The organism is Streptomyces gilvus (assembly GCF_022513565.1).
GTDB classification, from domain to species: domain Bacteria; phylum Actinomycetota; class Actinomycetes; order Streptomycetales; family Streptomycetaceae; genus Streptomyces; species Streptomyces gilvus.
This window is the reverse complement of sequence record NZ_JAKWBE010000030.1, coordinates 1-57671: the sequence shown is the minus strand read 5'-3', so window position 1 is coordinate 57671 and position 57671 is coordinate 1. Positions and strand designations below refer to the sequence as shown.

At 70.5% G+C, this 57671-nt stretch carries 39 protein-coding genes and 2 pseudogenes (1 of these 41 running past the window's edge); 29 read left to right on the top strand and 12 right to left on the bottom strand.

Going from position 1 to position 57671, the window contains the following annotated elements; translation table 11 throughout:
- A protein-coding gene (locus MKW14_RS33160) for a serine hydrolase (RefSeq protein WP_374116627.1) crosses the window boundary here: on the bottom strand, nt 1-186 show its 5' end (the start). It extends 1449 nt beyond the left edge of the window; the window shows 186 of its 1635 coding nt (coding positions 1-186); its start codon is at nt 184-186; the stop codon falls past the left edge of the window.
- A gap of 483 nt (nt 187-669) precedes the next feature.
- On the opposite strand from MKW14_RS33160, the gene MKW14_RS33155 reads away from it, so the two are divergent.
- The 3 genes from MKW14_RS33155 (at nt 670) to MKW14_RS33140 (ending at nt 7308) form a co-directional block, all read left to right on the top strand.
- Nucleotides 670-1503 carry a hypothetical protein gene (locus MKW14_RS33155; RefSeq protein WP_240869113.1) on the top strand — a complete coding sequence of 278 codons (834 nt, stop codon included), beginning with the start codon at nt 670-672 and terminating at the stop codon, nt 1501-1503.
- 223 nt (nt 1504-1726) lie between these two features.
- Nucleotides 1727-4441, top strand: coding sequence for an ATP-binding protein (locus tag MKW14_RS41390; RefSeq protein ID WP_308314663.1), 2715 nt, complete (start codon nt 1727-1729; stop codon nt 4439-4441).
- An 86-nt stretch (nt 4442-4527) separates the two neighbouring features.
- Entirely contained in the window at nt 4528-7308 is a 2781-nt protein-coding gene (locus MKW14_RS33140) for a helix-turn-helix transcriptional regulator (protein WP_240869110.1), read from the top strand.
- Nucleotides 7309-7331: 23 nt separating this feature from the next.
- Here the strand turns inward: MKW14_RS33140 and MKW14_RS33135 are convergent.
- From MKW14_RS33135 to MKW14_RS33125, 3 genes and pseudogenes are all read right to left on the bottom strand, one after another.
- Nucleotides 7332-7493 (bottom strand): annotated as a pseudogene (locus MKW14_RS33135) (alpha/beta hydrolase); the annotation flags it as partial.
- Between the two features lie 19 nt (nt 7494-7512).
- Entirely contained in the window at nt 7513-8340 is an 828-nt protein-coding gene (locus MKW14_RS33130; protein WP_240869105.1) for an SDR family NAD(P)-dependent oxidoreductase, read from the bottom strand.
- Nucleotides 8337-9146, bottom strand: coding sequence for an alpha/beta hydrolase (locus MKW14_RS33125; protein ID WP_240869102.1), 810 nt, complete (start codon nt 9144-9146; stop codon nt 8337-8339). Before MKW14_RS33125 ends, MKW14_RS33130 begins: the two co-directional genes overlap by 4 nt.
- Before the next feature lie 350 nt (nt 9147-9496).
- On the opposite strand from MKW14_RS33125, the gene MKW14_RS33120 reads away from it, so the two are divergent.
- The 11 genes from MKW14_RS33120 (at nt 9497) to MKW14_RS33065 (ending at nt 27285) form a co-directional block, all read left to right on the top strand.
- Nucleotides 9497-10228, top strand: coding sequence for an expansin EXLX1 family cellulose-binding protein (locus tag MKW14_RS33120; RefSeq protein WP_240869101.1), 732 nt, complete (start codon nt 9497-9499; stop codon nt 10226-10228).
- A 513-nt stretch (nt 10229-10741) separates the two neighbouring features.
- Nucleotides 10742-11530 (top strand): DeoR/GlpR family DNA-binding transcription regulator, encoded by a 789-nt coding sequence (locus MKW14_RS33115; RefSeq protein WP_240869097.1) that lies wholly within the window; start codon nt 10742-10744, stop codon nt 11528-11530.
- A gap of 665 nt (nt 11531-12195) precedes the next feature.
- Nucleotides 12196-15225 (top strand): TIM-barrel domain-containing protein, encoded by a 3030-nt coding sequence (locus tag MKW14_RS33105; RefSeq protein WP_240869094.1) that lies wholly within the window; start codon nt 12196-12198, stop codon nt 15223-15225.
- Nucleotides 15226-15311: 86 nt separating this feature from the next.
- Complete coding sequence (locus tag MKW14_RS33100; protein WP_240869092.1) at nt 15312-17177, top strand: DUF4091 domain-containing protein; 1866 nt, start codon at nt 15312-15314, stop codon at nt 17175-17177.
- A gap of 120 nt (nt 17178-17297) precedes the next feature.
- Nucleotides 17298-17432, top strand: a complete 135-nt coding sequence (locus MKW14_RS33095) for an NPCBM/NEW2 domain-containing protein (RefSeq protein ID WP_240869090.1) — start codon at nt 17298-17300, stop codon at nt 17430-17432.
- Nucleotides 17433-17440: 8 nt separating this feature from the next.
- A complete protein-coding gene (locus MKW14_RS33090; protein ID WP_240869088.1) occupies nt 17441-19525 on the top strand; it encodes a GDSL-type esterase/lipase family protein in 2085 nt (694 codons plus the stop codon).
- A 10-nt stretch (nt 19526-19535) separates the two neighbouring features.
- Nucleotides 19536-20966 carry an alpha-L-fucosidase gene (locus MKW14_RS33085; RefSeq protein WP_240869086.1) on the top strand — a complete coding sequence of 477 codons (1431 nt, stop codon included), beginning with the start codon at nt 19536-19538 and terminating at the stop codon, nt 20964-20966.
- A gap of 5 nt (nt 20967-20971) precedes the next feature.
- On the top strand, nt 20972-21901 hold the full coding sequence (locus MKW14_RS33080) for a DUF1349 domain-containing protein (protein ID WP_240869084.1): 930 nt from the start codon (nt 20972-20974) through the stop codon (nt 21899-21901).
- Nucleotides 21898-22794, top strand: a complete 897-nt coding sequence (locus tag MKW14_RS33075; protein ID WP_240869082.1) for a beta-sandwich domain-containing protein — start codon at nt 21898-21900, stop codon at nt 22792-22794. The genes MKW14_RS33080 and MKW14_RS33075 overlap by 4 nt, the downstream gene beginning before the upstream one ends.
- Before the next feature lie 20 nt (nt 22795-22814).
- Nucleotides 22815-25913, top strand: a complete 3099-nt coding sequence (locus MKW14_RS33070) for an alpha-N-acetylglucosaminidase (RefSeq protein WP_240869081.1) — start codon at nt 22815-22817, stop codon at nt 25911-25913.
- Nucleotides 25914-26010: 97 nt separating this feature from the next.
- Nucleotides 26011-27285, top strand: coding sequence for a cytochrome P450 (locus tag MKW14_RS33065; protein ID WP_240869226.1), 1275 nt, complete (start codon nt 26011-26013; stop codon nt 27283-27285).
- Between the two features lie 72 nt (nt 27286-27357).
- Here the strand turns inward: MKW14_RS33065 and MKW14_RS33060 are convergent, their stop codons facing one another.
- The gene (locus MKW14_RS33060; protein WP_240869079.1) at nt 27358-28167 is read right to left on the bottom strand and encodes an SDR family NAD(P)-dependent oxidoreductase; all 810 of its coding nucleotides are present in this window, start codon (nt 28165-28167) and stop codon (nt 27358-27360) included.
- 256 nt (nt 28168-28423) lie between these two features.
- Here MKW14_RS33060 and MKW14_RS33055 point away from each other — a divergent pair, with 256 nt between their 5' ends.
- A complete protein-coding gene (locus MKW14_RS33055; RefSeq protein WP_240869077.1) occupies nt 28424-29065 on the top strand; it encodes a hypothetical protein in 642 nt (213 codons plus the stop codon).
- A 177-nt stretch (nt 29066-29242) separates the two neighbouring features.
- On the opposite strand, the gene MKW14_RS33050 is transcribed toward MKW14_RS33055, so the two are convergent.
- The 3 genes from MKW14_RS33050 to MKW14_RS33040 form a co-directional block, all read right to left on the bottom strand.
- On the bottom strand, nt 29243-31507 hold the full coding sequence (locus MKW14_RS33050; protein WP_240869073.1) for a M4 family metallopeptidase: 2265 nt from the start codon (nt 31505-31507) through the stop codon (nt 29243-29245).
- Between the two features lie 470 nt (nt 31508-31977).
- The gene (locus tag MKW14_RS33045; protein WP_308314662.1) at nt 31978-33084 is read right to left on the bottom strand and encodes a LacI family DNA-binding transcriptional regulator; all 1107 of its coding nucleotides are present in this window, start codon (nt 33082-33084) and stop codon (nt 31978-31980) included.
- 121 nt (nt 33085-33205) lie between these two features.
- Nucleotides 33206-34234 carry a hydroxyacid dehydrogenase gene (locus MKW14_RS33040; protein WP_240869069.1) on the bottom strand — a complete coding sequence of 343 codons (1029 nt, stop codon included), beginning with the start codon at nt 34232-34234 and terminating at the stop codon, nt 33206-33208.
- Between the two features lie 367 nt (nt 34235-34601).
- On the opposite strand from MKW14_RS33040, the gene MKW14_RS33035 reads away from it, so the two are divergent.
- The 11 genes from MKW14_RS33035 (at nt 34602) to MKW14_RS32985 (ending at nt 53010) form a co-directional block, all read left to right on the top strand.
- The gene (locus tag MKW14_RS33035) at nt 34602-35927 is read left to right on the top strand and encodes an ABC transporter substrate-binding protein (RefSeq protein ID WP_240869065.1); all 1326 of its coding nucleotides are present in this window, start codon (nt 34602-34604) and stop codon (nt 35925-35927) included.
- 21 nt (nt 35928-35948) lie between these two features.
- Nucleotides 35949-36902: a carbohydrate ABC transporter permease gene (locus tag MKW14_RS33030; protein WP_240869062.1), complete on the top strand. Its 954-nt coding sequence runs from the start codon at nt 35949-35951 to the stop codon at nt 36900-36902.
- Nucleotides 36899-37765 carry a carbohydrate ABC transporter permease gene (locus MKW14_RS33025; RefSeq protein WP_240869059.1) on the top strand — a complete coding sequence of 289 codons (867 nt, stop codon included), beginning with the start codon at nt 36899-36901 and terminating at the stop codon, nt 37763-37765. The genes MKW14_RS33030 and MKW14_RS33025 overlap by 4 nt, the downstream gene beginning before the upstream one ends.
- A gap of 9 nt (nt 37766-37774) precedes the next feature.
- Nucleotides 37775-40699 (top strand): Tat pathway signal sequence domain protein, encoded by a 2925-nt coding sequence (locus MKW14_RS33020; protein WP_240869054.1) that lies wholly within the window; start codon nt 37775-37777, stop codon nt 40697-40699.
- Between the two features lie 115 nt (nt 40700-40814).
- A complete protein-coding gene (locus MKW14_RS33015; RefSeq protein WP_240869053.1) occupies nt 40815-41618 on the top strand; it encodes an alpha/beta fold hydrolase in 804 nt (267 codons plus the stop codon).
- A gap of 357 nt (nt 41619-41975) precedes the next feature.
- On the top strand, nt 41976-44276 hold the full coding sequence (locus tag MKW14_RS33010) for a serine/threonine-protein kinase (protein WP_240869050.1): 2301 nt from the start codon (nt 41976-41978) through the stop codon (nt 44274-44276).
- A gap of 492 nt (nt 44277-44768) precedes the next feature.
- A complete protein-coding gene (locus MKW14_RS33005) occupies nt 44769-46082 on the top strand; it encodes a Gfo/Idh/MocA family oxidoreductase (protein ID WP_240869048.1) in 1314 nt (437 codons plus the stop codon).
- A 79-nt stretch (nt 46083-46161) separates the two neighbouring features.
- Nucleotides 46162-47013, top strand: coding sequence for an SCO6745 family protein (locus MKW14_RS33000; protein ID WP_240869046.1), 852 nt, complete (start codon nt 46162-46164; stop codon nt 47011-47013).
- A 185-nt stretch (nt 47014-47198) separates the two neighbouring features.
- Nucleotides 47199-48179 carry a hypothetical protein gene (locus tag MKW14_RS32995; RefSeq protein WP_240869043.1) on the top strand — a complete coding sequence of 327 codons (981 nt, stop codon included), beginning with the start codon at nt 47199-47201 and terminating at the stop codon, nt 48177-48179.
- 44 nt (nt 48180-48223) lie between these two features.
- Entirely contained in the window at nt 48224-50074 is a 1851-nt protein-coding gene (locus tag MKW14_RS32990) for an HSP90 family protein (RefSeq protein ID WP_240869040.1), read from the top strand.
- Nucleotides 50075-50076: 2 nt separating this feature from the next.
- Nucleotides 50077-53010: a hypothetical protein gene (locus MKW14_RS32985; RefSeq protein WP_240869038.1), complete on the top strand. Its 2934-nt coding sequence runs from the start codon at nt 50077-50079 to the stop codon at nt 53008-53010.
- Between the two features lie 136 nt (nt 53011-53146).
- Here the strand turns inward: MKW14_RS32985 and MKW14_RS32980 are convergent, their stop codons facing one another.
- The 3 genes and pseudogenes from MKW14_RS32980 to MKW14_RS32970 all read right to left on the bottom strand — a co-directional run.
- On the bottom strand, nt 53147-53800 hold the full coding sequence (locus tag MKW14_RS32980; protein ID WP_240869037.1) for a class I SAM-dependent methyltransferase: 654 nt from the start codon (nt 53798-53800) through the stop codon (nt 53147-53149).
- 79 nt (nt 53801-53879) lie between these two features.
- Nucleotides 53880-54467, bottom strand: a complete 588-nt coding sequence (locus MKW14_RS32975) for a DUF4760 domain-containing protein (protein WP_240869035.1) — start codon at nt 54465-54467, stop codon at nt 53880-53882.
- Nucleotides 54468-54610: 143 nt separating this feature from the next.
- A pseudogene (locus MKW14_RS32970) lies at nt 54611-54853 on the bottom strand (SDR family NAD(P)-dependent oxidoreductase); the annotation flags it as partial.
- Between the two features lie 314 nt (nt 54854-55167).
- On the opposite strand from MKW14_RS32970, the gene MKW14_RS32965 reads away from it, so the two are divergent.
- Nucleotides 55168-55872, top strand: coding sequence for a Clp protease N-terminal domain-containing protein (locus tag MKW14_RS32965; RefSeq protein ID WP_240869032.1), 705 nt, complete (start codon nt 55168-55170; stop codon nt 55870-55872).
- An 87-nt stretch (nt 55873-55959) separates the two neighbouring features.
- On the opposite strand, the gene MKW14_RS41385 is transcribed toward MKW14_RS32965, so the two are convergent.
- Nucleotides 55960-56067: a ricin-type beta-trefoil lectin domain protein gene (locus MKW14_RS41385; protein ID WP_308314665.1), complete on the bottom strand. Its 108-nt coding sequence runs from the start codon at nt 56065-56067 to the stop codon at nt 55960-55962.
- Between the two features lie 100 nt (nt 56068-56167).
- Between MKW14_RS41385 and MKW14_RS32955 the strand changes: the two genes are divergently transcribed.
- Both MKW14_RS32955 and MKW14_RS32950 read left to right on the top strand, forming a co-directional pair.
- Nucleotides 56168-56503, top strand: a complete 336-nt coding sequence (locus tag MKW14_RS32955) for an RICIN domain-containing protein (RefSeq protein ID WP_240869029.1) — start codon at nt 56168-56170, stop codon at nt 56501-56503.
- Nucleotides 56504-56832: 329 nt separating this feature from the next.
- A partial coding sequence (locus MKW14_RS32950) for a beta-galactosidase (protein ID WP_374116626.1) occupies nt 56833-57671 on the top strand: 839 nt, incomplete at its 3' end.

Sequence of the window (57671 nt, the reverse complement as noted above, 5' to 3'; positions counted from 1 at the left end):
ACGGGTGAGCTTCGCCGGTGGCTGGGCGGGTGGGACGGTGGGCAGCGGCGACGTCCCGACGGCCGCACGGCCCGCGACGGTGGTGTCGGCATCGGCCGCGGTACAGCCGACGGCCAGGGCCGCGACCAGGCCCACTGCCGCGGCGGAGCGAAGTGAGCGCGGGTATGCGCTGTGGAGTCGGGACATGACTCCCATGGGAGCCCCTCCCCCTACGCCTGTCGCGCCCTGGCAGGCCGTTCGGGGGACCAGAACGTGCGCCGCCACCCCGCCCGCGCGGCGGGAACCCTTTAATGCGGGATTGCGGATCCCGGCAGCGTGCCGTTGAGCGCGCACGATCATGGAGTCATCCGACACGGGCCGAGCCATCCTCCTCAGCGTCAGCCTGGGCCGTCAGCGCGGCCGGCACCCGCTCCCGGCTGCCGTTGACGGCGCGCACCGCCACCAGCCAACCCGTTTCGGTGCTCGGTGCGGCGGCTACGGCTCGATCCTCGCCCACTGCACATCAGTTGACGCCACGTCAGGGCCAACGCCCGAGTGATCCACCACGCATCGGGGCGCAGCCGGTTCCGGTCCGGGTCCATCGACTTCGACGATCAGGCCCGTGTGGGCGTGGATGCGTTGTCGGGGCCGTGGTCGGCTGTCGCATGCCGTTCGGTAGCATCCCTGGACATGACAACGCGGGGGTGGCGTCTGGGGGTCGTGGCGGCGCTGGCGGCGCTGTGTGTCTCTGGTTCTGGACGGCCCGAGGCCATCCGTACGGCGTCCGACCTGGGCCCCCTCCCGGCTGATCGCTACGACTTCACGTCCAGGGACTACCAGCGGTCGCAGCGGGCTTCGGCGTTGCTGGTCCGGCAGTGCATGGCGCAGCACGGCCACCCGGACTTCCCGCTCGACCCCCGCTACCCCAGCGATCCCATCGTCGCCACCGCGGTCGGCACCGACTACGGCGTCCTGGACCTCTCCGCCGCCCGCCGCTGGGGCTACGGCTGGGACCCGGCGAAGTCCACGATTGCGCGGCCGAAGGGCCGCCGGATGACCAGCGCCGAGTACGCGGACTTCCCCTCCTGCAACGCGGAGGCGAGTCGGCGGCTCATGCGCGGCATCGACGTCAAGCGGGACTGGCTCTACGCCCAGAGCTGGGAGACCGAGGTCGACAAGGCCGTCAAGCGCGACCCGCGTCTGCGTGCGGCGTGGGATGTGTGGTCCCGCTGTGTGGCCGCGCAGGACTTCGCCCGCTATGCCGACCCCGTGACCGCGTACACCGACTCCGCCTGGAAGCGCGGCAGTGACGGCAACACCCGGCATACGACGCGGGAGCGGGCCACCGCCACCGCGGACGTCACCTGCAAGCGCCGCCACCACACGGCCGAACTGTGGCACGCCGTCCGGGCACGGGAACAGACCGCGGACATCGCCGGACACCGCGACCGCTATGCCGCGGGGCTGCAGGCGCTGCGGACGTACCGGGCCACCGTCGCCGACGTGCTGCACAGGCTCGGCTGAAAACCGTCCCGTACAGACTCGTGTCGTAGGAGGAACGGCCGTCTGGGGGTATCCCGGGCCTCGCGTCCTCGCCGAGAGACGTGTGGGCACCGTCTGGTTCCGAGGTGGGGGCAAGGCCGGTGGCCGTCGCGGCCTGGCTTTTCGTTCAGGCCCAACGGACGCGGCACAGTAGTCTGACCTTTCATACGGACCGCGTCCGGCGACCCGGTCTGATGGGGGGATCGTGGAACTCATCGGTCGGGACGACCAGTTGGACGTGTTGCGCCGGCTGTTGGCCGAGCCGCAAAGCCACCAGGACGCGGTGCTGGTCCGTGGGGCGCCCGGTATCGGGAAGACGGCGCTGCTCGCCGAGGCCGCCCAGCTCGCCGACAGGCTCGGTTACCGGGTCCTGCGCACCAGCGGTGTCGAGGCCGAGAGCGACATCCCCTATGCCGGTCTGCAGTTGATCCTGCGCCCGTTGGCCGCCGTTGCCGATGACCTGTCCGCGCTGCATCAGCAGGCCCTGGACACCGCTTTCGGGCACGCCGAGGCCGGTGTCGCGGACGCCTTCCTGGTCGGTCTGGCGGTTCTCAACCTGCTGGCCGACGCGGCCGCGGTCGCGCCCGTGCTGGTCCTCGTCGACGACGTCCAGTGGCTCGACGACGCCACGGCCGGCGTCCTGGCCTTCGTGGCGCGAAGGATCGGCACGGAGCCGGTGGTCATCGTGGGAGCCGCACGCGAGGGCTACCGATCGCGGCTGGACTCCGACGAACTCACCTCCCTGACCCTGGGGCCGCTCACGGACGGCCAGGCCCGGGAACTCCTGGCGGACCGCGCCCCGGAGTCGCGGCCGACCGCGCATCGCCGGCTGCTGGCCGAGGCGGCAGGGAACCCCTTGGCCCTGACCGAGCTGTCCCGGACCCTCGGCGCGTCGGCCGATCCGCATCTGTCGCAGCTGCCGCTCACCGAGCGGCTGGAGCGGGCCTTCACCGACCGTCTGGAAAGCCTGCCCGACATCACCCGCAGTCTGCTGTTGATCGCGGCCCTCGACGACAGCCCGTCACTCCCCGAGATCTACCGCGCGACCCGGCAGTTGACCGGCGCCAGAGCCGGAAGCGACGAGCTCGACCCCGCCGTACGGGCTCGGCTCGTCCAAGTCGTCGGTACGGAGCTGCGGTTCGGGCATCCGCTGATGCGGTCGGCGATCCACCAGACCATGCCCACCGGCGTCCGCCGCGCCGCACACGCCGCCCTCGCCGCCGTACTCGACGAACACCCCGACCGGCAGCTGCGTCACCGGGCCGCCGCTGCCGACGCCCCGGACGAAGCCGTCGCAGCCGCGTTGCAGGACGCCGCTCACCGCGCCGCGCACCGGGGCGGCATCGCGGCAGCCGTCACGGCCCTCGAACAGGCCGCCGCGCTCAGCGAGGACACCGACCGCCGGGCGGAACGGCTGCTGCGTGCCGCCGACTTCGCCGTCGAGCTCGGCCGGCCCGAGACGGTGACCCGGCTGCTGGACCAGGCGCTCACCGGGCCGCTGTCGCGGCGGCAGCACGCCACGGTCGTCTGGCTGCGCGGCAGCTTCGACGAGGGGCTGCACAGCCACGCCTCGGGAGCCAACTCACTGACGGCGCTCGCCGAGGAGATGGCCGCGGAGGACCGGGCGCTGGCGCTGCGGATCCTGTGGAGTGCCGCGCAGTTGTGCTTCTGGTCCGATCCGGGGCCGGAGGGCCGCCGCGCGGTCCTGCGGGCAGTGGAGCGGATGGGGCTCGACGAACTCGATCCGTGGCGCCTGGCCATCTGCGCCTACGCCGCCCCGGTCGAGCGCGGCACCTTCGTCCTGGACCGGGCCCGGCACATCGCCCTGAAGGAGGGCGACGACGGCCGCTCCTACCGCATGCTCAGCACCGCCTCGCTCCTCGTCGGCGGCTTCGACCTGGCGCGGGCGTTCTCCGCGGCCGGTGGTGCGCCCCTGCGCGCCCAGGGACGTCTGGGGCTGCTGGCTCGGACGGTGGGCGCGGACGCGTGGAGCGCGCTGGTGGTCGGCGATCTCGGCGCTGCGATCGCCGCGACCGAGGAGTCACGGCGGCTGGCGCGCGAGACCAGCCAGTCGATGATGTACGCGTTGATGACCGCCACCGCGGCCAAGCTGGCCGCCCTGCGCGGTGAGGTGGATTCCGCCCTGGAGCTGGCCGAGGAGGCGGAGGGCATCGGGCTGCCGGCCGGGGCGCGTCCGGTGCTGGCCACCGCGTCGATGGCACGCGGGCTGGCCGCGGCGGGCGCGGGACGGTTCGAGGAGGCATTCGGTCATCTCCGCCGGCTCCACGATCCGGCCGATCCCGCGTTCCAGGTGGCCCTGCGGCTGACCGCCGTGGGTGACCTCGTCGACGCGGCGGCGCACTGCGGGCGGCTGGAGGCCGTGCTGCCGATCGTGACGGAGCTGGAGGAGATCGCCACGGTGACGTCCGCGCCGGTACTGCATGCCGAACTGCGCCTGGTCCGGGCGCTGCTGGCCGCCGACGAGGACGCCGACCCGCTCTTCACGGGCGCGCTCGGCGCCGACCTCGGCGCCTGGCCGCTGATCAGAGCCCGTACCCACCTGGCCTACGGCGAATGGCTACGGCGCCGTCGGCGCAGTGTGGAGTCCCGCGACCACCTGCGGGCCGCCCGCGACATGTTCGACGCACTCGGCGCGATCCCCTGGGGAGAGAGGGCCCGCCGTGAACTGCGCGCCTCGGGCGAGACCAGCCGCCGCCGGGCCCCGGACGCCCGGGACCGACTGACCGCCCACGAACTGCAGATCGTCCAGCTCGCCGCGGACGGGCTGACCAATCGCGAGATAGGCCAGCGGCTGTACCTCTCGCACCGCACCATCAGCTCGCATCTGCACCGGATCTTCCCCAAGCTGGGCGTGGTCTCGCGTGCCGAACTGCGGGCGGTGGTCAGCGCCCTGCGCTGACCACCGTCACATGACGCTCGCTTCCGGCGGCGCGGCGCTCTTAGCGTTTCCCCACGTCAGACCATCGACGAGGGGGGATCGGCCCTATGGCGTGGAACGGCGTCCACCGTGCACCCGGGCCGCCGATGGTCGGCCGCCGGGCCGAACGCGAAGCCATCGGCCGACTGCTCGACGCCGTACGGGACGGCCTGAGCGGAGTCCTGGTCCTGACCGGCGAACCCGGGATCGGCAAGACCCGGCTGCTGGAGTACGCCGCGGAGCGGGCCGCGGAACTGCGCGTGCTCCGCCTGACCGCGGTCGAATCGGAGACCGGTCTCGGCTTCGGCATGCTGCACCGCTTGCTGCGGCCTTTCTTGAACCGGACGGACCGGCTGCCCGGGCCGCAGCGGACCGCGCTCGACGCGGCTCTGGGCCTGGTTCCGGGTCCGCCCGCGGACCGCTTCCTCGTCGGGCTCGCCACGCTGACACTGCTGTCGGAGGCCGCCGCAGACCAGCCGCTGCTGTTCCTGCTCGACGACGCGCAGTGGGTGGACCGGGAATCGGCCGAGGCGCTGGCGTTCACCGCTCGGCGGCTGCACGCCGACTCCCTGGGCCTGATCATCGCCCTCCGCGACGGGCTCGGGTACACCAGCCTGTTCGACTCGCTGGGCGGGCACGCCATGACCGGTCTGCCGGAGTCGGAGGCCCGGATCCTGCTCTCCTTCGCCACCCGGCGGGTGGACACGGCGGTGGCCGAGCGGATCGTCGCCGGTACGGGCGGCAATCCGCTGGCCCTGCTGGAGCTGACCGAGGCCCTCGCCGCCGAACAACTGGCCGGTATCGCCCCGTTGCCCGATCCACTGCCCGTGAGCCGCCTGGTCGAGGGTCATTTCCGACGCCTGGTCCACGCCATGCCGCCCGAGACCGCGACCCTGTTGCTCCTGCTCGCCACGGCCCCCTCGGACGACACGGGGATGATGTGGCGGGCCGCCGGGCGGCTGGGCCTGTCAGCGCGCGCCGTCCAGCCCGCGATCGCCGCCGGAATCCTCAGCCGGGACACGCCGACCGCCTTCCGGCATCCCCTGATCCGCTCGACGCTGTACGCCGGAGCCGAACCGGGCGAGCTGCGCCGGGCGCACGCGGCACTGGCCGCCGTCTGCGACCCCGTACGCGACGCCGACCGCCGCGCCTGGCACCGGGCCGAAGCCGCAGAGACCACGGACGACGGCGTCGCCGACGACCTGGAAGCCGCCTCCCAGCGGGCCCGCTCCCGCGGCGGATACTCCCAGCAAGCCCTGTTCCTCTCCCGCGCCGCGGACCTCACCAAGGACCCGGACAAACGCGCCGAACGACTCCTCGACGCGGCCCAGGCCCATCTGATGTCCGGCGACGCGCCCGCGGCACACACCGCGCTGGACCTCGCCGGCGCCGACATCCGTGGCCCAGTGCTGCGCACCCGCGAGCTGCGCATGCGAGCGACCGCTCAGATGTTCCAGATCGCCGTCGCCGACGTCCCCGCGATGCTCATGGACGCCGTGACCAGGCTCGGCCCACAGGATCCGAGGCTGACCTGGGAACTGCTCTGCGAGGCGCTCCACGCCGTACTGGTCGCCCACGACTGTACGCAGGGCACGTCGCCGGCCGAGGTCGCGGCTGCCGCTCTCACCGCACGGCAGCGCACCCCGGAAAGCGGCCGCGACCTTCTGATGGAGGCTCTGGCTCGTCGCGTGGCCCAGGGGTACGAACGCGGCGCGCCCGCGCTGCGCGCCGCCCTGGACGCGTTACGACTGGACGGCGGCATCGGTGACGCCAACAGCCCGTTCGCGGTGATGCTCTCCATGGCCTGCGACGATCTGTGGGAGGTCCAGGCCGGGCGCGAACTCACCGACCGGCTGGCGGCGGCCGACCGCGACACCGGCGCCCTGTACGCGCTGGGCATCACACTGCTCGTCCAGGCACGCTACGACCTCCTGGACGGACGGTTCACGCAGGCGGAGGTCCGCTACGCCGAGTTCGACGACATCGCCGCCGCCACCGGCTTCCTCGGTGGCGGCGACATCAACCGGCTGCACCTGTTCGCCCTGACCGGCCGCGAGACCGAGCTGCGCGCGGCGGTCCGGCGGGCCGCCGGGATGAGGAGCATGGGCCACGGCGTGCTCCAACTCCTGGCACAGCACGCACTGACCCTGTTCGAGCTGGGGCGGGGCCGCTACCGGCAAGCGATGAAGCACGCCCGAAAAGTCTTCGACGAGGACCCCCCGGCCTGCGGCAACCTCGTCCTGCCGCTGCTCGTCGAGGCCTGTGTCCGTTCCGGCGACCGCACCGGCGCGAACGCGGCCCTGGCCCGGCTGGAGGAACGCGCCCCGCTCGCCGGCACCCCCTGGGCGCTGGGCAGCCTGGCCCTCGGCCGGGCACTGACGGCCGAGGGCGACGACGCCGAGAAGTTCTACCAGGAGTCGGTCGAACTGCTGCAGCAGAGTCCGCTGTCCTTCGAACAGGCCCGCGCGCGGCTGCTGTTCGGCGAGTGGCTGCGTCGCGGCAAGCGGCGCTCCGACGCCAGGAAGCAGTTGCGTGCCGCGTACGAGAGCTTCCACACCTTCGGTGCGGTGCTGTACGCCGAGCGGGCCCGGCTCGAGTTGCTCGCCACCGGGGCGACAGCCCGGAGGCGGTCGGAGGAGACCCGCTTCGATCTCACACCGAGGGAACGGCAGGTGGCGTTCATGGCGGCCTCCGGACTGACCAACGGGGAGATCGCGACGACGCTCTTCGTCACCGCCTCGACCGTGGAGTTCCATCTGAGCAAGGTGTTCCGCAAGCTCGGCATCACCTCCCGCAGGCAGATCCCCGGCGCGATAGGCGATCCTGGCCCGGCGACCGCCGTCGACTGACGTGGTGTCACTTGCTCAGGGAGGATCTTGGCGACATCGGCGCGGAAGTCGGTGAGCCAGGTGGGCACGCACGCCACCGACGCGTACGCCGACGCCCCCGCCGCCACGCTCCAGCCGGCCCGCACCACCTCTTCGCTAATGCGGCTGCCGAGCGTCTCGTCGAGGTTGTAGAAGGCCTCGTGGAAACCGGGCGCCGACGTTGGGTCAGAGGGACTCGACGAGACCGCCGTCGATGATGAAGTCGGCGCCCGTGATGTTCGCCGCCGCGGGACCGGCGAGGTAGAGCACGAGTTCGGCCACCTCTGCCGGACGGGTGAAGCGGCCGGTCACCGACTGGTCCGCCGCGCCGCGCGCCACCTCGCGGGGGTCGACGCCCCGGGACTCGGCGACGGTGGCGGCGACCCCGCCGGCGCCCTGCCACAGTGCCGTCTCCACCGGGCCGGGGCCGATGGTGTTGACTCGCACGCCGCGCGGCCCAACCTCCTTGGAAAGGGCCTTGCAGAAGTTGGTCAACGCGGCTTTGGCCGCGCCGTAGTCGATGACCAGCGAGTCGGGCAGTCTGGCGTTGACGGAGGAGACGGTGACGATACGTCCCGCGCCGGTGGCGAGCAGGTGCGGCAGGGCGGCCCGGGTCGTGCGGACGGCGGCCATGAAGTTGACCGTGAACGTCCACTCCCAGTCCTCGTCCGTCACCGCCAGGAAGCCGTCGACCCGCGGCCGCACCGCGCCGACGTTGTTCACCAGCACGTCGACACCTCCGTGGACCGCCACGGCTTCGGCGACCAGCGCGGCCGGACCGTCCGGGGTTGCGAGGTCGACTTCCACGACGGTGAGTTCGGCGCCCTGCTTCACGAGTGCGTCGAGGGCTTCGGTACGTTCCCTCGATCCGGCGACGACGCGGGAGCCGGCCGCGAGGAAGGCCTCGACGACGGCCAGCCCGATGCCGCGCCCGGCACCGGTGACCACGACGGTCCGTCCGGCCACGCCGGCGTCGGCAAGGGGATCTGCGGTGCCGCGGGAGGTCGATCTCATCGTGCGCTCTCCAGGCTCTGCGTCCGCAGCCAGTTCAGGACGGTGTCCGCTACCTCGCGCCAGCCGCCGTCGACCGTGAGGGAGTGCCCGCGGTCCGGGAAGTTGACGATGTCGGTGACGGCCTCGGAGTGCCGGTACTGCTTGAGGGTGGCCCGGGTGACGACCTCGGGCACGGTGTGGTCCTTGCCGCCGGAGATGAGCAGCAGCGGGCCGCGTCCGCTGTTCTTCGTGTCGACCTTCGCGGGCGAGTGGGGGTTGAAGTTGGCGGAGGCGGCCTCGTAGAGCGGCTTGCCCGGCGCGGGAACGGTCCAGCGCTCGTACAGGGCTGCCGATTCCTCGTCCGCGATGGCGTTGCCGAAGGCGAACCGGAACTGCTCCGGGGTCAGGGAGACCGACCGCCGCTTGTTGGCCGGGTTCCTGAAGACCGGGAACGTCGCCTTGAGCGCGGAGAGCGGCAGCGGCAGGACGCCCTTGATCTGCGCGGCGTCGATCGCGACCGCCGCGGCGGCACGGTCCTGGCCGAGCAGCTTCTGCGCGATCATCCCGCCGAAGGAGTGACCGATCACGACGGGCCGCTCGGGCAGGGTCTCGATCAGGGCCGCGTAATGCTCCACGACGTCGTCGATGCCATAGCCGGCCACGCTCTCGGGGTTCTGGCGGGCCTCCTCCACGGTGCCGGGGTCGCCGGGCCAACCGGGCGCGGAGGGGTCGTAACCCTCCACGCGGAACAGGTCGATCCAGGGTTGCCAGGAAGTGCTGTGCAGCCAGAGGCCGTGGACGAAGACCACGGGAAGCGGAACGGACATGGCTGGGCCTCTCTCGAGTGGGTGTGCTGACCCGGCATGTCCCCAGGAGACCGCGAACCGGCTGCACTCGCACCGGGGTGACACCCCAGTGGTTCAGGAACAGAGGCGAGTCGCTCTCCCCAACTCCCTGTTGAAAAGATCGGCTACGAACCGATCCGGCCCTCGAACGGTCAGAGCGTACGGACGCGACGGAGACGGTGGCGACCGAGCCGGCGTTCTCGCCTACTTCGTCATGGGGCCGGCCCCGGACGGAAAGGCCGACGTGGTCGCCGCCTCGGCCACACCGGTCGCGACCACTGAGGTCGGATCCACCACCACGGAGGGGACCGGCGCTCCGGACGCGTCGGGCCGTGCCGCTTCCCCGACCGGCACGCCCATGCCGGACGGCCTCCGCGGCCACCCCCGCCGCGCGGAAGTCTGCCAAGGCCACCCCGCGGGCACCGCGCAGGACGGCCGCCACCACGTCGTCGGCAGGGCGGATCCAGCCCGGGACCTCCTACAGGGGAGTCGCCACCGCCTACGAGGCCGAAGACGGAGACGGTGCCTGTCTGTTCGGCCTGAGCCCCGACCTCGTGATCGCCGCGATGAACACCACCGACTACGAGACGTCCAGGGCGTGCGGCGCGTATGTGCTCGTGCACGCGGCCAACGGCAAGTCCGTCACCGTACGGATCACCAATGAATGCCCACTGACCTGCGCTCCCGGGCAAATCGACCTCAGCCGGCAGGCCTTCGTCGAACTCGCCGATCTCAAGGTCGGCCGGCTCGCGATCACCTGGAGCCTGGTGAACCCCGGCTCGATCGGCACCATCTTCCGGTACAAGACGGGGTCCAGCGCCTACTGGTGCGGCATCCAGGTCATCGACCACCGCAACCCGGTGACCGGACTGGAGGTACGGACCGGGAGCGGCTGGCGGCGGCTGCCCCGCACCGACTACAACTACTTCGTCTCCGCCGACGGCACCGGATGCGGCAGCTCCATCAGGGTCACGGACATCTTCGGCGAGCAACTGACCATCAGCGGCATCGCCGTGAAGCCGAACGTCGTGCAGCCCACCCAGGTGCAGTTCGCCCGACACTGACCGCACGGGCCACGCCTGCAGTCGTAGGAATCGGCCGGCACGCAGGCGAAGTGGCTGTCGACACCGAGGTCGCCCAGCACCCTTACGGGGCCACCTCGGTGGTGGCGTTGTGCGACGATGTCGGTCCGGGTGAGGCGGAGCGCTGGGGTGTTCGCTCTGGGGCGGGCGGGGCCGTGACAGCGGTGCGCAGCTGGGCTGTTCGGGTCGGGATGGTCGGGCTCGCCGTCATCGTGAGCGCCCTCGTGACGGCGGTTCGGCGTCGCCTACTGTGTGGTCAGCACCCGAGCGGGTGGAACTCGATGCTGGTCTGGTTCGGCGCCCTGCGAGCTCCTCACAGGCGTAGCGGACGGGCGGTCGGCGCCCTGCAAAGCCATGGGGCGCGTCATCGCGAGAAAAGTTGGCAAACGTGCAGCGTTTTGCTCGTTTGGCGGCCATAACATACCCAATCACACGTTGTGGTTTCATGGAGATGCGCACATCGTGGCGCACACCAGCGACAGAGGGTTGTGAGACATGGCGGCACCGCAGGTCCGGTGGAGCGCGCTGCTCGAGATGCTGACCCGCGACGGGCGGATCGAAGTCGAGGCGGCCGCCGAGGAGTTGCAGGTCTCCGCCGCGACGATCAGGCGCGACCTCGACGAGCTGGCCCGCCAGCAGATGGTCACCCGCACGCACGGCGGAGCCGTGATCAACGCGATCGCCTACGACTTGCCGCTGCGCTACAAGGCCGCGCGCAACGCTCCGGAGAAGGAGCGGATCGCGCACGCGGCCGCCGCTCTGGTGAAGGCCGGCGCCGTGGTGGGGTTGAACGGCGGCACCACGACCACCGAGGTGGCGCGGGCGCTGGCCACCCGCGCCGACCTGAGCTCCGGCGGCGCGGAGACGGCGGTCACCGTGGTGACCAACGCCTTGAACATCGCCAACGAGCTGGTCGTACGGCGTCATGTGAAGCTCGTGGTGACCGGCGGGGTGGCCCGGCCGGCGTCCTACGAGCTGATCGGCCCGCTGGCCACCGAACTGCTCGCGGAGATCGCGCTGGACCAGGTCTTCATCGGGGTCGACGCCATCGACGTGGCCCACGGGGCGACCGCCCACCACGAGGGCGAGGCCAGCATCAACCGGGCCCTGGCCCGCCGCGCGCAGCAGGTCGTCGCGGTCGCCGACGCCTCCAAGCTGGACCGGCGGGCGTTCGCCCGCATCTGTCCGGTGGAGGACATCGACGTCCTGGTGACCGACAAGACCGCCTCGGACCAGCTGACCGAGGCGTTCACCGCGGCCGGCGTCGAGGTCATCCGCGCCTGACAGCACCCGGCCCTGTTCCGACCGTGGTGTATTCCGGCGTCACCTGAGCGCCACCACGTACTCGTTCCACGCGCCGATGAAGGTGTAGACGAGCGCGGCCACCACACCGGGCATTCGGGGACCAGGCGCTCCTGCCGTCCCGTCTCGCCGCCGTCGTCGCGCGCCTCTGCGGGCAGTTGGTGGCGCTGGGCCGGGACTCGCCGGCGGACCTCGTCATGGTGCACCGGCTGGGCGCGGCCGCCGCCTCGGCCCGTGGACTGGATGGGGACAATCCGCGCCATCTGGCCCGCTCCGTGAGCCTGGCCTGACCCGACCTCCGGGGCCCATCTCGGCGGGGTCGCAGAATTTGCCGCTCCGTTACAAGCGGTTTCGGGGCCCGCCGAGGCCTCCCCGCACGGCCCGAAAGCGGCCGTCACCAGGGACGACAACTGGTCGACAGCAGCCGCTGGGAGGCTCGGGAGGCCGCGTGCATGACATGTTGACAGGTGGCGTCTACAGCAAGAGCATGTGCGAAATCGCTTGAAATCTTGCATGTGCACGCAGCAACAAGCAGAAAGCACGCCCCGCCCGGCACCGCGCTTCGTCGTGGCCGTGCACTTCGCTCACCGACCCGCACCTCGCACCGTCGCTTCCAAGCCCCCGTCCTGTCCGACAGGAGGACACGAGTGCACCCCCGACTGAGCAGCCCCGGCGTCCTGTTGATCGCTGCCCTCTTGAGCTGCGCTCTGCTGGTGGCACCCGTCACCGGAGCAGCCACCGCGGCAGCGGCCTCCGCCCGCCCCGCCGCAGCCGCCACAACTGCGCCGAAGGTCACGCGCTCCGCGCACGCCGTCACGGTCTCCGTGCCGGCCTCGGAGGACGCCCCCGGCTACACCCTCGACGTGGCCACCGACGAACTCGCCCTGACCACGCGCCGGTCGGGCAAGACCGTGCTCGCCACCGCCTCCGGTGCCACCGGCGCCCTGCGCTTCACCGGGGCCGACGGCACCTGGCAGCACGCGACCGGTGTCACGGACTGGACCTGGATCAACGGCGTCCTGACCGTCACCGCCGACAGCACGCTCGACGGCGCCACGGTGGAGGCCCGGATCACGCCCCGCGCCGACCGCTACCAGCTCGACTGGGACGTCCACGGCGGCGGACCCAAGCAACTCGGCCTCGTCTACGACCTGTCCTCGGCCGGGCACTGGTACGGCCACGGCGAGGCGCAGACTCCGCAGGGCGGACCGGGGGTCGACCAGCCCTGGCCGCTGGACAGCGGCCAGGTGGAGCACAGCGGCTTCGGCCCCGCCTCGTACAACATGATCGATCCGTTCTGGTACACCTCCGCCTCGACCGGACTGCGCGTCGACACCGGCGACACCATGGACGTGTCCGTCAACGGCTCCAAGGACGGCCTCGGCCGCTTCACCGTCGACGCGCCCGGCACCTACAAGGCCACCGTCTTCGTCGAGTCGACCCCGCTCGCCGTCTACCGCGACTACATCGGCATCGTCGGCAAACCGGCCAAGAGCGACGCCACGTACGAGCAGTACGCCAAGCCGTTGTGGAACTCCTGGGCGCAGTTCTACACCAAGGTCGACCAGCAGAAACTGCTCTCCTACGCCACCGAACTCCACGACAACGGCCTGGGCGGGCACACTATCCAGCTCGACGACAAGTGGGAGTCGAACTACGGCAATCTGACCTGGGATCCCAAGACCTTCCCCGACCCCAAGAGTCTGTCCGACAAGATCCACGACATGGGGTTCGACTTCGGCCTCTGGGTCACCCTGTGGATCAACCTCGACTCCGCCAACTACCAGTACGCGGCCGACCACGGCTATCTGCTCATGGACGCCAAGGACACGAGCAAGCCGTGCGAAGTGACCTGGTGGAACGGCCAGGCCGGGATCATCGACCTGGCCAACCCCGACGCCAAGGCCTGGTACGAGGGCAACCTCAAGACCCTGATGGACAAGTACCGTATCGACGGGCTGAAGTTCGACACCCGCTTCTTCGACGAGAAGTGCGCGCCACGCCAGGGCCACCAGGCCACGGACTACCAGAAGCTCGGCACCCAACTGGCCGACACCTACGACCTCCAGGGCGCCGGCATCCGCGTCCACTGGAACTCCACGGCCCACCGGGCTGGCTTCGTCACCCGCCAGGTCGACAAGGGCACCGGCTGGGACTCCCTGAAGGCATCGGTCAGCCAGAACCTGGCGATCTCCACGATCGGCTACCCGTTCGTCGAGTCCGACATGATCGGCGGCTCCGGCGGGCAGGCCGCTCCCGCCAAGGACGTCCTGATCAGGTGGGCGCAGTCGGCGTCGCTCATGCCGCTGATGTACGCCTCGACCTCACCGGTGGAGACCAACGACGTCACCACCGGCCAGAAGGTGACGTACGACCAGCAGACCATCGACCTGTACAGAGCGGCGATCAAGGCACACGAGCGGCTGGCCCCCTACATCTGGGACCAGGTGCAGGCCACGCTGAGGACCGGCGACCCGATCATGCGCCCGCTGTTCTTCGACTTCCCCAAGGACCAGGCGAGTTACACGGTCGCGGACGAGTGGATGCTGGGCCCCGCCGTGCTGGCCGCGCCCAAGCTCGGCTCCGGTGTCACCCGCACGGTGTACCTGCCGTCCGGCACCTGGTTCGACGTCAACCAGGGCCGGGTCATCCACGGCCCTGTGACCCTCAGGGGGTACGCGGCGCCGATCGGGGTGACGCCCACGTTCGTGAAGCTCGGCGCCAAGGGTGCCTTGAAGGCGATCCGGGCTCTGAAACGCGACGACGTCCCGGCCGCGTCCGTCCTCATCGGTCCGGACACGCCCAGCACCGGGTCGGGCAAGCCCTTCGAGCTCACCACCACGGCCACCAACTGGGGCACCACGGCCATCAGCGCCGTCCGCACCTCCCTGACCGTGCCCACCGGCTGGACCGCGCAGCCCACCGGCGTCGCGACCAGGCGCTCCCTGGCACCCGGCGCCGCGTACACCACCACCTGGACGGTCACCCCGGCCGCCGACGCCGCATGGGGCGGCCACGACCTCACGGGCGCGGTGACCTACAAGACCGCCGCCGGGAGGCCCGTCGCCGTCGACGACACCTTGCGGGCCATGGTGGGAGCGGCCCCCGGCACCGTCCACGATCCCTACCGCACGGCACAGACCACCGACGCCCAATACGCGCAGGCCGGCGACCAGTTCGCCATCTGGGCGGGCGGGCAGGACCTGTCCGGCTGGAAGGACGAGAGGGGCGCCGTCTACCTGCCCGGCGGGGTCGGCGAGCACTCCACGGTCCAGACGGAACTGGTCTCGCAGAGCGGTGACAGCCCGGCGGCCAAGGCCGGGCTGGCGATCGCCAACGACCTCACCGACCCGGCGAAGGGCGGCTACGCGGTTCTGGCCATGACCCGGAGCTATGGGCTGGAGTTCATGACCGACAGCAACGGCGACGGCGTCCTGGACACCTGGGCCGGTGGGGGCTCGACGTACTATCCGGCCCATCTGCGGCTGGTCCGCGACGGCACCAAGTACACCGCGTACTCCAGCAAGGACGGCGAGACCTGGACGGCGGTCGGCACCGCGCAGGTGCCGTCGGCCACCGGGAGTGAGGACGCGGGGCTGGTCGCCAGCGCCGTCAACGCCAACTATCCCGGGTCCACCACCGAGGCCGTCTTCAAGGCCTTCTCTGTCACCTCCTGAGCCCTGTCGTTTCCCGAACCCGTCACATGCTCAACCCTGCCCGGCCTTCGACCCAGTCCAGTACGAGCCTGAGAGGGGCCCGGACCATGTCACGCGTTCCGACGGCCGTCGCCGCCTTCGTCGCCGGGGTTGTCATAGCCGCGACAACCACGGCGATCGCCGGCACCGGCAGATCCACCACGGACGTCAACGAGACAGCGACGACCACCTGGCTGACCGTCAAGGTCGCCGACGCCATGGGAACCAGGGACACGATCACCTGGGTCCCCACCGGCTCCTTCGCCTCCTCAGCCGAAGTCCGTGTCCCCCGCTACCCGACCACCGCCATCCAGGGGAAGGACACCAGGGACCTGTCCCTCTCCGCCGTCCGCAACGAGCAGGTCTCCGCCCAGCTGGCCATAGCTTCGGGACATGACCTGCACGGCGTGAGGGCGAGCGTCGGCGACCTCACCGGGCCCGGCGGGGCGAGGATCTCCGGCGCCGGGACACAGGTCCGGTTCGTGAAGTACGTGCCCGTGCAGCGTTCCAAGACCGAGATGGACTGGTCGGCCACCATCGACCAGGTCAGTTCCCCGACCGAGGTCTCCGGCGACCGAAACCCGGACGTCGTCGGCGACGCACTGCAGGAGGGCCCCTCGGTCGACGTGCCCGCCTACGCGGCGCAGCCGCTGTGGTTCACCTTCCACATCCCGAAGACCGCGGCGGCGGGCACCTACACCGGCACGGTCAGGGTGACCGCCGACGACGGCACCAAGGTCACCTACCCGCTCTCCATCGAGGTGGCGAACGCCGCCGTGCCGGACGCGAAGGACTACGGCTTCTTCCTCGACGTGTGGGCCCAGCCAGAGACGATGGCACTGAACAGCGGTGTCGAGCCATGGTCGGACAAGCACTGGAAGCTGATCGAGGCCTACGACAAGGACCTGGCGGGCCACGGCCAGAAGGTCGTCAACACCACCATCGTCGACAACCCGTGGCACCACCAGTGGTCGCTGGGCACCCGCCGGTCGCAGACGGCCACGCCCTACTCCAGCATGGTCGGCTGGAAATGGGACGGCACCCGGTTCTCCTTCGACTTCTCCCGCTGGGACAGGTACGTCCGTACAGCACTGAAAGCAGGCGTCGGCCCCGACATCGGGGCGTTCTCCATGCTGGCCTTCCAGGACGGCGAACACCTCACCTACACCGACACCCGGACCGGCAAGAGCGTCTACCAGAACGTCGACCTGGGCGGCGACCGCTGGCGCGAGGCATGGGGAACCTTCCTGCCCGCCTTCGTCAAGCACCTGCGGGCCAAGGGCTGGCTGGACCGCACATATCTGTCGTTCGACGAGCGGCCGGTGGAATCCATGACGGTCGTCAGGGACTTCGTCCACGAGGTCGCACCGGAATTCGACAGGCGGATCTCGGTCGCCGGCTCGGCGAGCACGGCCGACCTCGCCTCCGACCTGTCCGTCAGCTGGGACACCATCGACCAGATGACGGCCAAGAAGGCCGAGGAGCGCCGGGCCGAGGGCAAGGTCACCACCTTCTACGTCTACGGCACCCCGGCCCACCCCAACACGCTGTCCTACTCCCCCGCCGTAGAGGCCCGGATGCTGCCCTGGATCGCCGCCCAGCGTCACCTGGACGGCTTCCTGCGCTGGTCGTACAACAGCTGGACGTCCGACCCCTTCAGCCAGCCGGTCTACATCTTCACGCAGGGCGACGAGTACCTGGTCTATCCCGGCAGGAACGGCCCGATGTCCAGTGTCCGCTGGGAGCAACTCAAGGAAGGCATCGAGGACTTCGAGCTCATCGACCAGCTGCGCAAGAAGAACGGCGGCACCAGCGACAGCGACGCCCTGGCCCAGGCCCTCGGCACCGCGACGCGCGACCTCGACGGCCGTACGAAAGACGTCACCGATGTCGAGACCGCGCGGACCGCGGTGGTGAAGGCGCTGACGTCATGATCATGAGAAGAGCCTGGCTCGCCCTGCTCACCGCCGCATTGCTGGCCGCTTGCTGCCTGCTTCACGGCGGCCCTGGGCCTGGACCAGGAGACGTACGGACGACCGGACGGTCCGGCCACGGTGGCCTACAGCGTCGTCGCCGACGGAGTGACCGTCTACGAGAGCGGGACCGTCGACCGCGGCACGGCGACCAAGGCGATCGACCTGGACGTCACCGGGGCCCGGCTCGACGCGATGGAAGATCCGCGGCTCTGATCGCGGTCGTGGGGGCCGTACTGACCTCCCTGCCGGCGACGGCTCCGGCCGTCGCCGGGCCCCGGCCGCAGACGTGGACAGGGACGTGGGCGACCGCGCAGCACGCCTCCTACGACCCCGGTACGTCCGAGGTGACCGTACGGATCCCGGTGCACGTGAGCGCGGGCGGGACGAGCGTCCGGATCCGGTTGACCAACGAGTTCACCGACCAGCCGGTGACGATCGGGCACGCGACCGTGGGGCGGCGGGCGAGTGGCTCGTCCGTGTCCGGCCCGCGCGAGTTGACGTTCGGCGGGAAGGCGGCTGTGACGATCCCGGCCCACGGGCAGGCGGCGAGCGACGGGGTGCGGATTCCCGTCGCGGCTCGTAGCGATCTGGTGGTCAGTCTGTACTTCCCCGGCAGGCTCACCCACATCAGCCAGCACTGGATGGGGCTGCAGACCGTCTATTGGACGCCTGACGGCGGCGGCGACCACGCCGGGGACGCCGGTGGGGAGGCGTTCACCAGGACCGATTCCACCTTCCCGTTCCTCACCGGAGTCGACGTTCGCGGCGGTTCGGGACGGGGCTCCGTGGTCGCGCTCGGTGACTCCATCACCGACGGGGCCGCCTCCACCTCGGACGCGAACCGGCGCTGGCCCGACTATCTGGCGGCTCGGCTGTCGGCCTGTACGTCCACCGCCGGGGTGTTGAACGAAGGCATCAGCGGGAACCGCCTCACGGCCGGCACCGACGGCAACCCCTCGGCACTGGACCGGCTGGAGCGCGATGTGCTGTCCCAGCCGGGCGCCCGGACGGTGCTCCTCTTCGAGGGTGTCAACGACCTCAGCTGGGGCGGTGCCACCGGCGACCAGGTGATCGACGGCATGAAGGAGATCGCCCGCCGGGCCCACGCCCGCGGGCTGCGGGTCATCGGCGCGACCGTGGTTCCGTACCGGGGCTGGGGCGACTACTGGACCGAGGCCAAGGAGGCCGACCGGCAGAAGGTCAACGCGTTCGTCCGCGACGGCGGCGTCTTCGACGGCTACGCCGACTTCGACAAGGCGGTCCGCGATCCGCACGACCCCACCCGCTACGCCGCCGCCTTCGACTCGGGCGACCATCTGCACCCCAACGACAACGGGATGAAGGCGTTCGCCGACGCGGTCGACATCGCCGGCCTCCGGGCGGCCCGCGACTGCCCTTCGGCCCGCGTGCGGTTCAGCCCGTCCCGTCCGAGTTTGCCGGCCGACCGCGCCACGGAGATCACCGCGACCGTCACCAACTCCGGTCCCAGGGCGGTCACCCGAGTCACCACCGGGCTGCGTCTGCCGCACGGCTGGACCGCCGAGGCGAAGGGACCGACAGGCACCGGCTCCCTCGCTCCCGGCGGGAGTTCCACCGTCAGCTGGCGCGTCACCCCGTCCGCCGACACGCCATGGGGGCCGCACGACATCGGCGTGCGCACCTCCTTCCGGCAGGGCGGCCGTACGCGCCACGACACCGACACGGTGACCGCCGACGTCGCCCCTGTCCCGTCCGCGGTCCGGCCGCCGTATCGCACCTTCGCCACCGCCGACAACGCCCAATACGCCCAGAACGGCGCCCAGTTCGCGATATGGGCGGGCGGTCAGGACCTTGCCGGGTGGAAGGACGAGAAGGCCGGCATCCATGTGCCGGACGCCGTACCCGCCTCCGGCAGCGTCACCGCCCGCCTCGTCCAGCAGACCGGCAGCGGACCGTCCGCCAAGGCCGGGATCGCCGTCGCCAACGACCTGACCGCCCCGGAGAAGGGCGGCTACGCGGTGCTCACCATGTCGAGGAGCTACGGCGTGGAGTTCATGACCGACAGCGACGGCGACGGGAAGCTCGACACCTGGGCGGGCGGCGGCTCCTCGTACCACCCGGCCTGGCTCAGACTCACCCGCGACGCCACCGCCTACACCGCGTACGCCAGTAGCGACGGCACCACCTGGCAGCGGATCGGAACCGCGACCGTGCCGTCCGCAGCCGACGGCGGCCTCGACGCCGGGATGGTCGCGAGCGCCGTCAACCTCGACCACCCCGGCCAGACCACCACGGCCGTCTTCGACTCCTTCTCGACCACCCACTGAGAGGCCCCCTGTGAACGTCAGCCGCAGACGCTTCCTGACCACGGCCACCGCTCTCGGCTCAGCGGTGCTCCTCGCCCCACCCGGCGCCGCCCACGCGATCGGCGGCGGCATCCCCGACTACCGGCCCACGAAGGAATCCCTCGACACCCACCCGGTACCGCGCTGGTACAAGGACGCCAAGTTCGGCATCTTCGTCCACTGGGGTGTCTATTCGGTCCCCGCCGGCTCCGCCCGGCAGATGGCCGCCGAGTGGTACCTCTGGTACCAGAGTTTCGACACCGACCCCACCTGGAAGTACCACCGCGACACCTACGGCCAGGACTTCCTCTACGACGACTTCATCCCGCAGTTCAGGGCCGAGAACTACGACCCCGACTCCTGGGTGCGGCTGTTCGAGCAGGCGGGTGCCGAGTACTTCGCCCTGACCAGCAAGCACCACGACGGTTTCGCCCTGTGGCCCAGCAAGGTGACGAACCGTCACGCGGGCAGGTACGGGCCGAAGCGGGACCTGGTCGGCGAGCTGATGGCAGCCGCCCGCAAGCGTGGCACCGTACGGCCCGGCCTGTACTACTCGCTCGGCGAGTTCTTCAACCCGGCGCTCGGCCGGCCGATGAAGAACGCCTACACCGGTGCCGAGGTCCCGATGACCGGCTACAAGCCAGTCGCGGACTACATCGGCGACTACGAACTCAAGCAGCTGTACGAGATCATCGACCGCTACGACCCGGAACTGCTGTGGGCGGACGGCCAGTGGTTCCGGCCGGCCGGTGAACCGCCGTGGCGCAGCGAGGAGCCCCTCGCCCACTACTACAACCAGGCGAAGAACCGCAGCCGTCCCAAGGGGGTCGTGGTCAACGACCGCTTCGACACGCATTTCGACTACGCCACCTACGAACAGCGCACCAACCCCACCATGGACGCACAGAAGTGGGAGTGCTGCATCACCATGGGCTACTCCTGGGGTTACAACAAGTTCGAGACCGAGGAGGACTACAAGACCTCCGAGTTCCTCGTCCACCTGCTCGCCGATGTCACCAGCAAGAACGGGAACCTGCTGCTCAACATCGGGCCCAAGCCGGACGGCACCATTCCCGACGTCATGCAGCGGCGGCTGCGGGACATCGGCGCCTGGCTGAAGGTCAACGGGCCCGCGGTCTACGGCTCGACGCCCTGGCTGCGGGCCGAGGAGGAGGGCAGCCCGCTCGGCATCCGGTACACCGTCGGCCCGGGCAAGTTCAACATCATCGTCCTCGGCGCTCCCAGCGGCACCCTCTCCGTGCCCGCGGACATCCCGCACTCCGCGACCTCTCGGATCCGGCTGCTCGGCCACAACCGCCCGCTGAAATGGACCCGTTCGGACGGCAAGCTCCACATCAGCGTCCCGGAGACGCTGCCCAGCGAGATCGCCAATACCTTCACCGTCGATTGGGAGCGGCGGTGAACGGCGTGGGCGCACATACGGACACCCTCGGTCCTGCCCTCAGCGTCACCACGGAACCGGCCGAACCGGCCGTCGGCGCCGCCGTCACCGCCACCGCCGTCCTCGTCAACGACTGCCCGTTCCCGCTGCGCGGCGCCGTCCTGTACCTGGTGGACCCGGGCGCCACGACCGCCGCCCGCACCATCCCGCTCGGCGACCTGCGGCGGGGCGCGAAGATCACCCGCAGCTGGCGCACGTCGATGCCGGCCGACGCCGCCGGGGACATCGCCTTCACCGCACACCTGGTCTTCGACGTGGACGGACGCAGCGCCGACTGCGCGCGGGCCGCGAAGACCGTCAGCGTGCCCTACGAGCCGAACGGCGTGCGGGACCCGTACCGGACGTTCGCCACCACCGACGACGCCCGGTTCGGCCAGTACGGCAGCCGGCTGGTGATCTGGGCGGGCGGCGCGGACCTGTCCGGCGGCCGTGACGAGAAGGGCGGCATCCGCCTCCCCGGGGCGGCCGCCACTTCGAGTGTGGTGCAGGTCAAGACGGTCAGTCTCACCGGGAGCGACAACCCCAGCGCCAAGTACGGGATCGCCGTGGCCAACGACCTGACCGCGCCGGAGAAGGGCGGCTACGCGGTGCTCACCATGTCGCAGTCCTACGGCGTGGAGTTCATGACCGACAGCGACGGTGACGGGCACCTCGACACCTGGGCCGGCGGCGGCGCCTCCACCCACCCCGCCTGGCTGCGCCTGATCCGCTCCGGCGCCACCTACACCGCGTATTCCACCACCAACGGCCTCGCCTGGAACGAGATCGGCAGCGTGACCGTGCCCTCCGCGAGCGGCGTCCTGGACGCCGGCGTGGTGGCCAGCGCGGTGAACCTCAACCATCCCGGCACGACGGTCCGGGCCCTGTTCGACCACTTCACCGTGGAGGAGTCGTGACCGCCTACCGCCCCGAGGAGGACTTCCTCCCGCCGCCCGTCTCGCTCACCGTCACCCCGGCCGCCCCCGAGCCGGGCAAGGCCGTAACCCTGACCGCCACGCTCACCAACACCACCCGGATCGCGCTGCGCGGCACCGTGCTCTATCTCGCCGTGAACGACACGGGGGAACCGGACCACCTGGGCGGCCTCGCGCCCGGCCGGTCGGTGACCCGCACCCGGCGGACCCGGCTGGCCGACGACGCGGAAGGCCGGATCGTGTTCACCGCGCACGCCCTGTTCGACGTGCACCGCCACGGCTCCGACTGCACGCGCGCGACGTCCTCAGTCCTGCTGCCGTACCGCTCGCTGTCCGGAGCCTTCGACAACGCGGGGATCGCCTCCGACGAAGCGCTCACCGTCGCCGACATCGACGGCTCACATTCCAGCCTGTCCGCCGAGGCGCTGGCGTCGGTGGGACTCACGCCGGGCGCCGAGGTCACGTACGACGGTGTGACCTTCACCTGGCCTCACACCGCGCCCGGCAACCTCGACAACGTCGTCAGTGCCGGCCAGACAGTACTGCTGTCCGGCGCCGGTTCCCGCCTGTCCTTTCTCGGCACCAGCACCTGGGGAGAAGGCAGGGGCGACGGCAAGGTCGTCTACGCCGACGGCACCGAACAGCCCTTCTCCGTCGCCGTCCAGGACTGGTACGGGGCGAACTCCTCCGCCGCGGTGGTGGTCCCCTACCGCCACATCGCCACCGGCCGGGACGACACCCCCGTCAGCCTGTTCACCTTCGGCGTCGACCTCGCGGCCGGCAAGGAGCTGCGCTCCCTGGTCCTGCCCAAGGTCAGCGACGGCCTCCAGTCGGGCGTCCCCGCCCTGCACATCTTCGCCATGACGGTCAACTGAGCCCTGCCGGAAGGATGTTCATGCCCACCAACCGAGGCGACCTCGGCATCACGGGTGTCACCCGCAGACGAGTCCTCACGGGCGCGGTCGCGTTGGGCGGCGCCGCGCTGCTGGCCCGACCGCAAGGCGCGTACGCGGCCGGCGGCGCCCTGTTCGACATCGCTCCCGCCGCAGCCGCGCTGAAGCGTCTGCTGCCCGACCACCACCGGCAGATCACCCTGCGGGCCGTCGCCGACGACACCGACCGCTTCCGGGTCACCGGCCGGGCCGGACACATCACCGTGGAGGGCACCAGTACCGGGGTATTGCTCGCAGGCCTGCACACCTACCTGCGGCGGACGGCGCACGCCTCCGTCTCCTGGACCGGCGAGCAGCTGAACCTGCCGCGCACCCTCCCCGCGCCCGCAGAGGAGATCACCGGAGCGGCCAACGTGCCGCACCGCTTCGCCTTCAACGACACCAACGAGGGCTACACCGGCGCCTACCGCACCTGGGACGCCTGGCAGCACGAGCTGGACGTGCTGGCCCTGCACGGAGTCAACCGGGTCCTCGTCTACATCGGCGGCGACGCGGTGTACTACGACACCTTCCGCCGCTTCGGCTACTCCGACGCGGCGCTGCGTGCCTGGATCCCGGCCCCCGCCCACCAGCCCTGGTGGCTGTTGCAGAACATGTCCGGCTTCGGCGGACCGGTCTCCCGCCAGCTCATCGAACGGCGGGCCGCGCTCGCCGAGAAGATCGTCGACCGGATCCGCGACCTGGGCATGACGCCGGTCCTGCCGGGCTACTACGGCACCGTGCCGGACGACTTCCCCGCCCGGCACGGCGGGGACGCGGCGGTGGTGGCGCAGGGCACCTGGGGCGCCTTCAAACGCCCCGACTGGCTCGACCCCCGCACCGCGGCCTTCCGCGACGTGGCCGCCGCCTTCTACCGGGCCCAGACGGAGCGGTTCGGTGACAGCACGATGTACAAGATGGACCTGCTGCACGAAGGCGGGAACCCCGGTGACGTGCCGGTGAGCGAGGCAGCGAAGGCCGTCGAGGCGGCGCTGCAGAAGGCGCACCCGGGGGCCGTGTGGGCGATTCTCGGCTGGCAGACCAACCCGTCCAGGGCGCTGCTCGACGGCGTCGACAAGAGCCGCATGCTGATCGTGGACGGCCTGTCGGACCGCTACACCACCGTCACCGACCGGGAGGGCGACTGGGGCGGCACCCCGTACGCCTTCGGCAGCATCTGGAACTTCGGCGGGCACACCCCGATCGGCGCCAACGCCCCGGACTGGGTGGGGCAGTACCCCAAGTGGCGCGACAAGCAGGGCAGTTCACTCGCCGGTATCGCGGCGATGCCGGAGGCCGCCGACAACAACGCACCCGCCCTGGCTCTGTTGACCGACCTCGCCTGGACGCCCGGCACCATCGACCTGGACGACTGGTTCGCCGCGTACGCCCTCTCCCGGTACGGCGGCCCGGACCGGCACGCGGCCGCCGCCTGGCGGACGATCCGCGACACCGCGTACAACATGTCCCGCGCGGACTCCTGGAGCGAGGCCCCCGACGGCCTGTTCGGCGCCCGCCCGAGCCTGACCGCGAACAAGGCCGCCGCCTGGGGCCCGGAGAAGGACCGGTACGACACCACGGCCTTCGACACCGCCCTCACCGAACTCCTCGCCGTACGCCCGGAGTTGCGGAACAGCTCGGCCTACCGCTACGACGTCGCCGACGTGGCCCGCCAGGTCCTGTCCAACCGCAGCCGGGTGCTGCTGCCGCAGATCAAAGCAGCGCACGATGCGGGGGACGAAGCCCTTTTCGGCAGATTGACCAGGACCTGGCTGGACTGGATGGCCCTCCTCGACGACCTGCTGGCCACCTCCGGTCCGCACCTGCTCGGCCGCTGGCTCGCCGACGCGCGCTCCTGGGGCGCCGACCGCGCCGAGAAGGACCGCCTGGAGTACGACGTCCGCTCCCTCCTCACCACCTGGGGCGGACGCGCCAGCAGCGACGAGGGTCTGCACGACTATGCGAACCGGGAGTGGTCAGGGCTGGTCGGCGGCCTGTACCGCACCCGCTGGAAGACGTACTTCGACGCGCTCGCCAAGGGAAAGGACCCGGCGACGATCGACTGGTTCGCCCTGGAGGACCGCTGGGCGCACGCGCACGAGACCCACCCGACCGAACCGCACGGCTCCCCGTACGTCCTGGCCCGCCGCGTGCGCGACCTGCTCGCCGTCACTCCCCATCAGGCGGCCCTCGCCGCGGCGGCCGACCGGGCGGCGGTGGCCGAGGGCAGGCCCGCGACGGTGACGGTCACCTTCACCAACCGGAACGGGTTCACGGCGGCACGCGATGTGACCCTCTCCGTCACCGTCCCCGAGGGCATGACGGCGAAGCCGCTCGATCCGGTGCGCACGCCCTCGGTGGCGTCCGGCGGCACGTTCGCCGCCCGCTTCGAGATCTCTCTGGCGGGCGAGCCCGCGGAGCTGGTCGCCCGGGTCGTCACGGCTGCGGTGTACGCGGGCGGCGGGAAGGCGGTGGCGCCGGTACGGCTGCCGGCCGCGACCGGGGTCGAGGAGCCGTACCGCACGGTCTCCTACAACGACGCGGTGTTCGGCCAGTACGGCGACGAGATCGCCGTCGAGGGCGCCGGGGCGGACCTGTGGGGCGCCACCAACGAGTTCGGAGCCGTGTACCGGGCGGGCGCCTGTCTCGACGAGACCGTCGCCGAGGTCACGGTCACGGCTCAGGATCCGACCGGGGGCTGGGCACGGGCGGGTCTCGTCGTCCGCAACGACCTGGCTGTTCAGGGCAGCGCGGGTTATGTGAACCTGGCGGTCACGCCGTCCAACGGGTGCGCGCTGAGCTGGGACGCCGACGGCGACGGCCGTTTCGACTCGATCGAGCTGTCGGGCTCCTTCACCGCGCCGGTGCGCCTGCGGCTGACCAGGTCCGGCACCTCGTACCGCGGGGAGGCCAGCACCGACGGCGTCACCTGGACGACGGTGGGCACCGCCACGCCTTCAGGTGTGGCCGCCGCACAGGACATCGGGGTCTTCATGACCGCTGCCAACGGCTGGACCGGCACACGAGGCATGGCCACCTTCGACGGCTTCAGGGTGACCTGAACCCAACAACCAGGGAGGAAAGGAGGGTTCCTGCATGCGCCTACGAATCTTGATCAGCGACACGTGTCCCGGCCCCGGGCATGGGCACCCGGCCGTCATGGAGATGCCGACCTCACCCTTGATCGACCGTTCGCTGCCCGCTCTCGCCAAGGGCTACACGTGGCTGCCCGGCCTGCTGCGCGACCGCCCCGACGGTGTGACCCGCACCCGGGTCATGGGCAAACCCGCGCTTGTCGTACGAGGACCTGAAGCGGTGCGGTTCTTCTACGACGAGGACAACGTGCGCCGCGACGGTGCGCTGCCGGAGCCCGTGCTGAGCACCTTGTTCGGCCATGACGCCGTCCACACCCTCGACGGCGGCGCCCACCGGGCCCGTAAGGAACTCTTCCTGCCGCTGCTGCACCCCGACCGGATCGCCGGCCTTGTCGAACATGTGACCGCCGCGTGGGACGAGGCGGTTCGTGAATGGAGCGAGGCCGGACAGACCGTGCTGTTCGACGCCGCGAGCGTGGTGCTCACGCGCGGCGTGTGCCGCTGGGCAGGCGTTCCGCTCGACGAGGGCACCCCGGAAGACCTACGGAATCTCGCGCGCGACCTGGTCGCCATGGTTGACGGCTTCGCCACCGCGGGGCCACGGCACTGGCGCGCGAGGCGGGCACGGAGCCGTCAGGAACAGCGTTTCGTCCGACTCGTCGACGACGTGCGCTCCGGCAGGGTCGCCGCCCCGGACGGGTCGGTGCTCGCCGCGGTGTGCGAGCACCGTGAGGCCGACGGCGAGCTTCTCCATCCGCACACGGCCGCCGTCGAGCTGCTGAACGTCATCCGGCCCACCGTCGCCGTCTGCTGGTTCGTCGCCTACACGGCGCACGCGCTGCATCTGCAGCCCAACCAGCGCGAACGGCTGCGCGGCGGCGACACCGCCTACACCGCCGCGTTCGTGCACGAGGTCCGTCGCTTCTACCCGTTCGTGCCCTTCCTCGGCGGCCTCGCCCTCCGTGACCTGTCCTGGCGGGACGTCTCGGTGCCGGCCGGCGCAATGGTGCTGCTCGACGTCTTCGGGCAGAACCACGACGAGAAGCTGTGGGGGGACCCGTACGTCTTCCGCCCCGAGCGGTTCCTCGAGCACCCGGTCGAGCGTGACGAACTGATCCCGCAGGGCGGTGGCGAGCCGCGTACAGGTCATCGCTGCCCCGGGGAGGGCCTTGCCATCGGGCTGCTCGAAGCCCTGGCGCTCCGCCTGGCCGACCTCGAATGCACCGTCCCGGACCAGGACCTGAGGATCTCCCTACGGCGCATCCCGGCGCGCGTCCGCAGCGGCTTCGCCGTACGGGACGTGCGGGTGCCGAGCGCGCGTACGCTGACGACCGTCTGACACCCCGCGCCGCGGGCCTCGGCGACCGGGGTGTCCGCACTCCGGTCGTGGGCGCCGACGGCCGCCCTCACGTCATTGCGTCGGCTGCTCGGGGTCCTCGCCGGTTCCCGGTTCCGCCATCCGCCGGTGCGCCGCGGCCTTGACCCCGTCGGGCAGCACCTTCCCCGCCAGCTCCTGCGCCTTCGTCTTCAGCGAGCCGGCCACGGTCTTCTTCTCGCCCTTCACGATCGCCTCGAACGCCTGCTCGGCCACCGTGGCGGGATCGTCCTTCTTCATGGTGCCGATCCGGGTGTCGTCCTCCATGTCCGCCCTGCGGAAGAAGTCCGTGTCCGTCGGGCCCGGCATGAACGAGGTGACCGTCACCCCGGTGTCCTTCACCTCCTCCGCCAGCGCCTGGGCGAAGGACTGCACGAAGGACTTGGACGCGTTGTACACCGGCTGGAAGGCACCGGGCATCGTCGACGCGACGGACGAGGTGAACGCGATCCGACCCGCACCGCGCTTCACCATGGCCCGCAGCAGTGGCTTGGCCAGCCGCACGGTGGCGGTGACGTTGAGATCGATGACCTCCTGGTCGTCGGCGAGGTCGGTGTCCACGAACGCGCCGCCCTGGCCGACCCCCGCGTTGAGGACGACGATGTCGACCGTCAGCCCGTCGAGCGCGTCCAGCAGCAGGTACCGGCCCTCAGCGGCCCGTAGATCGGCGCGCACCGCGCGGACCTCCGCGCCCGTCTCCCGCAGAGCCCGCGCCGCGGACTCCAGTCGTTCGTCCTCGGCGTTCACGACGAGGTCGTAGTCGTGCACCGCGAACTGGCGTGCCAGCTCGAGGCCGATTCCGCTCGATGCGCCCGTGATCAGGGCGAGGGGTCGTATGTCAGTCATACCGGCCGGGTAACCCACTGGCCCCGTGGCAAGCACCGCTCACCTGTCCTGATGACCGTGCTTCCGCTCTGTTGGCTTTCAGACATGTGATGGAGAACAATGCTCATGCCTTCCGTACCATCGCCACGACACAGCTGTGCGGCAGCAACCACGGCAGATCACGCGTCATCAGGCTGTGCCGCGTAGGAATGCGACACCGCACATGCCCCCGTCTGCCGATCGGCGGCCGAGGCAACCGGGAGAAGGAGTGAGGACCATGTCCGAAACCAACGCTGTCACGACCGAGTTGGCGGCACAGTACGGAGCACAGGTAGCCAGTGACCTGGAGCGCAACCTCAAGGAGCAGGACCGTGTCCGCGAGGAAATCGAAGCACTTCAGGCGCAGTTGGCGGCTCTCCAGCACGATCACACCATCCTGGTGAACGTCCGGAACGCCCTCGGTCTGCCCAGCGCGCCCCCACAGCCGGAGCCCGAAGAGGGCACAGTAGTGCCCGCGCCCCGCAAGAAGGCGTCCGCGCCGGCATCGCGCTCGGGCAGGCAGAGGCGGACCGACAAGTCAGCGGGCAAGTCAGCCGCGCCGGCCGGCAGGCAGGTCGGCAAGCGGAGCACCACCGCTTCATCGGCCGGTCCGCGGGCCGTGCCCACGCTCGTCGACCTCGTCCGCGAGTACCTGTCCGGACTGAGCGAGCCCCGCTCCGCCGCCGAGATCTCCACCGAACTCGAACAACGGCATCCGGACCGGGAGATCAAGACCAAGATCGTGCGCCTCACCCTCGAAGGGCTCGTGGCCAAGAACCAGGCGCAGCGCACCAAGCAGGGCCGCTCGGTCTTCTACACCACCCCCGATGCCACCGAGCCCGCCCCGAAGGGCGTAGCGGAGGCAGAACAGCCTGCCTGACGCCGCCGCCTCGCGTTCGCACCCCTGCCCCGCGCCCAGCTTGCCGTCGGCGTCCACGCATCCTGCTGCCGCCGCGCCGGCCCGGAGCGGTGGAGACATGTCACCGCGCCGCTGCCCGGACCGGCGGGTCCGGGCAGCGGTGTGTGGTTCGTGGGCCAAGGGGTCAGGGGTCAGGTGTCAGGGTGTCAGTTGCCAGCGCGCGATGTATCCGACGTCGATGGATGCCCGGTCCTGCACGCGCAGCTTCCACGTGCCGTTGAGCGGCTGCGCGGAGGCGTCGACGGTGAAGGTCTGGTCGACGTTGTCGGCGGAGCCGCCGCTGCGGTTGAGCAGGGAGTAGACGGTGCCGTTGGGGCCGACCAGGTCGACGGTCAGGTCACCACGGTAGGTGTGGACGATGTTGACGTACACGGAGGTGGTCGCGGAGGCGTTGCCGTCGCGGCCGGTGATGGTCACCGGTGACTCCACGGCGGGTCCGTTGTCCGGGATGTCGACGCGGGTCGAGTTGGCGTAGACGTAGGCGATCCGCCAGCTGAAGGTCTTCGAGACGGACGCTCCCGTGCTGTCGGTGACCTTGACGGTGACATCGCCGGTGCCGAGTGTGGTCGGCGTGCCGGTGATGAGACCGCTCGGGCTGAGGCTCAGGCCGTCGGGCAGCCCGGTGGCCTCATAGGTCAGAGTGGCTCCGGTGTTGGTGGTGTAGGCGTCCAGCTGGAAGCTGACCGCCTGGCCGATGCCGCTGGTCTGGTCGGCGATCGGGGCGAGGTTGACACCGAGGGCGATGCGGTTGCCGACGTTGATCGCCGCCCAGGCGTCGGCGACGGCGAGGTAGGTCGGGCTGTAGGCGCCGAAGAGGTCGGCGGCGGCGGACAGCGTGGCCGTGCGGGCTCCGGCGTAGTCGGTCGTCGAGGTCATGTACGTCGTCAGGGCGCGGTACCAGATGGCGGCGGCGTTCTGGATGCCGATGCCGGTGACGGGCTGACCGTCGTAGGTCGGGCTGTCGTAGGAGACGCCGTTGACGGTCTTGGCGCCGCTGCCCTCGGAGAGCAGGTAGAAGAAGTGGTTGGCGGGACCCGAGGAGTAGTGGACGTCGAGGCCGCCGAGGGAGGGGCTCCAACTGTCCGCCGAGGCACCGTCCTTGGAGGGCTTGTCCATGTACCGCAGCGGGCTGCCGTCCCCGTTGATGTCGATCTTCTCGCCGACCAGGTAGTCGCCAGGGTCGGCCGGGAGGTTCTCGTAGAACTCCACGGCGGCGGCGAAGATGTCGGAGGTCGCCTCGTTGAGGCCGCCGGACTCGCCCGAGTAGTTCAGGCCCGCGGTGGCCGCGGTGACACCGTGGCTCATCTCGTGGGCCGCGACGTCCAGGGCGGTCAGCGGATGGTTGTTGCCCTCTCCGTCGCCGTAGGTCATGCAGAAGCAGGAGTCCTGCCAGAAAGCGTTGACGTAGTTGTTTCCGTAGTGGGCGCGGCTGTAGGCGGCGACCCCGTCGTTGCGGATGCCGTTGCGGCCGTACGTCTCCTTGTAGTAGTCCCAGGTGGCCGCGGCGCCGAAGGCCACGTCGACGCCCGCGGTCTGACGGTTCGAGGGCAGGCCGTCGCCCCAGACATCGTTGTCGTCCGTGAAGAGGGTGCCGGTGCCCGACGTGCCCTGGTTGAGGTCGTAGGTCTTGTGCCCCGCGCGGTCGGGGTCGATGAGCTGGTACGTCGATCCCGACGGGGTCGTGCCCAGCGGGACCGTGCCGACGAACTGGCCGGTGCCGGTGCCGGTGTCGACCTTCTCGTCAACCAGGAGCTGTTTTCCGGTCGTGGCGTCGGTGACTACCTGCAACTCACTCGGGGTGCCGTCCCGTTGCATGCCCGCGACGACACTTTCCCAGGCCAGGACGGGTTTTCCGGAGCCTGCCCAGATCACCAGGCGGGGCTTGCGCTCCACTTTTGAGCCCTTGACCCGGGCGCGCCGGGAAGCCGCCTCGGCCTTGTCGGCGGCGACGGCCGCACGGATCCCCGGGCTGAGCGAGGGCACGGCGAGGGCTGCCCGGCTCGCCTTGGTGACGGTGGTACGACCGCTGCTGTCGTGAACGACGAGATCGCCGCCGAGGACGGGCAGGCCGGCATAGGTGCGCTCGTAACGGGTGTGCGTGGTGCCGTCGGCGTCCTTGATGACGTCCTTGACGACGAGCTTCTCCTTGGCGCCGAGGCCTATGTGCCGAGCTGTGTCGACCGCCGAGGACTGGGCGGTCTTCAGCAGAGCCGTGCGGCGGGCGGGCGTCATGGATGCCGGCAGGGCACCGCTGCGGGGCTTGGCGGTGATCTTCGTGGGGCCAGGGTCGGCGGGGGCGGCCGTGGCGAGGCCCGGGAGGGCCAGGGCGAGCAGAGACCCCAGGGAGGTGAGGGCGAGAGCGGCGCGTCTGCGCCGGGCAAGGCTGCGATCTCGCGGGGACAACGGGTTCTCCTTCGGTATGACGGCCCGTGGTGGGGCCGCGGGCGGCACGGAACGGCGCAGGACGCCGGTCTGGAGGCTGCACGGCATGCGGGTGGAAGGAGGTGGGGGGGAGTGGTAACTACGGGTCCGTTGCGTGGTGAATCTGTCAACGAACGGTGAACGTTCCTGCAGAAGGGTGACACCACGCACCCGGTACTGTCATGCGCCGGTCAAGCGAACGGCTGGAAATGGTCATGAAGACCTGGCAAATCGGAAGGACGACGCCGGTTTTCGGCCGCGCCGACATCCGCCACGGGAGATGGCACCGCCGGGGCCCCATCAGATCCCACCTGCTCGGGGCCGCACATGACTGACATGACTGACATGACTGACCGGACTGACCGGGCTCCCGGGGTGGGCGTGGGCGGGAGCCGCCCTGGATGACGTCGGCCTTCCCCGCACAGCGGTCCACGCCCCAGCGAGCTCGTGCGTCACCGTGGCGGTCGTACCGATTCCCGGATCACCAGTTGGGTGCTCAGCACCACGTGGTCGTCGGGGGCGATGCTCTCCTCCCGGTCGAGGACGAGACGTACCGCGGTCCGTCCCAGTTCCTCATAAGGAACGCGGATGGTGGTGAGCGACGGCGTGAGATCCGCGGCGAAGGGGACATCGTCGAAGCCGACGAGTGAGACATCGCGGGGTACGCGCAGTCCGGCCTCCCGCAGGGCGGCGAGCGCGCCGACGGCGACCGCGTCGGTGGCGGCGAAGACGGCCGTGAACTCCAGCCCGGCGTCGAGCGCGTCGCGCACCCGACGGTAGCCGGACGTGCGGGTGTACAGGCCGGGGATGTCCAACTCGGGCGTGTAGGGGACCGTGCGGGCGTTCAGGGCGTCCTTGTAGCCCTCGCGGCGCTGTTCGGAGCTGCTGAAACCGGTCTCACCGGCGAGAAAGAGGATGCGTCGGTGTCCCGCGGCGAGCAGATGCGAGGTGGCCTGGAAGGCTCCGCCACGGTTGTCGTACTCGACGACCGTGGCCGGCAGTCCGGCCGGCAGCGACGGCCGGCCGACCAGCACCAGCCGTGATCCTGCCGCGTCCAGGGCCCTGGCGTAGTCGGCCATGCGGCGGTGATAGGCGTCGTCGGGCACCACGCCGCCGACGATGACGACCGCGGCGGCGTGCTGTTCCCGCATGAGCTGAACGAGGTCGTCCTCCCGGGCGGTGTCTCCATGAGTGGAACAGACCAGGCTCAGCCGGCCGCGCGCAGTGGCCTCCTGCTCGACACCGGCCGCGACGTGGGTGAGTGAGGGGCCGGTGATGTCCTGCACGACCAGGGCCACGGGACCGGCGACGCCTCCGGAGAGGGCCTTCGCGTGGACGTTCACGACGTAGTGCAACGACTTGACGGCCGTCATCACACGGGCCCTCGTTTCCGCCGACACCGGGTAGTTGCCGGCCAGAGTCCGGGAAACGGTTGCTACGGACACGCCCGCCTTCGCGGCGACGTCGCGGATCGTGCTGGGGCCCTCCGACCCGGCCGTCTTCCTCCTGGCTCTCTTGGCCTCCGGGCCTTTACGAGCGCTCTTCCCGTTCTCCGTCACAGGGCCGACGTTACTGTATCCGCGCTGGCTGCGGCATGCGGTGGGCGGCGAACTGTCGAGCCCTTGAGTAATCGTTTTCTCCCCCGAGCGATCCAACCGTACGCACGAAGTTGCCCCGCAGTCATGCGCTGTTGACCAGGTCGGCCTGGGCCACGGCGTGCGCGAGCGGCGCTCCGGCCGTGAGCAGCGCCAGCTCCTCCACGACGGTGCGTCCCAGCCGCTCCAGCTCGTTGCCCAGAGATCCGGCGATGTGCGGGGTGAGGAAGACGTTGGGCAGCCGGTACAGCGGCGAGTGGGCGGGCAGCGGCTCGGGCTCGGTCACGTCCAGGACGGCGCCGATGCGCCCCGCGACCAGTTCGTCGACGAGCGCGTCCGGATCGACGAGTGCGCCGCGGGAGGTGTTGACGAGCACCGAGCCGTCCGGCATCAGCGACAGCCGTCGGCGGTCGAGCATGCGATAGGTCTCCGGGGTGTCGGGAGCGTGCAGGCTGACGATGTCGCTCGTGCGCATCAGCTCGTCCAGCGGCAGCAGCACGGTCCCGAGCGAGGCGGCCTCCTGCTCGTCGACGTACGGGTCGTGCAGCGTCACCGAGAAGTCGAAGGGGCGGAGCAGTTCCAGCAGGCGCCGCCCGACCCGGGAGGCTCCGATCACGCCGACCCGCCGGCCGAGGTTGCCGATCCTGGCGTGGTCACCCGGCGGCGGGAAGACGGCCTCGGCGCGGAAGCGCTCGCGCAGGCCGAAGGCGTCCTTCCCGGCCAGCAGGACGGCGGCCAGGGTGTATTCGGCGACCGGAAGCGCGTTGGCCGCAACGGCGTTGGACACCGAGACGCCCCGCTCCCAGACCGCGGGCGCGACCAGGCTGCGCACGCTGCCCGCGGCGTGCAGAACGGCCCGCAGCCGGGGCGCCGCGGCCAGGGCGTCTTCGTCCACGCGCGGGCTGCCCCAGCCGGTGATCAGCACCTCGGTCTCGGCCAGGACTTGCTTCACCAACGGATCGGCGAAGTCCCGCGCCACCAGGGTGGTGTCGATCCGGACCAGTGAAGTCAGCCGTGCCATCAGCCGGGGCGGGAAGAGAGCGGGCAGGTGCGCCGGGTCCATGGCGAAGAGGGCGCGGGGCGGTGGCGGTGAGGTGTGCACAGGTCTCCGCATCTTCGGACAGGATCCGCAACGGGGATCCACAGACGGGACGGGACGGTGAAGCGGATAGTAACCGTATTCCACGCTAGAGGCGGCTGAGCGGTGTGGTCAACGGCGCTGCGCGGGTCGCCGCACCGATCGACCGCGGTGAATCATCGAGGGGCACAGGGATGTAACGGCAGGTCACCGCGGCTTTGCTGGGTAACGTGCGGGCAAGGTGGGGGAAACATTTGAGTACCTGCCTCTTGTGATGTGGCCTTACAAGGTTCTACGGTCCACGGGAAACGGTTTCTGAAACGAAACCCTCGTCTCTCTTCCTGCCTTCAGTCGCCCGCGCCTCCCCCCGCCGCAGGCGCTGCCCGCCCCTTCCGGAGGACCGATGAGCACCACCCGTACGAGAACCTTCGCCGGCGCGGCCGCCGCCCTCACCCTTTCCCTCCTCCTGAGCGCCTGCGGAGGCGGTGACAACAACGACTCCGCGGCCAAGACCACCAAGGGCAAGGTGCAACTGGAGTTCTGGGGCTGGACGGAGGGCATCCCGCAGCAGGTCGCGGTCTGGAACAAGGAACACCCCGACACCCAGGTGAAGTACGTCAACGCGGCCGGCGACACCGTCTACCAGAAGCTGCGCGCCGCGGTGACCTCGGGCAACGCGCCCTGTCTGTCGAAGATGGACGGGATGAACCTGGCCAACTTCGCCGCCGACGGCCTGCTGACCGACATCACCAAGGTCGCCGCCCCGTACAGGTCCCGCTACACGGTTCCGGCGTGGAACGCGGTGAGTCCCGGCGGCGCCACCTACGGCATCCCCACCGGCTCCTCACCCCTGTTCACCGCCTACCGCGCCGATCTGTTCCAGAAGTACGGCATCAAGGCCCCGACCACCTGGGACGACGTGATCGCCGCAGGCAAGGCCGTGCAGAAGAAGGACAAGAACGTCAAGATCTTCAACATGGCGGGCGAGGACCCGAGCACGCTGGTCGACCTGTCCTGGCAGGCCGGCGCACAGTGGTACCGGATCAACGGCGACCACTGGGAGATAGGTTTCACCTCGCCCGACGCGCTCAAGGCCGGCGCCATCGTCCAGCAGCTGGTGGACGACAACCTCGCCTCCAACGCCTCCTACAACGACCCGGGCGTCTTCAAGACCTGGGACCTCGGCACGACCATCTTGATGACCACCTCGACCTGGCAGCTGCCGATCTACGACACCAACTTCCCCAAGTCCAAGGGCAAGTGGCAGCTTGCCGACGCGCCGGTCTTCGACACCGCCGAGCCGCGGACCTCCAGCAACTTCGACGTCACCGCCGTACTGAAGGGCTGCAAGTACCCCGACCGGGCGGCCGAGTTCGCGGCCTGGCTGTCCAGCAGCAAGGAGTCGCTGACCGCGCTGACCGACCCCGCCTCCAAGTCCGGGCTCTTCCCGGCGGTCAAGGACGTGTCGCCGTACGTCGGCAAGATCATCCCGACGGAGATGTTCAACGGGAAGTCCGACAGCGCGCAGATCATCACCACCGCGGCCTCGCGGGTCGGTGAGCAGTGGCAGTACGGCCCCGACTACGCGGCCATGTACTCCGAGATGCAGAAGCAGTGGGGCAAGGTCATGAAGAAGCAGCTCACCGTCAAGGACATGCTGACGCACCTGCAGGCATGGGTGCTCGCCGACCTGAAGAACAAGGGCGTCAAGGCCGTCGCGGCCGGCTGACCACCTGACCGGGAGACTGCCTTGTCCACCCTCACCCGACCGCCCCAGGTCACCACCGACTCCCCGGTCCGGCGGACCTCCCCCCGCCGGACCGGGCAGCGCGGAGCCTACAAGGGCCTGCTGTTCCTTCTGCCCTTCCTGATCGGCTTCGTCCTCACCTACGTCGTCCCCATCGGCTACGCCTTCAGCCAGAGCCTGCACGCGAAGAAGAGCAGCGGTATCGGCTTCGGCCCCACGAGGATCGTCTACGTCGGCTTCGCCAACTTCTCGGCGATCCTCGCGGACGGCACCTTCTGGGCCGGCATGCTGCGCACCCTGCTCTTCGGGGCCGCCCAGATCACCGTGATGCTCGGCATCTCGCTGCTCCTGGCCCTGCTCCTCGACGGCGTCGCCGCCCGCGCGGTCCGCTTCTTCCGCGCCGGACTGCTCATCCCGTACGTCATCCCCGGCGTCGTCTCGACCCTGATCTGGCTGTTCCTCTACAGCCCGACCGCGAGCCCGATCGTCGACATCGGCGACAAGATGGGCACCACTGTCACGTTCTTCGGCGGCCTGAACACCTATCTCTCGCTGGGCAACCTGCTCACCTGGCAGGGCATCGGCTTCAACATGATCCTGATCTCCGCCTCGCTGCAGGCGCTGCCCCGCGAACTGTACGAGGCCGCCCGGCTCGACGGCGCGAAGGAGTGGCGGATCGCCTGGTCCGTGAAGGTGCCGAACATCACCGGGATCCTCGTCCTGACCGGCATGTTCTCCCTGATCGGGCGGCTCCAGCTGTTCACCGAGCCGCTGTTCCTCAGATATGTGGCGCCGGAGTCCATCAGCACCGACTTCACCCCGATGCTGGAGATCTTCGACCGGGCCTTCAAGACCGGCGACTACCAGTACGCCGCCGCGGAGTCCCTCGTCCTCGCCGCCGTCACCGGCATCCTCGCCTTCGTCTTCTACCGCGTCACGAACAGGCAGATGTCATGAGCGCCATCACCACCGGAGGCGGTGTGCGCCCCAGCCGACGTGCGGTGGCCCTCACCACGGGCCTGCTGATCGTCTTCCTGCTGTACTCGCTGGCACCCACCTGGTTCCTGCTGGTCGCCTCGACCAAGAACCAGTCCGACCTGTACTCCACCTTCGGCCTGTGGTTCTCCGCCAACCACCTCGCCGACAACTTCCGCGCGATCTGGGACTACCACGACGGCGTCTTCGGCCGCTGGATCCTCAACTCCGTGCTCTACTCCACCGTCGGAGCCGCCGGTTCGACGCTGCTCTCCCTCGCCGCCGGCTACGGGCTGTCGAAGTTCGGATTCCGGGGCCGAGGCGCCCTGTTCGGCGTCATCGTCGGGGCCTCCCTGCTGCCCAGCACCCTGCTCGCCTTCCCCCTCTACCTCGTCTTCGCGGACATCCATCTGACCAACACCGTGTGGGCGGTGCTGATCCCGTACTTCATCAACCCCTTCGGCGTGTACCTCGGAAAGGTCTACGCCGACAGTTCGGTGCCCACCGAGCTGATGGAGGCGGCCCGCATCGACGGCGCGAGCGAGACGCGGATCTTCTTCTCCATCGCGCTCACCCTGATGCGCACCGGCGGCATCACGATCTTCATGCTCGACTTCGTCAACATCTGGAACAACTTCTTCCTCCCCCTCTTCATGCTCAACGGTGAGCGCTCCTTCCCCGTGACCCTGGGCCTCTTCTCCTGGGTCCAACAGGCGCAGACCTCCAACGACATGAACACCCTCGTCCTCTCCGGATCGCTGCTGTCGATCATTCCGTTGGCGGTCTTCATGTTCGCCCTCCAGAAGTACTGGCGCAGCGGAATCCTCATGGGCAGCCTCAAGTAAAGGATCACCGTGCCCAACGCACCCAGAAGACGCGATGTGTTGAAGTACGCCGGGGCGACCGGTGTCGTCGCGGCCGCGATCGGACTGCCGACCGCCGCACCCGCCCTCGCCGCCGCAGCGGACTCCCCCGCGCGCGACCGCGCTCCGCTCGACGTCGTCGTGTTCGGCGACACGGACTCCGAGACCGCACACGGCCTCACCGCCACCCTCTCCGACACCGTCACCGGCGGCCTCGGCCAGTCCGCCCGTGTCCTCAACCCGACCAGCCCCGCCTCCTACTGGGGCGGCACGCTCACCTTCGACGTCGCCGTCAGCCCCACCGGCACCACCTACGTCACGGTCCGGCTGTGGGGCGACGACTACGACAGCACCTCCGCGGAAGCCGCGTCGGGCACCGACATGTGGCGGCTGCAGCTCTTCTGCGAGGGCAAGCAGGTCGGCTACGAGGACCAGGGCGCCGTCGACAGCCTCGACATCCTCGACACCGCGCCGCGCACCCCGGGCCGCTTCTTCTTCCACACCCTGCCGCTGCCGGAGAAGATGACCGCCGGCAAGGACAAGGTGACCCTGGAGATCCGGGCGATGGGCCGCATCTGGTCCTACGGCCAGAACTCGGCCCAGCTCTACCGCACGATGACCACGCCCTCGCGCGGCATCTACCGCCTCTACACCCACACCGACCCCTATTTCGAGCCGCCCAAGGGCGAGGTCCAGGGCCCCGCGCCCACCGCGACCACCCGCACCGGGGGTGAGGAGGTCATGGACACCGTCAAGGCACGCGTGCAGAAGGACCAGACCAGCCTCCTCACCACCGCCAATCCGGCCTCCATGGACCACTGGGCGATGCAGTCGCTGGCCGAGGGGTACCTGTGGTCCGGCAGCCCCGCGTACCAGAACCCGGCGGCGCTGGACCGGGTCCTGCAGGCGATCGACGGCCGCTACATGGCCTGGAAGTCCGACTCGACCGTCCTCACCGGCTCGGACCAGCAGTGGCAAGGCTTCGGCCGGGTCGGCCTCGCGCTGGCCCTGCTGTGGGAGAACCTCGGCGACCGCCTCGGCGAGCAGGTCACCGGCTCGCCGTACGCCATTGCCAACCCCGGCTTCGAGTCCGGCGGCGACACCCCGCAGGGCTGGACGGCACCGAGCTTCGGCATCAGCAGCGACGCCACCTGGGTCCGCGACACCACCGTCTCCCGCAGCGGCTCGGCGTCCCTGAGGCTCAAGGCCACCGCGGCCGACGGCAAGGTCTACATCTACCCGGCCGCCAAGACGAAGATCGGCACCGGCACGTACACCTACGGCGCCTGGATCAAGACCGACGGCATCACCGGCGTCGGCGCCCACATCGACCCGCTGTTCTACGACGCGAGCGGCAAGCTCGTCGGCACCGACCACAAGGTGTACTCGGCCAAGGGCACCCACGACTGGGAGTTCGTCTCCTTCGTCTTCGACACCCCGGCCGGCGCGACCCAGATGCAGATGACCCTGCGCCTGAACGGCCCCGGCACGGCCTGGTTCGACGACGTCACCCTCGTCGCCCCCGCCGACACGACCACCCCCGTGCCGCCGGTGCGCACCGACGCGTACATCGACATGCTCCAGTCCAGCCGCGACTACTGGCGGCAGCACTTCCCGCACTACAGCAACCAGACCCAGATCTGCGCCATCGGCATCTACCAGGCCAACCGCGGCCTGAAGCTCCTCGCACCGGAGCTGGCCCTCCCGGAGGACAAGGCCCGCTCGTACATGTACCAGTCGATCGGCCTCACGCCCTACCTCGGCCCGGAGGACGCCGACGGCAATCCGACCAAGCCGCTGGGCGAGAGCTACTACCAGGTGACGAGGGCGGGCCTGACCCGCGAACTCGGCTACGTCGGCAGCTACGGCGAGGTAATCGACTGGCTCGTGATGATGTACGAGTCCGTCACCCGCGGCTACCAGGGCCAGGAGGCGCCCGAACTGCTCAAGCAGATGGTGCGGATGACCAAGGCGCGCGGCAGCTTCCGGGTCCTCGACGTCGACAAGGACCACTGCCGCATCTCCCGCCTGGAGAGCGTCATCGGCTGGCGCAACGAGGTCTACCCCGGCGAGACCGCCTACGCCTCACGCACCGCCTGGGACTCCAACCCCGTCATGTCCGCCGCCGTGTTCAAGGACCCCGACATCGTCGGCTGGACACAGGAGATGATCGCCGACGGCCAGCTCTACCCCCAGCTCGATCTCCAGGTCACCAACACCTCGGCCCGCGTGGGCCTCAACGCCCTGCGGTTCGTCTCCCGCGACTGGGACGACTTCCAGTCCCTGCCCGCCCGGCCAGCCCGCATCCCGACCGCCTGGGACCAGCCCGACTTCGTCGTCACCGACGAGGAGAACGGCTGCCTGGCGGTGAAGAACGGTGAGGAACTCCTCTTCGCCTCCCTCTACTTCCGCGCCCGCCAGGGCGTCAACAACTACGCCCGCATCCACCACGTCACCCCGGTCGACCAGCGCTCGGCCACCATCCGTGAGCGCTCGGGCGGCCTCACCGACGACACCTTCACCGCGCGCGACTGGATCCTGTGGGACTACGCCATCAACGACCCCGGCGCCGCGGGCATCCCGCCCGGCGGTTTCCCGCCGCCCGGTGACACGCTCCACCAGGCCCTCGAAGGCGACGTCTACCACCTCGCCCCCGTCCCCGCCGACGTCCCCGATCCGACCCTCGGCGTCCACTTCGACGGCGTCGAGACCCTGCTGGTGGGCCGTGCGCCCTTCTACCTGTGCGAGTACGGCGACTACCTCATCGCCATGAACACCAGCACCGACAAGGTCTTCACGCTGCCCGCCCGCCAGGACTTCGGGCCCGCCCGCGACCTCGCCACGGGCAAGAACATCGGCGCGGGCCACCGCCCGAGGCTCGGCCCGCTCAGCACCCTGGTGCTGTACCGAGGCTGACGACCGTACGGGCCGGTGCAACTGGCACCGGGCGACCATCGGTGCGAGCAGCCGGGCTTCGGCACCCTCCTGTTCTCACTCTGACCTACGCCACCTATCGGAAGGAGGACGGGGCGTGATCGACATCGGGCGCCTCCGTCTGTTCTGCACGAGCCTGGGGCCCAGCCACGCCCCCGCCCTCCTGCTGGTCCACGGCTGGGGAGGCGACGGCCGGGAATGGTCGTCGCACGCCGAGACCCTGGCCGGCCGGTTCCGGGTGATCGTGCCCGATCTGCGCGGTCACGGCCGCTCCGACGTACCGGACGAGGGCAACACCCCACGGGAGATGGCGGACGACCTGGCCGCCCTGCTCGAGGTGGTCGGCTGCTGCCCGGTGGTGGCCGTCGGTCACTCCATGGGCGGACAGGTGGTCAACCTGCTCGCGGTACGTCGCCCCGGTCTCGTCCGCTCGGTCATCGCGCTCGATCCGGCGCACGGCGCGCACGGTGCCGAAGTGGACGGAATTCCAGGGCGGTTGGCCGCATACCGGGAGCAGGGAGCCCGGGCGGCGGCCGACTTCGTCGCCGGTGCCTTCTCTCCGCAGGCCCCGCCCGGACTGCGCACCGCCCATATCCGTACCATGCTCGGCACCCCGGACCATGTGATCGCCCAGGCGTATGCCGGCATGTACACGGACCGGGAGGCTGTCGGCGTCCGCCCGCACAGCGAGACCTACCTGGAGCGGCGCGCGCAGCCGGCCCTGACGGTGTGGACGTCGGCGGAGGCGGCCGACTGGGAGCGGAGCACGCTGCATGCGCCCGGCTCCCGTGTGGACCACTGGCCCGGTGTCGGGCACTACCTGCACGAAGAGCTCCCCGACCGAGCCACCCGGCTCATCGGGGAGTGGGCGGACTCGCTGTACTCACCTTCTTGGTGGTGAGCCCGGTCCACCCCAGGCCTTCGAGGGTTGGCCCAACCCAAGCCGAATTCGGCGGTGAGCTTCAACACATCGGAGGTCTTTGCCGTATACAGGCATCACAGAGCGTCGCTGTTGCGTATCGTGCACCATTCCCGCAGTACAGACACGTGTCAGCAACAACATGACGACCCGTCAAACCCGCCTGGGAGAAGGGGAGAAGGGCTGGTCAGCTACTTCCGCGTAGCGAAGAGCGGCTGTCGAGATGAACCTCAGTCGTCACTCCAGCCTCTACTGTGTTTGGCAGACCCCTCCCGGGCCTCTCACCCACCAGCGGGCGGGACTCCCGTCTGCCACCAGAGAGAACAGGCAGCCGCGGGTATGAAGCCACTGCGCCCAGAAGATCCCGAACAGCTGGGCCCCTACCGCCTCGTGGCCCGGCTCGGAGCAGGCGGAATGGGTCGGGTGTATCTGGCCACCTCCCCGGCCGGCCACAGCGTCGCGGTCAAGGTCATCCGCCCCGAGATGGCCGAGGACAAGAACTTCCGCATCCGCTTCCGCCGCGAGGTGGCGGCCGCCGCGGCTGTCGGCGGCACCTACACCGCATCCGTCGTGGACGCCGCTCCGGACGCGGAAACGCCGTGGCTCGCCACCACGTACATCCCCGGCCCCACCCTGGCCGAGGCGGTCGCCGAACACGGGCCGCTGCCGGTGGAGGCGGTTCTCGCCCTCGGTGCGGGCATGGCTGAGGCCCTCATCGCGGTGCACGCCCAGGGACTGGTGCACCGTGACCTCAAACCCTCGAACGTGCTGCTCGCCGCCGACGGACCACGCGTCATCGACTTCGGCATCGTCCGCGCCCGTGACGGCTATCAACTCACCGCCACCGGCGGTGTGTTCGGCTCCCTGGAGTACATGTGCCCGGAGCAGGCGACCGGAGATCCGATGGGAGCGGAGGGCGACGTCTTCTGTCTCGGCTCGGTGCTGGCCTTCGCCGCGTGCGGGCGTCCCCCGTTCAGCGGCGCCGCGGCGGCGACTCTGCTGTACCAGGTGGTCCACGGCTGGCCCGACCTGACCGGTGTGCCCGAACCGCTCGAGAAGATCATCGGGCTCTGTCTGGCCAAGGATCCCGCCCTGCGCATCACGCCCGACCGACTGTCCGCGGCGTGCGCTCCGGGCGGTGTCGAACAACTGCCGACCGAGGACTGGCTGCCCGCTCCGGTGGCGGCGACCGTCGCTCGTTATCAGGCCGCCGTCCTGGATCTCGTGCCGACGCCGACCACCGCGCCCAACGCCGTCGACATCGCCCGGAGCACGACCGGAGCGAACGGCGCCTGCCCCGGTGGCTCCGATGGTCAGAGCGGTGAAGCGGGTGACAGCGCAGAGTCCCCAGTCGCCGTCATGCCCCGGGCCGAAGCGAACTTCGAAGGCCCGACGGTACCGGAGCAGTCCGACCCGTGCGAGAAGCCGGCCCGGCAGGACCCGCCTTCCCGTGCGCACCGTCGCTCCCCCGCGCGCTCCGGTCTCTCCCGGCGCTCGATGCTCGCCGCCGCCACCGGCCTGGCGGTGGCCGGAGGTGCCACCGCGCTCGTCGCCGTGCGAGGAAAGCCCCGCGCCCGCTCCGCGTCCCCACCGGTCTCCGCGCCCGAGCCGAACTGGGTCTACACCGGTGACCCGTTGCTGCAGACCCCGGCGGTCTTCAACGACGGCACCGCCCTGCTCAAGGCCCGCCCGGGCGCCATGATCTGTCTCGACCTCGGCAACGGCTCCCACCCCAAGTGGATCTACCAGGGCATCAGCCTCTCGCCCACTCCCGTCCTGCTGGCCGACGGGGCGGCCGTCGCCCTCGGCACGGGCGCCACGGTGATCGGCGTCGATCCGACCAGCGGGTCCGAGCGGTTCACCCTCGACTTCGGCACGGACTTCCAGTTCGACCAACTGCTGGGCGCCTACGACGGCTTCGCCCTCTCCGTGCTCGGCGCTCGCCTGGAGCGCCAGTCGACGGAACAGGGCGTCGCGACGTCCACCGACGCGGTCTTCGCCGTCGACCTCCGCGCCCGGCAGGCCGAGGTCATCCCGATCAGCCCAGAAGACGTCGGCATCCCTCTGCAACCGGTCGTTGTCTCCGACTACTTCGTCTACGCCGACGGCCTGCGCAACGTCTCCGTCCGCAGCACCCACGACGCCGGCTCCCTGCGGTGGCGGCACCCGGTCGGCTACGACCTCCGGCCGGGTCTCGCCGTACTCGGCCAGACAGTCTTCGCCATCGGCTCCGAGCTCATCGCCCTGGAGCTGAGTACCGGCAGGCTCCGCTGGCGTGCGAAGCCCGGGCACGGCCTGTTCACCTCCCTCGGAGCGGGCGGCAACACCGTCTACGTCACCGGTGACGACCCCCACGGCGTCTACGCCTTCAACGCGGCGAACGGCTCACGGCGCTGGTTCTGCGAAACGCCCCAACTCGACGGCGACCATCCCGTCACCGTCGGACCGAACGCCGTCTACGTCGCCGCCCTCGAGAACAAGAACGGCTTCTTCGCCATCGACGCGGCTGCCGGCCGCCTGCGGTGGACCTTCACGGACGGCCGGGACACCGGCGTCAACGGCTGGCAGATCGCCTGCGACCGAACCGGACACCTGGTGGCTCACCACTACGACCGGGTCTACGGACTGCCGAGCGCCTAGCAGCGGCGCCGGCTCCGGATACGGCGTCAGAGCCGCCGTCATGCCGTCCGGGCGAGACCCCGGCCACCCTGCCGGCCGCACTGGGCCGAGTGCTGCGCTCGGGACCCGCCGTCTGTCTGGTGCCCACCGGGGTACTGATGTCGCTGTGGCTGGACGCTGTGGCCGTCGACGCGCGCGGGAGCGGCCTGGGCCTCCCCGTGACGGTGGCCGGCGCGCTCGTGGCAGCCATGGGTCCGGGATGCGCGGCGGGCCGGCGGGAGGGGATGGCTTGGCGGACGGTCCGCGTCTCGGCGTTCCGCTCGATGCACGGGCAACCGCTCGTGCCGGTGCTGCTGGCGGGGACGTGGTCGGGGCCGCCGCGCTGGTGGCCATGTCCCCCGTCCTGCTGCTCGTCGCCCTCGGTCCGCCGGCCCTCGCCGCGACGGCCGTCGACGCCTGGCGGCCCCTGCCGCTGCCCCCTCCCGAACCGTCCTCGAACAGAATGGAGACCCCATGCCTTCCGACACCGCACGCCGCCGCTGCGCCGTGGTGGGACTGGGCGCCCGCGCCCGGCTCTTCACCGCGGCGCTCGCCGGTCCCCACGCGGACCGCGTCGAACTGGTCGGCTTCTGCGATGTCAATCCGCACCGCATGGCCGTCCACAACGAGTGGATCGGCGCCTCGGTACCCGCCTACGCGGCCGAGGACTTCACCGAGATGCTGCGCCGCGAACGCGTCGACCTCGTCGTCGTGTGCAGCGTGGACCGCACCCACGACCACTACATCGTGCGGGCCCTGGAGGCCGGCTGCGACGTCGTCACCGAGAAGCCCATGACGACGGACGCAGACCGCGCCCGCCGCATCCTCGACGCTCAGCGGCGCACCGGCCGCGAGGTGCGGGTCGCGTTCAACTACCGCTACAACCCGGTGCACGCGGCCGTCCGCGAGACCATCGCGGGCGGCCGGATCGGCGAGATCGGCTCCGTCCACTTCGAATGGCTCCTCGACCTGCGCCACGGCGCCGACTACTTCCGGCGCTGGCACCGCGAGAAGGCCAACTCCGGCGGCCTCATGGTGCACAAGGCCACCCACCACTTCGACCTGGTCAACTGGTGGCTGGGCACCGAACCGGAAACCGTGTACGCGCAGGGCGGGCTCTTCTTCTACGGCGACGAGGCGGGCCGGCGACGGGGCCTGGCCCGGGACTACGCGCGGGCCCACGGCGCCCCCTCGGCACAGGACGACCCCTTCGCCGTACACCTGGCGGACTCGCCGCTGCTCACCGCCCTGTACCTGGACGCTGAGGCCGCGGACGGCTACCTGCGCGACCAGAACGTCTTCGGGCCCGGGGTGACGATCGAGGACGACATGGCGGTGCTGGTGCGCTACGTGTCGGGGGCCACGCTGACCTACCACCTCACCGCGTACTCCCCCTGGGAGGGGTACCGCATCTCCTTCAACGGCAGCGAGGGGCGCCTCGAGCTGCTCGTCGAGGAGTCCACCTGGACGCGCTCGGAGGTGCAGGTCCGGGGCGACACCGCCGTACTGCACGGGGACGCGGTGGGTGACACGGCCGGGCGCACGGAACTGACGCTGCGGCGCTTCTGGGAACCGCCGCGTGAGATCAAGGTCCACACCGGTGAAGGGGGGCACGGCGGCGGGGACGTCCGGATGCTCGCCGATCTCTTCGGTGAGCGCCAGGCCGACCCGCTCGGGCGGGCGGCCGACGCCGTCGACGGGGCACGCTCCCTGGTGACCGGGCTGGCCGCGAACCGGTCCTTCGAGTCGGGCGGTCCGGTACGGGCCAGGGACCTGCTCGACTTCTGACGTTCCCCGCTTCGCTCACCGATGAGTTTCGTTGTGCCGGAAGGTCCATCCCGGCACAACGAGACGAATGGAGAGCCCGATGAGCAAGGCGCACCCGTATCCGACGGCTGACATCGCCCGTCGCATGTTCGAGCTGCTGGAGCCGATCTGCCTGGTCACCTTCTTCGCCGACGAGTGCAACGAGGAACTGGCGGCACTCGGCCACCGCACCTACTGGGACGGCTACTTCGCCAGCCGGGCCGCGCCGCTGGGCCGGGTGCCGGCCCAGGTCGTGCACGCGGCCTTCTACAACTTCGCCGAGGGCGAGGCCGCCCGGCACATCCCCAGCGCGTGGGAGACGATCCCGCCCGAGGCGTCCGTCGCCGCGCGGGAGCGGGGCAGCGCGGCCTCCCTGCGGCGCATCCTCGGCGAGGAACGCGCCGGCTCCCCGGACCTGGTGCGCGCCGCCGACCTGACCACCAAGGCCGCGACGAGCGCCCCCACCGAGGGCCGGGTCATGTACGCCGGGATGCGCACCCTGCCCGTGCCCAGCGACCCGGTCGCCCGGCTGTGGCACTCGGCGACCATGCTGCGCGAGCACCGCGGTGACGGGCACATCGCCGCCCTCGTCGGCGCGCGCATCGGCGGCACGGAGGCCCACATCCTCTCCGCCCTGGAGCAGGGCATCCACCCGCCGACGTCGTTCGGGCGCGTCCACCACCTGCCGAAGGAGCGGCTGGCCGCGGTCATGGAAGGCTTGCGCGAACGCGGGCTCGTCGACGACGAGGACCGGTTCACCGACGCCGGCCGGGAGACCAAGCACCGCGTCGAAGCCCTGACCGACGAACTCGCCGCCCCGCCCTACGAGGCCCTTTCCCCCACCGAGCTCGACGAACTGATCACCGCGCTCGAACCCATCACCGCGACGCTGGTGGCCGCGGGGTCGCGGTGAGGAACGGACGCGGTGGATCGCGGGGCGCGCTGAAGCCGTCCGGGTGCCCGTCACCGCCGTGAACACGGCCGCCCCCCCCACGACATCACGGCCTCGCGAAGCACCCGTGAAAACCCTGTGGAAGTGATGTCGGTGGCACCGCCTATGCTGCAGCGACGATCAAGCAGGAGCTGGGGAGGCGCGGCATGTTGGGGAAGCTGTTCGGCAGGGGCGGGGCGAGGCCGGAGGCGGATCCGCACGCATTGCCGGCACCACGCCTCGGCGGGATGTACAAGCTGCAGGCGCTCGGGGACGCGCGGGTGCTGGCCCTGGTGGAGGCCGCGCAGGCAGGCGACTGGGAACGGGTCAAGTCGGCTCTGGCGCCTTTCGACCTCGGCCGGGACCACCAGGTGCTCGGCGAACTCGCCGACGTGGACGGGGTGCAGGACTGGATCGGCAGGGCCGTTGACGAGGACAAGGAACACAGGGCCACGGCCCTGCTGATTTCCGGCGCGCGTCACATCGTCTGGGGCTGGGAGGCACGCACCTCCGATCTCGCCAAGAACGTGTCCCAGGAACAGTGGCGGCTCTTCCACGAGCGGCTGCACATCGCGGAGAAACAGCTCCTGGAAGCAGCCGAGTCGCGGCCGGAATGGATCACGCCGTGGCGCCGTCTGCTCACCTCGGGCCGCGGCATGTCGCTGGGCGCGGCCGTCAACGAGACGCGGCGCGACGCCGCCCTGCGCCGCGATCCCCTGGATCTGGAAGTCCACGTCGAGTGGGTGTCGTATCTGCAGCCGCGCTGGAGCGGAGAGCCGGGCCAGGCCCTGGCGTTCGCCCGCGAGGCGTTCGCCGGCGCCCCTGAGGGCCATCGCCTCGGCTGCGTGATCGCCATGGCGCACATCGAGGACTGGGTGGAGTCGGACGACAAGAACTGCCTGGCGACCCCGGACATCCAGGACGAGCTGCTGGCAGCGGCGGAACACTCCATCCTGCACCCCGCCTACGAGCGTCGCCCCGGCTGGCAGGAGGACTTCAACATCTTCGCCATGGCCCTGTCGCTCGCCTCCGAGCGCATCGCGTTGCCACGGGTCTTCCGCGAGCTGCAGGGCGCTTTCACCCCGTGGCCCTGGAAGTACATGGCGCAGCCGGAAAAGATGTACGCCCGCGCCCGGCGAAACGCCTGACCCCGCCCTCATCCACCGTCGCTCACCTCACCCCGGACTGACCTGTGACCTTGCCTGACACTCCCTTGAGCCCGGCCGCCGCCGACCGTACCTTCCAGGTGGACCTGCGCGGTCTCGTCGACCTCCTCTCGCACCACCTCTACTCCAGCCCCCGCGTCTACCTGCGCGAACTGCTGCAGAACGCGGTGGACGCGCTGACCGCCCGGCACGGCGTCGAACCGAACGCCCCCGCCGGCGCGTTCGGTATCCGTCTGTACGCGGACGGATCCGAGGTGCGCGTCGAGGACGACGGCGTCGGACTCACCGAGGCCGACGTGCACACCTTCCTCGCCACCATCGGCCGCAGCAGCAAGCGGGCGGAGCGCATCGCCGAGCAACGGGCCGACTTCATCGGCCAGTTCGGCATCGGCCTGCTGTCCTGCTTCCTGGTCGCCGACGAGATCCACGTCCTCAGCCGCTCCGCCCGCACCCCCGACGCGCCCGCCGTGGAGTGGCGGGGACGCGGCGACGGCAGCTACAGCGTCCGCACGCTGCCGGCCTCCGCCCGTCCGCGGCCCGGCACCACCGTGACGCTGACGCCGCGCGCCGACGCCGGGCAGTGGACCCGGCCGGCCGAAGTCCACGCGCTGGCACGGCACTTCGGGTCTCTTCTGCGTCACCCCGTGACGTTCGACGACGGCAAGGGCGGCGGCGAGGGAGTTCCCGTCAATCCCGAACCCGCCCCCTGGGCCCGTGCCCACCCCACGCCGGGGGCGCGCTCCCGCGCGCTGGCCGCCTACGGCGAGAGCGTCTTCGGCTTCACGCCCCTGGACACCATCGAACTGGACCTCCCGGCCGTGGGACTGAAGGGCATCGCGTGCGTGCTGCCCGAGGCGGTACCGGCCGGGCGCCGCCACGGCCACCGCGTGCACGTCAAGGGCATGCTGCTGTCCGAGCAGGCCGAGGAGATCCTGCCCGAGTGGGCGTTCTTCGTCCGTTGCGTCGTCGACGCCGAGGCCCTGCGCCCCACGGCGTCCCGCGAGTCCCTGTACGAGGACGACACCCTCGCCGCCGTACGCGAGGCGCTCGCCGAACGGCTGCGCGCGTGGATCGCGCGCGTCGCCGCCAGCGACCCGGACCTGCTCGGCCGCTTCCTGCAGGCCCACCACCTGGCCGTGAAGTCGTTGGCGGTGCACGACGACGAGATCCTGCGGATGCTGCTGCCCTGGCTGCCGTTCGAGACCACCGACGGGCACGCCACCCTGGACGAGTTCGCGCGCACCCACCGCACGGTGCTCGTGACCTCCAGCGTGGAGGAGTTCCGGCAGATCGCGTCGATCGCCTCCGCCGCCGGCCTCGGCGTCGTCAACGGCGGCTACACCTACGACCGTGAACTCGTCCACCGTATGCCGGAGATCCGGCCCGAGGTCACGGTCGCCGACCTCGACCCGGCGACACTGACCGCCCACCTCGACCCCGTCGAGCGGGAGACGGAACTGGCCGCCGCGGCCTACCTCGCGCAGGCCCGCGACGCACTCGCCGTGTTCGACTGCGACGTCGCGCTGCGCACCTTCCAGCCGGCCTCCGCCCCCGCCCTGCTCCTCGACAGCCGTGAGGCCCGCCACGAGCGCACCCGCTCCCAGCTCGCCCGCGAGCAGCAGGGCGGCGTCTGGGGCGACATCCTCGGCCATCTGCGGCAGGAGGCGCCGCGGGCCCAGCTGATCCTCAACCAGCTCAACCCGCTGGTCCGTACCGCCGTCACCATCGACGAGCCCGAACTCGCCCGCACCAGCGCCGAAGCGCTCTACGGGCAGGCCGTGATGCTGTCCCGGCGCCCGCTCCGGCCCGCCGAGTCCAGCCTCATCAACCGCTCCTTCCTCGACCTTCTCGCCCACGCCCTGCGCAAGGACAGCTGACGATGCCCACCGCACCCCAGACCACCGACGAGTTGTACGAGGCGCTCCAGGCGAACGATCAGCGCCCCTACGGCCGCACCCGTACCCTCACGGCCGAGGAACTCGTCGACGCCGCGGAGCAGTTCGCCGAGCCCCTCCCGCTGATCCACGCACTGCTGGAGCTGCAGGAGGCGTACACCTACGGCTCCGAACCCCGCAAGTCGCCCGTCGTCTTTGCCCGCCTGCTCACTCTCTTCGACGAGCAGCCCGACGTATTCGACGAGCGGCTGCGGCACATGCTGTTCTGGCGGTTCAAGTGGGTGGCCAACGCCCTGCGGGCGATACCCGAGATCCCGCTGGCCAGTCTGCGCCAGTGGCTGAACGAGATGCGCGACCGGTACGAGAAGGCCGGCCTGGACCTGCAGCCCTACTACGGCCAGGCGTATCAGCTCGCCGCCCACACGGGCGAGGACACCGACCTCGCCTACGAGCTGTGGGCGGCGCGCACCCGCACCCGGCTCAGCGACTGCGAGGCCTGCGAGATCTGCGAGCGTGCCCTGTACCACCTGACGGCGGGCGACGACGAACGGGCGCTGCGCGGCTGGGAGCCCGTCCTGGCCGGGAAGGAGTCCTGCCAGGAGGAGCCCGCCCGTTCCGTCTCGTACGCCCTGCTGCCGCTGCTGCGCACCGGCCGCACCGACCGCGCCCGCGAGCTGCACCTCGCCGGCTACCGACGCTGCCGCCGCAACCCCTCCATGGCCCCGGAGGTCGGCCGGCACCTGGAGTTCTGCGCGCTGACCGGCAACGAGGCTCGTGGCCTGGAACTGCTCGCCGAGAACCGTAACCTGTTCGACGAGGTCGACTCCCCGCTGGACCTGCTCGACTTCCTCACCGGCGCGGAAGTCCTCCTGCGGCGGATCCAGGCCCTCGGCCACGGCGACCTGCCCGCCGCCGGATACGCGGGCCGCGCCTGGACGGTGACCGGCCTCCGCGCCGAGATCCGGGGCCGCGCCGACGAACTCGCCGCCCGCTTCGACGCCCGCAACGCCACCACCGCCCACAGCGACCGCCGTACAGCACGACTCGCACGCGATCCGCTCCGCGAGGCGCTGGAACTCACCCTCCGTACCCGGAGCCTGGACGACGTGGCCCCGCAGTCCCCCGTCACTCCCCCCGCCGCCCCCGCCGCTCAAGCCGTCCCCGAGTCGCTGCCCGAACTCATCCTGCGGGCACGGGCCTTGTGGGAGGAGGGGCACCCCGGCGCACAGGCGTGCTGGACGCGGTTGCGCACGCTGGTCGCCGCCCCCGACTACGTCCACCCCGAGGATCAGGCCATCGGCCCGCTGGCGCGACTGCGGGCGGACCTGCTGGCCGACGAAGCGCACACGGCGAGCGAGAAGGACAGGTACGCGCGCGCCTCCGCCCTGCACAAGGAGGCCGCGCAGCTGTACGACGAGGCCGCGCAGCCGGCGCACGCGGTGCTCGCCCGCGCCGACGCGCTGTTCGCCGACGCCGAGATCGTCCTTCAGGACGCCGAGGAGGACGAGGAGAAGCCGGCCGCGCTGAACGCCGCCCACGAGTCCCTGGTCCGCCTCCACGAAGAGACGACCGGCCTCTCGCCACGCCAGGAAGCCCGTCTGCTGCGGCTGCGGGCGACCGTGCTCGGCCTGCGCCTTCAGACCTCGCACAACGAGGACCACGCGGCGCCGCTCCTCGCCGAAGTGGAGCGTCTGCACACCTATGCCACCCGGCACGACATCGCCGGGCAGATCTCCGGCGCCCTCCTGCTGCGTGCCAGCACCCACGCGCTCACCGGCGACCTGCCCGCGGCGGTCACCCAGATAGACGCCCTCCTGGAGCGGCTCAGGACACACGGCCCCGCCTGGCACCTGCCCCGCACGCTCGGACTGCGCGGCCGGATCCAACTGGGCCTCAGGGACGCGCAGGCGGCCCACGCGGACCTGACCGAGGCGCTCCGGCTGTCCACGGAATGGCCCGGCGGGGCGGCCGAGACCGTGCGGCTGCACGCCGATCTGGCGGAGGCGTGCATGCACCTGCACCGCCACGACGAGGCCCTGCGACACCTGACGCGTTCCGCGGAGCTCGGACTGCGCCACGGCAGCCGCAGGGACGCCTTCCGCACGTACACCCACGCCGCTCAGCTCAGCCTCGACCTCGGTCACATCGAGGACACCATCGCGCTGCTGGACTCCCTGCTCACCGAACCGGACGTCGTCTCCGACGAGATGGACGACCGGCTCGGCGCCCAGCTCCGCCTGACCCGCGCCCGCGCGCTGCACGCGGGCGGCGACCTGAAAGCCGCCACGGCGGAGTTCGCCGCCCTCGCCGCCGAGTCGGCCGGCTGGGACGACGACCCGGGAAGCCATGCCATGATCGCCGCGGAGACGGCCATGCTCCTGGGCGAATCCGGTGAGTTCGGCCGGGCCCGCGAGGCCGCGGAGCAGGCGCTGGCCGCCCACGCCAAGGAGCCGCGCTACGAGCAGCTGAGCAGCTGCCTGCGTGAACTCGCCCGTCTCACGGCCCAGCAACAGGGTCCCGACGGCCTGGCCGACGCCCTCGCCTTCCTCGCCGACGCCGGGCGCGTCGCGGACGAGGCCCGTACCGCCGGGCACGAGGCCCACGGCCGTTCCCTGGACAGCGCACTGGCCTACGAACACGGCCGGGTCAACGCGTACGCCGGCGAGTACGAGGACGCCCTGGTCGCGCTGGACAGGGCTCTCGCCCTGCTCGGTGAGCCCGGACAGCAGGACGGCCACGCCGGCGAGTGGGCCGAATGCGTCCGGCTGGCCGGTGCCGTGGAAGGCCTCTCCCTGGAACGCCCCGCCCCCGCGCTCACCCGCCTCGACGCGGCCATCGCCCATCTGACCGCCCAGGGTCACACCGAGGAAACCGGCCCCCTGGCCTCCCTGGCGACCCGTCTGCGCGACGAGCAATGACCCGCAGCGCATGATGCCGGGGCGACGACCTGTCGCCCCGGCTCGTCCAGTCGCTCCGGGCTCCCGATGTCACGGCCCTGATCGAGGAAGGAGTAGTGCAGGAGGGACAGGCGGAAAGTGTGCGGAGCAAGCCACTTCAGCCCTTTGCGGGTTTGCGGGCCAGCAGACAGGCGTGCGGTCTCGTCACCCGGCCGCCGGGCTCCTGCTCCAGCCTCGCCGTGACGGCGAGTCCGGCCTGCTTCATCAGGCCGACGATGCGGTCCAGCGGCAGGAGGTACGACTCGTAGGACACCGGACGGCCGTAGCCCTGCGTCGGCTGCAGCCGTTCGTCGCCGACGTGGCCTCCCCACAGCAGGTGGCCGCCGGGCGCGAGCGTGCGGTGGAACTCGGCGAACACCGCGGGAAGCCACTGCGGGGGCGTGTGGTGGGTGGAGTACCAGGCCAGGATGCCGCCGAGCTCGTCGTCCTTCAGCTCCAGCGCGGTCATCGAGCCCGTGGTGAACCGCAGGTTCGGACAGGCGAGGCGGGCCAGCTCGATCATCTTCGGGGACAGGTCGACACCGAAGGCGGACACCCCCAGGTCGGCCAGGTGCGCCGTCACCCGGCCGGGACCGCACCCCAGGTCCGCGACCGGCCCGAGATCAGCCGTCCGTACGAGTTCGGCGAACCCCGCCAGCATCGCACGGGACAACGGGTCCAACTCGGTGGGAAGCGGTACGCGTTCGACGTAGTCGACGGCGACCGTGTCGTAGGACTCACGCACGGCTGCGAGGAAGGAGGGCTCGGTCATGCGGGCGACCCTAGACGAGGGCACTGACAGCCGTGGCACGGACCTGAGTTGGTCCGCTCGGCCGGCCGAGGACGCCCTGCTACAACACTGGTTGTCCCTGTCGTGGCAGGTTTCCGGCGTTCATGGCTGATCGAGCCGAGCGGAGTGTCGTCATGTGGCCGGCCAGCCACTCCAGGTTCTCGTAGACGCTGGGCTCACCGTGCTTCTCCCGCTGTGCCTCGATCCAGGGCCGGTAGTTGTTCCATACGGCGATGATGAAGCCGCCCCATGCCTCATGGATGACTTCTTGGTCAAAGGCGTCCGCCTGCGCGCCCACGGCAAGGAAGTTGTAGGTCGTGAGGTAGGCCGTGATCTGCTTCGTCGCATGATCGTCACCTGACAGCGAGAGGTTGATCAGGTCGGCAATGCCCCGGCGATCACGCTCGGCAGGTATTCCCTGGTCGAACAGCGCCTTCCGTCGATCCATGTTGGCCGTCAGATACTCCATGGTCGCCTGCTTACGACGCCTGTCGTGATCTTGATCAGTGCTGCGCGACAGCATGCGAAGCTGCCACACCACAGCGGCGAAGGCAACGAGACCGAGGGTCAGGGAGGAGTACTCGTACGGCGTCACGGCGGCATACCCTACGGAGTACACGCAGGTCGCGAAGCGGTTCCCGGCATCCATGCATGACATGACACGGGAACGGACACAGCCGTACAGGGACGGATTCCGCACAGGTCGCCGATGACCGATCACGACCGCAACAGCGTCCACCGCCCCTGCAGGCCGCCGGCCGTGCTACTGCCCGTCGAGCGCCCGCTTCTGACTCACCAGGGGACGACTCCCTCGTCGTCGAAGAAGCCGCCGCGCGGTCCGTCGTCCGGCACGGTGGCGGGGTGGACGGCGATCGCGGCGCCCTGCTCGGGCGTACGGAGTCCGTTGAAGCCGGTGAAGTCGCTTGCCACGTAACCCGGGCAGCAGGCGTTCACGATGACGGGCGTGTCGGCGAGTCGGCGGGCGTACTGTGCCGTGAGGCTGTTGAGCATCGACTTCGATGGTGCGTAAGCGGACCACGGCGCCCTCGACGACCTGCTGCCCGCCTGCACGGAGCGGGGTGCCTCGGTCATCGCGGCGTCGATCTTCAACTCCGGTCTGCTGGCGACGCCCGGCCCGCCGAGGGTGCCACCTTCGACTACGCGCCCGCCGAACAGGGGATGGTCGAGCGGGCGCATCGCATGGCCGATGTCTGCGAGGCGCATGGCGTGACGCTGCCGGAGGTGGCGCTGGCCTTCCCGCTGCGCCACCCGGGACGATCCGGCACACACCGCGATCCGAGCGTCAATTACAAGTTGACGAGGAGTCATCGTCAACTTAAGATTGACGCATGAGCCCACTCGACATCAGCCTGGCCGACCTGATCGCCCGGCTAGACGAGGAACTTCCCGAAGCCAACGAACTGGCACGCATCAGCGAGGCACGCCTTCGTGCCCAGACGCTGTCCGACCTCGGTGACCAGCTCATCGACCACTACGTCAGCAAGGCCAAGCAGTGCGGCGCCTCCTGGACCGAGATCGGCGACGCCATCGGAGTCTCCAAACAGGCCGCCCAGCAACGCCACACGCCCTCCGCCTTCGAGCGGTTCACCAACCTCAACCGGCACAGCATCGTGCTGGCACAGGAAGCCGCCCGAACGCACAAGCACGACTTCATCGGCACCGAACACATGCTGCTCGGCCTGCTCGGCGAACCGCGGGGCCTGGCGTACGAGGTGCTGGTGGCGAAGACCGAGTCGGAGCAGCGCATCCGCGACGCGATCCGGGAAGCGTTGCCGCCCGCCGGGAAGAAGGCGCCGCGGGGTCACATCGCGTTCCGGCCGGAGAGCAAGAAGGCCATCGAGGAGGCCCACCGCGCGTCGGCCGCCCTCGGCCACGACTGGGTCGGCACGGAACACACGCTGCTGGGCCTGATCCGGGTGGAGGAAGGCCTCGCCGCGCGGATCCTGCGCGAACTCGGCTTCACGTGGGACGAGCTGAACGAGACGGTCAGGCACGAGATCGCCGAACGGCTCGCCACGCGCGACAAGCAGTGATCACAGAACATTCGCCGGTCACCGCATGACAACGGGCTCGCCGGATCACCGGCGAGCCCGACTGCTGGTCCCCTGCCTCCCGTCGGCTCAGTTGACCCGGACGATCTTCCACAGCTGGTCGTCGACGCTGACGTCGTTCCACTGGACGACGGACGCACCGTTGGCGGTGGAGGACTGGGCGACGCCCGCGACCAGGCCGCTGCCCGCGTTGACGAGCTTGTACTAGCCGCCGCCGGCGCTGGTCAGGGTCCACTTCTGGGATGCGCCAGCGGAGGCGCTGAGCGGGTTCACGGCGGTGAACAGGCTCACCGGCAAGTACCTGGAGATCCCCGCCGCCTCCACCACCGCCGGCACGGCGGCCGACCAATGGCAGAACCCCGCGTGCGACTGCCAGTTGTGGACCTTCCAGTCCCAGAGCGGCGACGCGTGGACGCTGCAGAACGTCCGCAGCGGCCTGAAGCTCAACATCGGCAACGCCTCCACCGCCGCGGGCGCGGAGGGAACGGGGTGGGAACGCGCGGAGCGGGGTCTGGCGCCTCGCTGGGCAGGGGACGTGTACGGCTCCACAGGGGGGATGGGGGCGGGTGTGTGCGGGAGCGTGTCGGCTCCCGGTTGCGGCTCTGGCACATGACGGCGTTCGGGCGATCGAACGAGGTCAGTGGCTATGGCCGCGCGGTCAGATCGCGCGGTCATGTCTACGCAGCGGAGTGAGGGACGTCAAGAGTTCCGACCTCTCCCCCGGTTTCGCGCGATGCTCGGCTCGCCGACCGCAACGACATGCGGGCAGTACATATCTGCAGTTCAGAGCCATCGCAAGGGGTGTTCCTCACCACGCGGGGCAAGCGGATGAGGCGAGTCCGGCTTGCGCGACCTTCACCCCGCCACCTTGACAGCAGGCCCGAGCAGCGCTCACGCTTCCAGACATCCGTCGATCATGTTTTTGTTGGATCTCGTTTGATTATGGTCGTGCGACGGTCTCGACAATCGAAAGTGACCCCCGTGACAGCTCCGCACTCTCCCCAGCGCCCCGCCACGCCCGTGCTCGCGGTGCCCGGCATCGCCTACGGCGGTGACTACAACCCCGAGCAGTGGCCCGAGGAGGTCTGGGCCGAGGACGTACGCCTGATGCGCGAGGCCGGCGTGAACATGGTCAGCGTCGGCATCTTCTCCTGGGCGCTGCTGGAGCCGTCAGAGGGTGTTCACGACTTCTCCCGCATGGACCGCATCCTCGATCTCCTGCACGCCCACGGCATCGCCGCCGACCTGGCCACTCCCACGGCGGCCCCGCCCGCCTGGTTCTTCGTCCAGCATCCCGAGGCCCTGCCGGTCGATCGCGATGGGCGCACCCTGTCGTACGGCAGCCGCCAGACCTTCTGCCCGAGCAGCCCCGCCTACCGCGAGGCGGCCGTGCGGATCACCGCGGCGCTGGCCGAGCGGTACGCCGACCACCCCGCGGTCGTCATGTGGCACGTCCACAACGAGTACGGCTGCCACAACGCGACCTGCTACTGCGACACCAGCGCGGCGGCCTTCCGCACCTGGCTGCAGGCGAAGTACGGCAAGGACCTGACCGCCCTCAACCACGCCTGGGGCACCACCTTCTGGTCCCAGTGGTACTACGACTGGGACCAGATCCTGCCGCCCCGCGCGACCGGCGCCGACCCCAATCCCACCCACCTGCTGGACTGGCGCCGCTTCTGCTCCGACGAACTGCTGTCGCTGTACCGGGCCGAACGCGACGTCCTGCGGACGGTGGCCCCTTCCGTCCCGGCCACCACCAACTTCATGGTCAACTTCAG

Coding starts and splice junctions, on each gene's coding strand:
- MKW14_RS32980 (WP_240869037.1), bottom strand. CDS start 53,800: ATGACCGAGCCCTCCTTCCTCGCAGCCGTGCGTGAGTCCTACGACACG.
- MKW14_RS33130 (WP_240869105.1), bottom strand. CDS start 8,340: ATGAGATCGACCTCCCGCGGCACCGCAGATCCCCTTGCCGACGCCGGC.
- MKW14_RS33005 (WP_240869048.1), top strand. CDS start 44,769: ATGCCTTCCGACACCGCACGCCGCCGCTGCGCCGTGGTGGGACTGGGC.
- MKW14_RS32995 (WP_240869043.1), top strand. CDS start 47,199: ATGTTGGGGAAGCTGTTCGGCAGGGGCGGGGCGAGGCCGGAGGCGGAT.
- MKW14_RS33100 (WP_240869092.1), top strand. CDS start 15,312: ATGTCACGCGTTCCGACGGCCGTCGCCGCCTTCGTCGCCGGGGTTGTC.
- MKW14_RS32965 (WP_240869032.1), top strand. CDS start 55,168: ATGAGCCCACTCGACATCAGCCTGGCCGACCTGATCGCCCGGCTAGAC.
- MKW14_RS33040 (WP_240869069.1), bottom strand. CDS start 34,234: ATGCGGAGACCTGTGCACACCTCACCGCCACCGCCCCGCGCCCTCTTC.
- MKW14_RS33055 (WP_240869077.1), top strand. CDS start 28,424: ATGTCCGAAACCAACGCTGTCACGACCGAGTTGGCGGCACAGTACGGA.
- MKW14_RS33035 (WP_240869065.1), top strand. CDS start 34,602: ATGAGCACCACCCGTACGAGAACCTTCGCCGGCGCGGCCGCCGCCCTC.
- MKW14_RS33115 (WP_240869097.1), top strand. CDS start 10,742: ATGGCGGCACCGCAGGTCCGGTGGAGCGCGCTGCTCGAGATGCTGACC.
- MKW14_RS33155 (WP_240869113.1), top strand. CDS start 670: ATGACAACGCGGGGGTGGCGTCTGGGGGTCGTGGCGGCGCTGGCGGCG.
- MKW14_RS32985 (WP_240869038.1), top strand. CDS start 50,077: ATGCCCACCGCACCCCAGACCACCGACGAGTTGTACGAGGCGCTCCAG.
- MKW14_RS33010 (WP_240869050.1), top strand. CDS start 41,976: ATGAAGCCACTGCGCCCAGAAGATCCCGAACAGCTGGGCCCCTACCGC.
- MKW14_RS33065 (WP_240869226.1), top strand. CDS start 26,011: ATGGAGATGCCGACCTCACCCTTGATCGACCGTTCGCTGCCCGCTCTC.
- MKW14_RS33070 (WP_240869081.1), top strand. CDS start 22,815: ATGCCCACCAACCGAGGCGACCTCGGCATCACGGGTGTCACCCGCAGA.
- MKW14_RS33000 (WP_240869046.1), top strand. CDS start 46,162: ATGAGCAAGGCGCACCCGTATCCGACGGCTGACATCGCCCGTCGCATG.
- MKW14_RS33060 (WP_240869079.1), bottom strand. CDS start 28,167: ATGACTGACATACGACCCCTCGCCCTGATCACGGGCGCATCGAGCGGA.
- MKW14_RS33140 (WP_240869110.1), top strand. CDS start 4,528: ATGGCGTGGAACGGCGTCCACCGTGCACCCGGGCCGCCGATGGTCGGC.
- MKW14_RS33025 (WP_240869059.1), top strand. CDS start 36,899: ATGAGCGCCATCACCACCGGAGGCGGTGTGCGCCCCAGCCGACGTGCG.
- MKW14_RS33125 (WP_240869102.1), bottom strand. CDS start 9,146: ATGTCCGTTCCGCTTCCCGTGGTCTTCGTCCACGGCCTCTGGCTGCAC.
- MKW14_RS32975 (WP_240869035.1), bottom strand. CDS start 54,467: ATGGATGCCGGGAACCGCTTCGCGACCTGCGTGTACTCCGTAGGGTAT.